This window comes from Synechocystis salina LEGE 00031 (assembly GCF_015207985.1).
In the GTDB taxonomy this organism is placed as follows: Bacteria; Cyanobacteriota; Cyanobacteriia; order Cyanobacteriales; family Microcystaceae; genus Synechocystis; species Synechocystis salina.
Map to the genome: position 1 here is coordinate 1 of NZ_JADEVV010000020.1, position 56,257 is coordinate 56,257.

The 56,257-nt window shown below is 48.5% G+C and carries 56 protein-coding genes and 1 pseudogene (1 of these 57 cut by a window edge); 27 read left to right on the plus strand and 30 right to left on the minus strand.

Features of this window, described 5'->3' with window-relative positions:
• Nucleotides 1-215: 215 nt before the first annotated feature.
• From IQ217_RS08540 to IQ217_RS08565, 6 genes are all read right to left on the minus strand, one after another.
• Nucleotides 216-386 (minus strand): hypothetical protein, encoded by a 171-nt coding sequence (locus tag IQ217_RS08540; protein WP_194019626.1) that lies wholly within the window; start codon nt 384-386, stop codon nt 216-218.
• Between the two features lie 273 nt (nt 387-659).
• Nucleotides 660-1,781 (minus strand): urea ABC transporter ATP-binding protein UrtD, encoded by a 1,122-nt coding sequence (gene urtD, locus IQ217_RS08545; RefSeq protein ID WP_194019627.1) that lies wholly within the window; start codon nt 1,779-1,781, stop codon nt 660-662.
• A 181-nt stretch (nt 1,782-1,962) separates the two neighbouring features.
• Nucleotides 1,963-2,646 carry a hypothetical protein gene (locus IQ217_RS08550; RefSeq protein WP_194019628.1) on the minus strand — a complete coding sequence of 228 codons (684 nt, stop codon included), beginning with the start codon at nt 2,644-2,646 and terminating at the stop codon, nt 1,963-1,965.
• A 27-nt stretch (nt 2,647-2,673) separates the two neighbouring features.
• Nucleotides 2,674-3,033 (minus strand): hypothetical protein, encoded by a 360-nt coding sequence (locus tag IQ217_RS08555; protein ID WP_228017034.1) that lies wholly within the window; start codon nt 3,031-3,033, stop codon nt 2,674-2,676.
• Nucleotides 3,034-3,120: 87 nt separating this feature from the next.
• Nucleotides 3,121-4,005 carry an ABC transporter permease gene (locus IQ217_RS08560; RefSeq protein ID WP_194019629.1) on the minus strand — a complete coding sequence of 295 codons (885 nt, stop codon included), beginning with the start codon at nt 4,003-4,005 and terminating at the stop codon, nt 3,121-3,123.
• Between the two features lie 152 nt (nt 4,006-4,157).
• Nucleotides 4,158-5,201: an ABC transporter ATP-binding protein gene (locus IQ217_RS08565; protein WP_476718268.1), complete on the minus strand. Its 1,044-nt coding sequence runs from the start codon at nt 5,199-5,201 to the stop codon at nt 4,158-4,160.
• Nucleotides 5,202-5,268: 67 nt separating this feature from the next.
• On the opposite strand from IQ217_RS08565, the gene IQ217_RS08570 reads away from it, so the two are divergent.
• Complete coding sequence (locus tag IQ217_RS08570) at nt 5,269-5,877, plus strand: DUF4126 domain-containing protein (RefSeq protein WP_190597570.1); 609 nt, start codon at nt 5,269-5,271, stop codon at nt 5,875-5,877.
• Between the two features lie 25 nt (nt 5,878-5,902).
• On the opposite strand, the gene purF is transcribed toward IQ217_RS08570, so the two are convergent.
• Nucleotides 5,903-7,390 (minus strand): amidophosphoribosyltransferase, encoded by a 1,488-nt coding sequence (gene purF, locus IQ217_RS08575; protein ID WP_194019631.1) that lies wholly within the window; start codon nt 7,388-7,390, stop codon nt 5,903-5,905.
• A gap of 270 nt (nt 7,391-7,660) precedes the next feature.
• Here purF and IQ217_RS08580 point away from each other — a divergent pair, with 270 nt between their 5' ends.
• Complete coding sequence (locus IQ217_RS08580) at nt 7,661-7,756, plus strand: photosystem II reaction center protein T (protein ID WP_010873362.1); 96 nt, start codon at nt 7,661-7,663, stop codon at nt 7,754-7,756.
• A 154-nt stretch (nt 7,757-7,910) separates the two neighbouring features.
• Nucleotides 7,911-8,396: a transcriptional regulator NrdR gene (nrdR, locus tag IQ217_RS08585; protein WP_190597572.1), complete on the plus strand. Its 486-nt coding sequence runs from the start codon at nt 7,911-7,913 to the stop codon at nt 8,394-8,396.
• An 80-nt stretch (nt 8,397-8,476) separates the two neighbouring features.
• Here the strand turns inward: nrdR and IQ217_RS08590 are convergent, their stop codons facing one another.
• From IQ217_RS08590 to IQ217_RS08615, 6 genes are all read right to left on the minus strand, one after another.
• On the minus strand, nt 8,477-8,968 hold the full coding sequence (locus tag IQ217_RS08590; protein WP_228023999.1) for a hypothetical protein: 492 nt from the start codon (nt 8,966-8,968) through the stop codon (nt 8,477-8,479).
• Nucleotides 8,969-9,156: 188 nt separating this feature from the next.
• A complete protein-coding gene (locus IQ217_RS08595) occupies nt 9,157-9,759 on the minus strand; it encodes a peroxiredoxin (RefSeq protein WP_194019632.1) in 603 nt (200 codons plus the stop codon).
• 116 nt (nt 9,760-9,875) lie between these two features.
• Nucleotides 9,876-10,277, minus strand: coding sequence for a 30S ribosome-binding factor RbfA (rbfA, locus tag IQ217_RS08600; RefSeq protein WP_194019633.1), 402 nt, complete (start codon nt 10,275-10,277; stop codon nt 9,876-9,878).
• 58 nt (nt 10,278-10,335) lie between these two features.
• Nucleotides 10,336-10,536 (minus strand): DUF751 family protein, encoded by a 201-nt coding sequence (locus IQ217_RS08605; protein ID WP_010873367.1) that lies wholly within the window; start codon nt 10,534-10,536, stop codon nt 10,336-10,338.
• Nucleotides 10,537-10,629: 93 nt separating this feature from the next.
• A complete protein-coding gene (folD, locus tag IQ217_RS08610; RefSeq protein ID WP_194019634.1) occupies nt 10,630-11,514 on the minus strand; it encodes a bifunctional methylenetetrahydrofolate dehydrogenase/methenyltetrahydrofolate cyclohydrolase FolD in 885 nt (294 codons plus the stop codon).
• 85 nt (nt 11,515-11,599) lie between these two features.
• Nucleotides 11,600-12,958 carry an MlaD family protein gene (locus IQ217_RS08615; RefSeq protein ID WP_194019635.1) on the minus strand — a complete coding sequence of 453 codons (1,359 nt, stop codon included), beginning with the start codon at nt 12,956-12,958 and terminating at the stop codon, nt 11,600-11,602.
• Between the two features lie 235 nt (nt 12,959-13,193).
• Between IQ217_RS08615 and IQ217_RS19500 the strand changes: the two are divergent.
• A pseudogene (locus IQ217_RS19500) lies at nt 13,194-13,268 on the plus strand (hypothetical protein); the annotation flags it as partial.
• Nucleotides 13,269-13,358: 90 nt separating this feature from the next.
• On the opposite strand, the gene IQ217_RS08625 reads toward IQ217_RS19500, so the two are convergent.
• Both IQ217_RS08625 and IQ217_RS08630 read right to left on the minus strand, forming a co-directional pair.
• Complete coding sequence (locus IQ217_RS08625) at nt 13,359-14,510, minus strand: histidine kinase (protein ID WP_194019636.1); 1,152 nt, start codon at nt 14,508-14,510, stop codon at nt 13,359-13,361.
• Nucleotides 14,511-14,655: 145 nt separating this feature from the next.
• The gene (locus tag IQ217_RS08630) at nt 14,656-15,243 is read right to left on the minus strand and encodes a GerMN domain-containing protein (RefSeq protein ID WP_228023998.1); all 588 of its coding nucleotides are present in this window, start codon (nt 15,241-15,243) and stop codon (nt 14,656-14,658) included.
• A gap of 200 nt (nt 15,244-15,443) precedes the next feature.
• Here IQ217_RS08630 and tpiA point away from each other — a divergent pair, with 200 nt between their 5' ends.
• Genes tpiA through IQ217_RS08645 form a run of 3 tightly spaced genes read left to right on the plus strand, consistent with a single transcriptional unit; the run spans nt 15,444 to nt 18,166 of the window.
• Entirely contained in the window at nt 15,444-16,172 is a 729-nt protein-coding gene (gene tpiA / locus IQ217_RS08635; RefSeq protein WP_194019638.1) for a triose-phosphate isomerase, read from the plus strand.
• Between the two features lie 21 nt (nt 16,173-16,193).
• A complete protein-coding gene (locus tag IQ217_RS08640) occupies nt 16,194-17,213 on the plus strand; it encodes an AI-2E family transporter (protein WP_194019639.1) in 1,020 nt (339 codons plus the stop codon).
• Nucleotides 17,210-18,166, plus strand: coding sequence for an amino acid ABC transporter substrate-binding protein (locus tag IQ217_RS08645; RefSeq protein WP_194019640.1), 957 nt, complete (start codon nt 17,210-17,212; stop codon nt 18,164-18,166). The genes IQ217_RS08640 and IQ217_RS08645 overlap by 4 nt, the downstream gene beginning before the upstream one ends.
• Here the strand turns inward: IQ217_RS08645 and IQ217_RS08650 are convergent.
• Complete coding sequence (locus IQ217_RS08650; protein ID WP_190599475.1) at nt 18,120-19,610, minus strand: hypothetical protein; 1,491 nt, start codon at nt 19,608-19,610, stop codon at nt 18,120-18,122. The two genes, IQ217_RS08645 and IQ217_RS08650, sit on opposite strands and share 47 nt — an antisense overlap.
• A 223-nt stretch (nt 19,611-19,833) precedes the next feature.
• On the opposite strand from IQ217_RS08650, the gene petB reads away from it, so the two are divergent.
• From petB to rnc, 6 genes are all read left to right on the plus strand, one after another.
• Nucleotides 19,834-20,502 (plus strand): cytochrome b6, encoded by a 669-nt coding sequence (petB, locus tag IQ217_RS08655; protein WP_010873378.1) that lies wholly within the window; start codon nt 19,834-19,836, stop codon nt 20,500-20,502.
• A gap of 129 nt (nt 20,503-20,631) precedes the next feature.
• Nucleotides 20,632-21,114, plus strand: coding sequence for a cytochrome b6-f complex subunit IV (gene petD, locus IQ217_RS08660; protein ID WP_190599474.1), 483 nt, complete (start codon nt 20,632-20,634; stop codon nt 21,112-21,114).
• Nucleotides 21,115-21,396: 282 nt separating this feature from the next.
• The gene (locus IQ217_RS08665; RefSeq protein WP_194019641.1) at nt 21,397-22,866 is read left to right on the plus strand and encodes a glycosyltransferase family 4 protein; all 1,470 of its coding nucleotides are present in this window, start codon (nt 21,397-21,399) and stop codon (nt 22,864-22,866) included.
• A 143-nt stretch (nt 22,867-23,009) separates the two neighbouring features.
• Nucleotides 23,010-23,417: an SxtJ family membrane protein gene (locus tag IQ217_RS08670; RefSeq protein WP_194019642.1), complete on the plus strand. Its 408-nt coding sequence runs from the start codon at nt 23,010-23,012 to the stop codon at nt 23,415-23,417.
• Nucleotides 23,418-23,451: 34 nt separating this feature from the next.
• Entirely contained in the window at nt 23,452-23,613 is a 162-nt protein-coding gene (locus IQ217_RS08675) for a DUF5989 family protein (protein WP_190599471.1), read from the plus strand.
• 6 nt (nt 23,614-23,619) lie between these two features.
• Nucleotides 23,620-24,354 (plus strand): ribonuclease III, encoded by a 735-nt coding sequence (gene rnc, locus IQ217_RS08680; protein ID WP_194019643.1) that lies wholly within the window; start codon nt 23,620-23,622, stop codon nt 24,352-24,354.
• A gap of 20 nt (nt 24,355-24,374) precedes the next feature.
• Here the strand turns inward: rnc and hypF are convergent, their stop codons facing one another.
• Nucleotides 24,375-26,678, minus strand: coding sequence for a carbamoyltransferase HypF (hypF, locus tag IQ217_RS08685; protein WP_194019644.1), 2,304 nt, complete (start codon nt 26,676-26,678; stop codon nt 24,375-24,377).
• A gap of 45 nt (nt 26,679-26,723) precedes the next feature.
• Nucleotides 26,724-28,220 (minus strand): FAD-dependent oxidoreductase, encoded by a 1,497-nt coding sequence (locus IQ217_RS08690; RefSeq protein WP_194019645.1) that lies wholly within the window; start codon nt 28,218-28,220, stop codon nt 26,724-26,726.
• A 138-nt stretch (nt 28,221-28,358) separates the two neighbouring features.
• Here IQ217_RS08690 and IQ217_RS08695 point away from each other — a divergent pair, with 138 nt between their 5' ends.
• A complete protein-coding gene (locus IQ217_RS08695) occupies nt 28,359-29,144 on the plus strand; it encodes an ABC transporter permease (protein ID WP_190599467.1) in 786 nt (261 codons plus the stop codon).
• Nucleotides 29,145-29,289: 145 nt separating this feature from the next.
• Here IQ217_RS08695 and IQ217_RS08700 read toward each other — a convergent pair whose 3' ends face one another.
• The gene (locus IQ217_RS08700; protein ID WP_190599466.1) at nt 29,290-29,943 is read right to left on the minus strand and encodes a ribonuclease D; all 654 of its coding nucleotides are present in this window, start codon (nt 29,941-29,943) and stop codon (nt 29,290-29,292) included.
• A 33-nt stretch (nt 29,944-29,976) separates the two neighbouring features.
• On the minus strand, nt 29,977-30,831 hold the full coding sequence (locus IQ217_RS08705; RefSeq protein ID WP_228023996.1) for a DUF3747 domain-containing protein: 855 nt from the start codon (nt 30,829-30,831) through the stop codon (nt 29,977-29,979).
• Nucleotides 30,832-31,143: 312 nt separating this feature from the next.
• Here IQ217_RS08705 and IQ217_RS08710 point away from each other — a divergent pair, with 312 nt between their 5' ends.
• Nucleotides 31,144-32,364: a 4-hydroxy-3-methylbut-2-enyl diphosphate reductase gene (locus IQ217_RS08710; RefSeq protein ID WP_194019647.1), complete on the plus strand. Its 1,221-nt coding sequence runs from the start codon at nt 31,144-31,146 to the stop codon at nt 32,362-32,364.
• Here the strand turns inward: IQ217_RS08710 and IQ217_RS08715 are convergent.
• Complete coding sequence (locus IQ217_RS08715; protein WP_194019648.1) at nt 32,347-32,985, minus strand: DUF3318 domain-containing protein; 639 nt, start codon at nt 32,983-32,985, stop codon at nt 32,347-32,349. The two genes, IQ217_RS08710 and IQ217_RS08715, sit on opposite strands and share 18 nt — an antisense overlap.
• Before the next feature lie 305 nt (nt 32,986-33,290).
• Here IQ217_RS08715 and IQ217_RS08720 point away from each other — a divergent pair, with 305 nt between their 5' ends.
• On the plus strand, nt 33,291-34,487 hold the full coding sequence (locus IQ217_RS08720) for a class I SAM-dependent methyltransferase (protein ID WP_194019649.1): 1,197 nt from the start codon (nt 33,291-33,293) through the stop codon (nt 34,485-34,487).
• A 27-nt stretch (nt 34,488-34,514) separates the two neighbouring features.
• Here IQ217_RS08720 and IQ217_RS08725 read toward each other — a convergent pair whose 3' ends face one another.
• Nucleotides 34,515-35,555 carry a hemolysin family protein gene (locus IQ217_RS08725; protein WP_194019672.1) on the minus strand — a complete coding sequence of 347 codons (1,041 nt, stop codon included), beginning with the start codon at nt 35,553-35,555 and terminating at the stop codon, nt 34,515-34,517.
• 105 nt (nt 35,556-35,660) lie between these two features.
• Here IQ217_RS08725 and IQ217_RS08730 point away from each other — a divergent pair, with 105 nt between their 5' ends.
• Both IQ217_RS08730 and IQ217_RS08735 read left to right on the plus strand, forming a co-directional pair.
• Complete coding sequence (locus tag IQ217_RS08730; protein WP_194019650.1) at nt 35,661-37,013, plus strand: four-carbon acid sugar kinase family protein; 1,353 nt, start codon at nt 35,661-35,663, stop codon at nt 37,011-37,013.
• A gap of 159 nt (nt 37,014-37,172) precedes the next feature.
• Nucleotides 37,173-38,693, plus strand: coding sequence for a cryptochrome/photolyase family protein (locus IQ217_RS08735; RefSeq protein WP_194019651.1), 1,521 nt, complete (start codon nt 37,173-37,175; stop codon nt 38,691-38,693).
• 47 nt (nt 38,694-38,740) lie between these two features.
• Here IQ217_RS08735 and IQ217_RS08740 read toward each other — a convergent pair whose 3' ends face one another.
• Both IQ217_RS08740 and IQ217_RS08745 read right to left on the minus strand, forming a co-directional pair.
• Entirely contained in the window at nt 38,741-41,536 is a 2,796-nt protein-coding gene (locus tag IQ217_RS08740) for an A-adding tRNA nucleotidyltransferase (RefSeq protein WP_194019652.1), read from the minus strand.
• A 127-nt stretch (nt 41,537-41,663) separates the two neighbouring features.
• Nucleotides 41,664-42,443 carry a photosystem II electron transport protein, Sll1252 family gene (locus tag IQ217_RS08745; RefSeq protein ID WP_194019653.1) on the minus strand — a complete coding sequence of 260 codons (780 nt, stop codon included), beginning with the start codon at nt 42,441-42,443 and terminating at the stop codon, nt 41,664-41,666.
• Between the two features lie 131 nt (nt 42,444-42,574).
• On the opposite strand from IQ217_RS08745, the gene IQ217_RS08750 reads away from it, so the two are divergent.
• Nucleotides 42,575-43,375, plus strand: a complete 801-nt coding sequence (locus IQ217_RS08750; protein WP_194019654.1) for an ABC transporter permease — start codon at nt 42,575-42,577, stop codon at nt 43,373-43,375.
• 43 nt (nt 43,376-43,418) lie between these two features.
• On the opposite strand, the gene IQ217_RS08755 is transcribed toward IQ217_RS08750, so the two are convergent.
• Complete coding sequence (locus tag IQ217_RS08755) at nt 43,419-44,222, minus strand: Rpn family recombination-promoting nuclease/putative transposase (protein WP_194019655.1); 804 nt, start codon at nt 44,220-44,222, stop codon at nt 43,419-43,421.
• Nucleotides 44,223-44,360: 138 nt separating this feature from the next.
• Between IQ217_RS08755 and hypA the strand changes: the two genes are divergently transcribed.
• From hypA to IQ217_RS08785, 6 genes are all read left to right on the plus strand, one after another.
• Complete coding sequence (gene hypA / locus IQ217_RS08760) at nt 44,361-44,702, plus strand: hydrogenase maturation nickel metallochaperone HypA (RefSeq protein ID WP_194019656.1); 342 nt, start codon at nt 44,361-44,363, stop codon at nt 44,700-44,702.
• Nucleotides 44,703-44,829: 127 nt separating this feature from the next.
• Complete coding sequence (locus IQ217_RS08765) at nt 44,830-45,321, plus strand: DUF4079 domain-containing protein (RefSeq protein WP_190599455.1); 492 nt, start codon at nt 44,830-44,832, stop codon at nt 45,319-45,321.
• 12 nt (nt 45,322-45,333) lie between these two features.
• On the plus strand, nt 45,334-46,626 hold the full coding sequence (locus IQ217_RS08770) for a glycosyltransferase family protein (protein ID WP_228023995.1): 1,293 nt from the start codon (nt 45,334-45,336) through the stop codon (nt 46,624-46,626).
• A gap of 169 nt (nt 46,627-46,795) precedes the next feature.
• The gene (gene rplU / locus IQ217_RS08775; RefSeq protein WP_190599454.1) at nt 46,796-47,170 is read left to right on the plus strand and encodes a 50S ribosomal protein L21; all 375 of its coding nucleotides are present in this window, start codon (nt 46,796-46,798) and stop codon (nt 47,168-47,170) included.
• Between the two features lie 106 nt (nt 47,171-47,276).
• Complete coding sequence (gene rpmA / locus IQ217_RS08780) at nt 47,277-47,540, plus strand: 50S ribosomal protein L27 (protein WP_194014495.1); 264 nt, start codon at nt 47,277-47,279, stop codon at nt 47,538-47,540.
• A 225-nt stretch (nt 47,541-47,765) separates the two neighbouring features.
• Complete coding sequence (locus IQ217_RS08785) at nt 47,766-48,491, plus strand: M15 family metallopeptidase (protein ID WP_194019657.1); 726 nt, start codon at nt 47,766-47,768, stop codon at nt 48,489-48,491.
• Between the two features lie 13 nt (nt 48,492-48,504).
• Here the strand turns inward: IQ217_RS08785 and IQ217_RS08790 are convergent, their stop codons facing one another.
• On the minus strand, nt 48,505-48,969 hold the full coding sequence (locus IQ217_RS08790; RefSeq protein WP_194019658.1) for a DUF29 domain-containing protein: 465 nt from the start codon (nt 48,967-48,969) through the stop codon (nt 48,505-48,507).
• A gap of 96 nt (nt 48,970-49,065) precedes the next feature.
• A complete protein-coding gene (locus IQ217_RS08795; RefSeq protein WP_194019659.1) occupies nt 49,066-49,497 on the minus strand; it encodes a VOC family protein in 432 nt (143 codons plus the stop codon).
• A 171-nt stretch (nt 49,498-49,668) separates the two neighbouring features.
• On the opposite strand from IQ217_RS08795, the gene IQ217_RS08800 reads away from it, so the two are divergent.
• Nucleotides 49,669-51,693, plus strand: a complete 2,025-nt coding sequence (locus tag IQ217_RS08800) for a DNA polymerase III subunit gamma/tau (RefSeq protein ID WP_194019660.1) — start codon at nt 49,669-49,671, stop codon at nt 51,691-51,693.
• A gap of 36 nt (nt 51,694-51,729) precedes the next feature.
• Here IQ217_RS08800 and IQ217_RS08805 read toward each other — a convergent pair whose 3' ends face one another.
• Entirely contained in the window at nt 51,730-51,954 is a 225-nt protein-coding gene (locus IQ217_RS08805) for a hypothetical protein (RefSeq protein WP_194019661.1), read from the minus strand.
• 194 nt (nt 51,955-52,148) lie between these two features.
• Between IQ217_RS08805 and ileS the strand changes: the two genes are divergently transcribed.
• Nucleotides 52,149-55,085: an isoleucine--tRNA ligase gene (gene ileS, locus IQ217_RS08810; RefSeq protein ID WP_194019662.1), complete on the plus strand. Its 2,937-nt coding sequence runs from the start codon at nt 52,149-52,151 to the stop codon at nt 55,083-55,085.
• Nucleotides 55,086-55,217: 132 nt separating this feature from the next.
• Here the strand turns inward: ileS and IQ217_RS08815 are convergent, their stop codons facing one another.
• Nucleotides 55,218-56,087, minus strand: a complete 870-nt coding sequence (locus IQ217_RS08815) for an aldose epimerase family protein (protein ID WP_194019663.1) — start codon at nt 56,085-56,087, stop codon at nt 55,218-55,220.
• Between the two features lie 2 nt (nt 56,088-56,089).
• A protein-coding gene (locus IQ217_RS08820) for an antibiotic biosynthesis monooxygenase family protein (RefSeq protein WP_190599445.1) crosses the window boundary here: on the minus strand, nt 56,090-56,257 show its 3' end. Its footprint extends 171 nt past the window's final position; 168 of the gene's 339 nt are visible here — the last part of the coding sequence; the start codon falls outside the window, past its right edge; it ends in the stop codon at nt 56,090-56,092.

The window sequence follows — 56,257 nt, forward strand, 5'->3', positions numbered from 1 at the left end:
TGTCTCGTCTTCAGCTTCTTTCTTCCATTTTTCACTACCCGTTCACTTTCACAATAGATACAGTTCATTTTTTTCAACCTTATACTGCGTAACAATTCTAGCTCTCACTCCCTAAGCAGACAATGCCTATTTATACTTAAAATCATCGAACTGGAAAAAATGGGATGCACCCTTAATGTTGGGTTTGAGTAGCAATGTTATTGATACACAAAATTCTATTCAAACTCGACAATTTTGAGTTTGCTAAATGGTATCTCTTCCTCTGTTAACTTTTTTGTGTCTGGATTAGGTTTATATCCCTCTCTGAGTGTTCTATCTGATTCTTCCAAGGCTTCTAGGTCTTCTTTATTTTTTTCCCAATCGAGTGTAGTCCAGTCCCATTCCATTTTTTTGCTCCTTTGCAAGGTAGACAAGTTAATGTCCCTTGCTGAAGGAAAAGTAAAAATTGGACTACTTTAGACCATTGACTTTCTAATTACAGTGAAATCAAAACCTTTCCATACTACCCCCTATAGCGTCTTTGCCTACAGTGCTCAAGAATTTAAGCAGGGTGAGTCAGTCTTCATAAAAGAAACCCTTACAGCTTATTGCAAGCGTAAGGGCATCAATAAATGGAAGAAAAGTAACTTTTGATTACCAACTCCGACAGTTCTAGTCCGCTAATCTCCATCCTCGTCAACGCTAATAGCAGTAATAGGCAAATTTAGACCCCGCAGTAGTTCCTGGTAGGCCTGCCACTCCCAAAAAGGCTCCGGTTCTTGTCGGTGTACTGCCACAATTTCTTGACTCAGCCGCAACACCAATTCCCGGTCCTCTTGTTTGGGAATTTCTTCAGTCAAATCAGCAAAGTCCACTTCAACCCCTTGTAACAGGTAATCCTGCAACTCCTGTCGCAGATGTTGAGGGTCGGACCCGGTGTCTTTGAACACCTGACTGAGGTTATCCAAAATAATGGCCATTTCTGTCTCCGAAATTTTGCCATCGGCGGCGGCCACAGCGGCCACTGTGCGGAGAATTTTAAACTGTTGGGGCGAAAGGCTGGGAGCTTCCCCTAAATACACTTCAATTACCTTCGGATCATTTTGAATTTGATCCATGTTGCCTTCGCACAATACCGAACCTTGATGGAGTACCGTCACCTTGCGGGCAATTTGACGCACAAACTCCATATCATGTTCAATCACAATGATGGAATGGCTTTCCGCTAGGGCCAAGAGCAAATCTCCCACATTTTCGGTTTCCTCATCGGTCAATCCCGCCACTGGTTCATCCACCAATAGCAGGGTAGGGGACTGGGCCACCAACATACCAATCTCCAATCGTTGTTTTTCCCCGTGGGAGAGCAGGGCGGCCGCCAAGTGAGCTTTGGGAGTCAGGCCAACGGTTTCCAACAGTCCTCCCACACTACGCCGCTCAGCTCCGGTGGCTTGCCCCATCAGGGTACCCCAAACCGATTTGTTGCGATTCACTGCCAAGTCTAAATTTTCCGCCACTGTCAGATTGAGATATACCCTAGGGGTTTGAAATTTCCGCCCCACTCCTAGGCGAGCAATGCGATATTCCGGAATTTTACGAATGTCCTTGCCCTGGAATAAAACCCTGCCCTCCGTTGGTTGAACTTTGCCGGTGATCACATCCAAAAAAGTGGTTTTGCCTGCGCCGTTGGGGCCAATAATGACCCGCAATTCCCCTGGATTCATGGAAAAAGTCAAGTGGTTGAGGGCCCGAAAGCCGTCAAAGCTCACTGTTAGGTCTTGAATTTCTAAGATTTTGCTGGTCATGGGCAATGGGGACAACCTAAAAATTGGGCCAGGACAAAGCCGGGGCAAACATTCCTGCTTGTCAATTCAAACAAGGGCTAGAGCGGAAAACTGTTTACCAGGAACGAAATTTTTTGCATTGCCATAGTCTTGTGGCTAATTTGCCCAGTTTGGCTGCCATCGAAGAAAAAAAATTACCTAGTTATCTTGCCAGGGATTCGGAGGAAACACCACCTTCAGAACCATTGCCATCTAAATTATTACCATTTTCGCCATCAGTTTCTAAATCTGCCTGTTGCCAATCCGTTGGCGATCGCCTGGTTAATTCCTCTAGGGAACGGGGCACTAGGCTAACTTTCTGGTTTTCTACCGGAATATCAACATTATCCACTGGGTCAACTAGGGCATAGAGAGAATCCCCTGCAAAGTCCGGATTCCCTAGTTGGAGGCGGTGGGTTTTGCCATTGACCAATTGAATGGTTAATTCTGTCCCGGCAGGACTGAGGCCATAGTCCTTCAACTCTACTGTCGACACCTCAAAATCCCGGCTATTCTGACTGCCCAAGACCACACCGAGCAAAAAATCTACCCCTGGGGCACTCACCGCCACTGGGTCGGGATTACCCATCAACCAAACAGACTTACCATGGTCAGCTTTGGCCTGGCGATAAAGTTTAATGCTTGTTGGGGGCGGACCAGACTCGGTAATGGTGACGGACTGGACCAAATCAGCACTGAAGTCAAAATGGCGGGCTTGCGGTTGGCTTTCGATAACAGTTGCTTCATCTTGGGAGTGACGGCACAGTTCCCAGGCCCCTACCCCCAATCCCATAATTAAGGCCACTACCCAGAGCAACCAAGTGCCGCGCTTTAGCTTCAATGCCATAGGCCAAGCCCGCAATCACTATTCAACCTAGGGCGATCCGGGTGCAGGGGCGATCGCCGGGTCGGTCTGTTGTTGCTGCATTTCCATTAGCCGCTGCTGTTGGAGTTGCTTGAATTGGTCTGCGGCCTTATTAATATTTCTTTGGGTATCCTCGGCAAAATCTGACCCATTGCGGGTACGACTCAAATTGGCATTGTGAATCAACGACATGGGGTCAAAGCCTCCCCCCAAGCCCTGCTTACTAGGGTCAACGTTGTTGGACACGAACGGATCTTCCCCTGGGGCGGTGCCAGTGGACTGACCCTGAACGGGGGCTAGGTTGATGCCCAATAAGCCAGTGGCGAGGGCACTGAGGGTTAAACAGCGGGTTAGCTGGGCTGTCTTCATCGTCATCAGGCTCCAGGTGATTAATTGGTCTACGATTCTAAAACTCAAAATCGTCGAGATCTGAAAGTTAGGCAAAGATAGCCAAAATTATAAAAAGCGACGTTTGAGCAAAGGCTGAATTAATAACAATACTAAACCATCAAACAGAACTAGCACCCCCAGCACCTGGGCGAAATTTAAACTGAACCAAGGGGCAGTTAAGACCGTACTCCCCAAACCCCAGTCACCATTGAGGTAGATATAGCGGATGGGCTCGATGGCATAGGTTAAAGGATTCAAGCTAGCCACCACCTGCAACCAATGGGCCATGAAGTCCAGGGGCGCCAGGGCCGTACTGGCGAAGAGTAGGGGTAAATTGGTGACGAAAATAACCGCAATCAATTCAATATGTCCCGGCAAAGCAAAAGCTAAGCCTAAACTTAGGGCCGTTACCCCCAACACAATCAGAAAAACAATCAAGGCGATCATCCCCAGGCCAACGCCGTTGGGCAAACCGGCCCCCAGTAGGGCACTGGCCCCCACAATTACCGCCGCTTGGATCAGACTCAGGCTAATGATATACACCGTGGAGGCGGCCACAATGGAATAGCGAGAGGCCAGCGGGGCAACCAGTAGGCGGTTCAAAAAACCAAATTCCCGGTCAAACATCACCGGCAGACCGGCATTCAGCGCTCCAGAAAAGGCAGTAAAAACGATAATTCCCGGTGCTAGAAATTGGGCATAGTTGAGGTCATTACCAAATAGACCCTGGGGCGCATTGAGAAATAGGGCACCAAAGAGTACCAGCCACATAAAGGGCTGGATGATGCCCGCCACTAGGGTAGTGGGGCGCCGCTGCAATTGGATAAATAACCTCTTGGTTAGGGCAATGGTTTCTTGGAAAAACTCCGCTGCTAGGCTGGGGGGATTGGCTGGGGTGGTCTGGGGAGCTAGCAGGGAGGTGATTTTGGGAGGGGTAAGGGTTTGGCTCATAAGACTTTGGGGTTGACGGCAGTTAAATTAATTTTGCTTAACTTTGCATTTACTGAGGAGAAGTTTTGCCTTGGAGACCATGGTAGGAAATTTTTTCCACCCTTGCTTTCATCGCCCCGGAAAAGTTGCCAGGAGATTTATTAACGTCGCAGTTAATTGGCTTTCATTGCTTGTTTTTTCTCCGCTTTGAGATCCCGTTGGGCAGCGGCGGCCAACTCCGCATCCATCAGGGTTTTGCCGGTGGCTGCCAGGTACACATCATCCAAACTAGGCCGGGATTGGGCCAAGCTGAAAATCGGTAAACCGTCAGCAAGCAGAGCTTTTTCAATTTGACTAAGGGGATTACTCTGGGGCGTCACCACCAGATTAAGGGAATTACCCTGGGCGTGGTTAACAATTACTTCCTGGACAAAAGCTAGGGAACGGAGAATTTGGCTAGCTTTTTCCGCCTCCTGGTCTTCCGTAAATTCCTTAATTCTCAAGGTTACCCTGTCCCCTCCCACCCGGTCTTTAAGTTCCGTGGGAGTGCCGGTGGCAATCACTGTGCCTTGGTCAATGATGGCTAGGCGATCGGCTAGGGCGTCAATTTCCTCTAGGTAATGGCTTGTGATCACCACGGTGGTGCCCGCATCTCGCAATTGCCGCAAAAATTCCCAGAGAATAAAGCGACTTTCAATGTCTAGGCCTACCGAAGGTTCATCCAACACCAACACGGCCGGTTGATGCAGTAAACCTGCTGCCAAGTCCAAACGTTTTCGTAGTCCGCCGGAATAAGTGCCAGTTTTCTGATCTGCATAGGCCGTTAAACCTAAAATATCTAGCAGTTGGTCGATGCGTTTTTGGGTGCCATTAGCATCAAGATGGTAGAGGGAGGCTTGTAGTTGCAACAATTCTCGACCTGTTAAGATTTTATCTATGGCAACTTCCTGGGCCACATAACCTAAACGGCGGCGGGCCTGGCGGGGATCGCTTAATACGTTTACGCCATCAATCCATAGTTCCCCTCCGTCCGGCTTGGCGAGGGTACATAGACAACGGATCGTGGTGGTCTTACCGGCACCATTGGGACCAAGTAAACCAAATATCTCTCCCCTGGGCACCGCAAAGGAAATGTCCTTTACCGCAGGGATCGCACCGTAGTTTTTTCGGAGTTGTTTGACTTGAACAGCAACGCCCATGAGGTAACTCCTTCCCATTTAATCTGCAACTTTTCTTAACATTATCCCTGATATGGTCGGTTTTGCCCTCCCGGTTTGAACTTTAATGAGCACCCTCCTTGGAATCCTTGCAATTTTGTCGGCGGCGGCGGCGGCGGGGATGCGCATTGCCCTGCCGCTGTTAATCGTTGGTCTGATTCAGGGTGAGCTGTGGTCAGAAGTGCCTCTACTCTGGAGGGTTAATCCTCAAGTGGTGGTGGCAGTTTTAACCAGTTGGTCCTTGTTTGAATTGTTTGGCTCAAAGAAATTGCTCGGCCAGAGGGTGCTGCAAATCGTGCAATTATTTTTCACACCCTTGGTGGGGGGAATGATGGCCATTACCGTGGCCAAGCTGCTGACCTCGGAACTGGAAATGGATTTCCGTTTTCCTCCCCTTTGGGTGGTGGGAGCAATCGGTTCCCTCTTTGCTTTGGTTATAAGGCTAGTGGCGATCGGCTGGTTTTTTCGTCTGCGGGGTCTGCCTTTTTGGGTAACGATTTTAGAGGATTTATTCTCCGTGGCACTGGTGCTATTTGCTTTCAAAGCTCCCCAAAATGGTGGCTTAATTGCGATCTTGCTGTTGTGGATTGTTGTCCGCAGTTCCACCGCCTGGAGAACCTGGTTTTTGGCTAACCGCAGTCCTGACCAGCCATCCCAGCCTAAAAATCACCGATGACCTATTTAGAATTTAGACTAATTTTTCAAGCCGTAATATTCTCCAGCATTAATTTTGATCGCTTGACGACATCCGGTACGGTGATGGGGTACTTTCCGTTGAAGCAGGCGGAACAAAAATGGGAGACATCTTCCCCAGTGCATAACAGCATGCCTTCCTGGGACAGGTAAGCGAGGGAGTCCACCTCGATTTGTTCGGCAATTTCCGCTACCGTTAGTCGAGCCGCAATCAATTGATCTTGATTATCGGTATCAATGCCATAAAAACAGGGATGGGTCACTGGCGGGGAAGAAATCCGCATATGTACTTCCGTGGCCCCGGCTTCCCGTAAAGCTCGGACGATTTTGCGGCTAGTGGTGCCCCGCACAATGGAGTCATCGACAATAATGACCCGTTTGCCGGCCAGTACGTCTTTGAGGGGATTGAGTTTCATGCGGATGCCGTGCTCCCGCATATGTTGGGTGGGTTGAATAAAGGTCCGCCCCACGTAACGATTTTTGATTAACCCCTCGGCATAGGGAATACCAGAAGCTTGGGAAAAACCGATCGCCGCTGGAATACCAGAATCAGGCACTCCCATTACCAGATCAGCATCAATGGCGGATTCCTTAGCCAACCGTTTGCCAATGCGCATGCGGTAGGTATAGAGACTTTCATCATTAACCACGCTATCCGGGCGAGAAAAATAAATCATCTCGAACACACAGAGTTTGCGCTCGGCGCTTTCGGCCAATCGATGGGAAACTAAGCCCGATTCGGTGATATACACCAACTCCCCAGCTTCCACTGTGCGGACATAGGTGGCACCAATGATATCTAGGGCACAGGTCTCCGATGCCAATACATAGCGGGGAATTTCTTCCTCTAAAATGCCGATTACTAGGGGACGAATGCCATGGGGATCCCTGACTCCAATAATTCCCTCCGGCGTGCCGACCACTAAGCTATAGGCTCCAGTGCAAAGAGTCAGAGCTGCAATGGTGCCTTCCACCCAGTCTTTGCCCCTATCCACCTCGTTGGCGATCGCCACTGCAATCATTTCCGAATCAGTGGTGGTGACAAAATCTTCACAGCCCCTTTCCGCCAGAGCTTCCCGCAACTGATTAGTGTTAACCAAATTGCCATTGTGGGCCAGGGCCAGGGGTCCCAAACGGGTGGGGAGCACCGCCGGTTGAGCATTGACCCGATGGCTGGAGCCCGTAGTGGAATAACGGGTGTGGCCAACAGCCAGACTGCCCACCATCTCATTGAGTTTGGATTCTTGAAAAACCTGGGACACTAGCCCCATATCCTTGTGACAATGAACCGTTTTTCCAGCAAAAGTGGCAATACCCGCCGACTCCTGCCCCCGATGTTGCAGGGCATAAAGTCCAAAATAGGTCAATTTGGCCACTGCTTCTTCGGGTGCATAGATGCCAAACACCCCACAGGCTTCTTCTGGTTTATCGGCATGGTGGCCAGACAAAGGCTGACTATCGGTCAACTCAGTCAACTCACTGGAGGAGGGAAACATGGCGGCAATCTTCCTGGATCAGGGTAGAGAAAAACGGAGACGAAAACTAAATCCTAGACTATGGGAATTGGTGGATTCCCGCCAGACAGGGAAGGCAATGGGGAACGGGACTAAACTCCTTAATCAATTGTTAATCGTTAACTCATACTAGCAAAGAAGCAGTGCCCCCACCGTAGTGTTTGGTTCCCGGTTAAGTTGGTCTAGTTGTCAGGGGACAGGGGAATGTATAGATTAGTGTGTAAGGATAAATTTTTAGGAATTTTTTAGATTATGGAAAGTGTTGCTTACATTCTGGTGCTGACCATGGCCCTTGCGGTCCTTTTCTTTGCGATCGCCTTCCGGGAACCCCCCCGCATCGAAAAATAGCCTTATTAAAGGGTCTCTCCCCCAGGTGTTTCTTGCCGGGATACTCCCTTAGAAACCCCAGTTTTTACCTCTGTCTTAACCGTGGGCTGGCTTGACTTTGACGCAACATTCTTGTATGCGTTAGGTTGGGCTAAGCTCATTTTTTGTCGCCATTATGCAATGTCCTCACTGTCAGCATCACAATAGTCGCGTCCTCGAATCCCGTTCCAGCGAAGGTGGCCAAAGTATTAGGCGAAGGCGGGAATGTTTGGAATGTAAACACCGTTTCACCACCTACGAACGGCTGGAGTTGTTACCTGTCACGGTCATTAAACAGGACGGGGAACGGCAGGCCTTTGACCGCTCCAAACTACTGCAGGGTATGGTGCGGGCCTGTGAAAAAACTGACATTAATTTCCAGCGCCTAGAACATATTGTTGAAGAGATTGAAGCCAATTTACAACAACAGCCGAAACGCGAAATTCACAGCGAGGCGATCGGGCAGATGGTGTTGCAATATTTACGCCAGGAAAGCGAAGTGGCCTATATCCGTTTTGCTTCCGTGTATGGCCGATTTCAAGGCATTGCAGACTTTGTGGATACCCTGGAGCAACTGCAACGGGAACAACATCCTGAACCGCAATATTCAACCATGTCCTAGATTATCTTCGCCAGGCTTCAATTTACCCCCTAGCTAATAACTGTTAGCCAGATCAAGTAACCGGGAAATTCCCCCAAAACTTAACGACAACCAACTAGGGTGGCCGTATAGGTTTTGCCCAATGAGTCTAGCCCATTGACAAAAAGATTTACCTGATAGGGCTGGTCTTCGGGAGTAGCTTTACCAATAATTTCCAAGGGGGTATTGGGCTTAAAGACAAAACCTTGTTGATTGAAAAGCTCCGTAGCGGTTTGATCGCTATATTTTAAAAACATCCGAATATCAAAGGGGTTGGATTCAGCGGAGGTTACCGTCATCACGAATTTTTTAAAAACCGTTCCTCCTGGCACTGCCCAATCCGTATTCCAGTTATTACGGGTTATGTTAATGCCCAACATTCCCAATGGCCCTGCGGGAATAGTTGGAACAGCCACGGTTTTCGTCACCGTATTACCCTGGCCTCCCACTAAGGGAATGGGCACACAGGTTTCGCCATGGCCAGGAGTTGCCAGGCCCACCGCCAGGGAAATGCCAGCTATAGCCAGGGTCAGGGATTTAGTCAGGGGAGCCATGGGGGTTAGCCGGGGGAACGGGGAGTTAATCATCAGAAAAATAGGTCTGAAAATTAGTGGATATTAGCAACGTTAGCGATGTTAGCAAAACTATCAGCTCGCCTATGGTCTATCTCTGGTCAGTCCGTCTACCAGTCAAAATTTTTCACTCTGGCCTTGGGTTTTTCGGCCTAGGGAAACCTTAAATCTTAAGGTTCCGCCACTGCTTCAAAGTAGGTTTTAGCCTTTTCTGGGTCGGGGATCATGGTTTTGTCTCCTTCCTGCCAATCCACTGGGCAGACTTCGTTGGGGTGGGACTGCACATGGCGAATGGCTTTTAGTACCCGTAGAGTTTCGTCCACGCTCCGGCCAAAGGAGAGATTATTGACGGTGGCGTATTGGAGAATGCCTTCCCGGTCGATGATGAATAGTCCCCGCAGGGCAATGCCTGCATCGGGTTCGAGGACGTTATAGGCTTGGCTAATTTCTTTTTTCAGGTCCGACACTAGGGGATAGTTGATGTCGCCGATACCCCCCATTTTTCGTTCGGTTTGAATCCAGGCGAGGTGGGAAAACTCGCTGTCCACGGAGACGCCCAAAACTTCCGCATCTAGGGCGGTAAATTCGCTGTGGCGATCGCTGAAGGCAATGATTTCTGTGGGACAGACGAAAGTGAAATCTAGGGGATAGAAAAACAGCACCAGGTACTTACCACGGTAGGTGCTCAGTTTGACGGTCTGGAAACTCTGATCGACGATCGCCGTGGCGGTGAAATCCGGTGCTGGCCGTCCTACCCGTAATACCTCTGTCATTGCTGTTTGCTTAAAACTTGATTAGGTGGTGTTGAATGTAACCGGAGAAACTTGTGTGGTGGGATCGTTGGTGGTTGATCGCACCCCGTACCGAGCTAATCTGCCCGTGGGGAAAGTTAATCCGGGGCGGGATCAGAATCCGAGCCTGCCAAGTCTTCATCGGCGATCGCCGGGGGCAAATTGTTCAGGAGATTGAGAATTTTGTCCCCCCGTTCCAAAGAGCGGTCTTCTAAAAAGGAAACTTCTGGGGTGCGCCGCAAACGCATCCTTTGCCCCAGTTCTCGGCGGACAAAGGGAGCGGCGGAGTGCAATCCGGCCATGGTGGAGGCTTTGGCTTCGGGGGAGCCGTAAATACTGACAAAAATCTTAGCGTGCTGTAGATCACCGGAAACTTCCACTTCCGTAACGCTAACCAAGCCCGTGCCCACCCGGTCATCTTTAATTTCGTGGAGAAGCATTTGACTGACTTCCCGCTTAATTAGGGACGACACCCGGGAAACTCGACGACTGGTGGCCATAGACCTGCTCCTCGGCAACAAAAAAGTTTGAGCCTGGGCAGATTAACCCAAACTCCCTCTACACGGTCAATCCTAACATGGCCCGTAGGGTGAAATAGAGAAAAATGAATCCACTGACCAGTAGTCCCATCAGGGCGATCGCCCCGACACGATTTTTTAAGAGGGGTTGAAGCCAGGTAAAAACGGAGAAAAATATGCCGAGGGTAAAACTGATCAGATACCGGGGGTAACGGGAAACGTTGGCTAAAAAATCACCCATGGTTATTGGTTTGGTGGAATGGTTCGCTAACTCGATTATCCCAAGGGTTAGGGTTTTTCAAGTCCGCCCCCCAGTGTAGCAATAGACCCGGCCTCAAAGGCCCAACCGTTGTCGATAACTAGCCACAGTGTTAGCTAACAAAAGAGTCACCGTCATGGGGCCAATGCCACCGGGTACAGGGGTGAGATAACTGGCCATGGGAGCAACCCCGGCAAAATCCACATCTCCCACTAGTTTCGATTTGCCCTCGCCCAATTCCAGACGATTAATGCCCACATCCACCACGATCGCCCCTGGTTTGACCATATCAGCGGTGACAAATTCCGGCTTACCGATCGCCGCTACGAGAATGTCTGCCTGGCGGGTAATATCGGCCAGATTTTGGGTACGGGAATGGGCAATGGTGACAGTGCAATTTTTTTCTAGCAACATCAGGGCCAGGGGTTTGCCCACTAGAATACTGCGCCCCAACACCACCGCATTTTTGCCGGTTAACTCAAGGTCATATTCCGCCAACAAGGCCATCACCCCCGCTGGAGTACAACTCCTCAGACCGTCTTCCCCCCGCACTAAATGACCCAAGTTGACTGGGTGGAGACCATCCACATCTTTGCCCGGATCAATGGTGTGCAAAAGTTTGACCGCATCAAGATGATCCGGCAGAGGCAATTGCACCAAAATGCCGTCCACCCGTTCGTCTTCATTCAAGCTGGCGATCGCCGCCGTTAAGGTTTCCTGGTCCGTATCAACAGGAAAATGTTTGCCAAAGGAAACCATGCCCAATTTTTCGCAGGCCTTTTCTTTATTGCGGACGTACACCGCACTGGCCGGATTGTCCCCCACCATCAACACCGCCAACCCAGGCGATCGATGCCCCTGGGCCACCAGTTGGGCAATTTCCTGTTTCAACTCCCCCTGCATTTTCTGGGCGAGGGCTTTACCGTCAAGAATTTGGCAGGATGGGGGTACAGCAGTCATGGGCAAAGGTAATTAAAAGTAATAATTCGTAGTAACTTTCAGGCGATTGATGGCGCACACCTCGAAAGCTAATTTTAGGAGTTTCCTAGGGTTTTGTAACGGCTTTTTTTGGTTCGGGGGGAATCACTGTGGGAGTTTGCAATTCCTGGGCTCGGGCCACCATGGCCAAATCATCGGAAAGTTGGTTTAATTGCTGGGCATATTGCACCTGTTTGGTCAGATGTTCTGTGGTGGAAACCAAATTACTTAGTCCTTGAATGAGGCGAATTAACTGTTCTCGCAAAGCTGGGTTGCCGGTGATTTGATCCACATCGGAAGTGATTTTTTCCAGGTTCTGGGTGGCGGCCCGAGCCGATTCCAACAACTGCTGTAACAGAATAATTGTTTGGGGATCATTGAGGCGATCGGCAAATTGATTCAGATTAACGGTCAACTGATTGGCATTGTCCGCCACTGCCTTGAGATCTACTAAGGCTTGATTGAGGTTGCCCACCGTATCTTGGTCGTTGACCTGGGTTAATAGTTGCACCAAAGGGGGTTCCAGATTTTTAACACTGATCTGCAACTGGTCGCTGGTGCCCTGGAGACTGGTGAGGGTTGCCCCCAGGCGTTGATTATTAACTTCCAAAAAAGCCTGAATTTGTTCCGCCGCTGACCCAACAGAACGTAAACTACGGTTAATTTCGCCAACGGTGCCACTTTGGTTAAGGGAGCGGATAGTACCAGTGGCTTCCCGGCTCAAAGTTGATAGGTCTTGGGCCGTGCGATCAACAGAATTAAGGGTACGACGAATATTTTTCACGCCTCCGTCCTGGTTGATTTCCCGTAACAGGGTAGCTGCTTCGTTGCTGAACTGACTAATATCCTTCAATGCTTCTGGAGTTTGGGTAGCCAAGGCCCGAATGGCTTCATTGATTTGGGGCTCGCTGAAAAAGTCAGAAATACGCATCATGGCCCGGATCAGAGCGTTAACATCCAGGGCATCTTGACCCGTCAAAATGGAACCGTTGCAAATAATCACTTCAGGATTACAGTCCTTATCCAGGGGGTTATAGTCCACTTCCTGGGGCAAAACCGTGGTAGTGGGAACAATATTGATAGAAGTTTCCCCAATTAACCCCGATTGGCGTGCCTGAATTTCCACACGACTAGAAATTAGGCGATCGGTGGGGCTAATTTCCACCTCCACCGCTACCCCATCCGGCTGGGGTGTGACGCTAACCACCTGACCAACCCGGACCCCCCGATAGTCAACTCTGGTGCCCACCAACATTCCCGCCGCATCGCTAAAAAGTACCGTGGCCCGGTAGGAACGGGAACCAAAACGAAAATTTTTGAGCCAAAGGGTGCTGACCACCAAGAGAAACAAAGCAGTCAAAATTAACAGTCCGATACTACTCTGCAACAATACGGGCGATAGGCGCTGGTTTCGTCCTGCTGTCATTGGGGTAATTCAGAAAATTTTGCTCGAGCTGCTCACAAGACTATTAAAATCATTGAACTGTATTTCCCCAGCCAAAGTTCCACGGATGGCAATATTTTAGGCAAAGTCCAACACCTTGCAAAATCTTCCATGGCCAATGATTCCCAGTGACAAAATACACGGTAAGCAAATTTAAATCGGCGCTGTAGTCTGATGTCCCTATCATTCTTCCTATGGCTTCGTAGTAGTCGGTTCAGGTCTGTCGGGACTGGTTGCTGCCCCTGATTTGTTTCAGGCAAGCCATTCTGTCTTGGTTATCGATCTACTTTAAAGTGGGCTAAGGGATGGAATTTCAATAACATGCCACCATGCCAGCCTTGAAACAAAGTACCCCAAAATCAACCAAAAACTGGTTCGGGAGTCAACGGTAAACGGGCAATGTAAAGTGAAAAGAACTACCCTGTTTGGGGCGACTATCCACCCAAATTTGGCCGTAGTGGGCCTGAATGATTTTGCGACAGAGAGATAAACCTAAACCATAGCCATCGGTTTGTTCGTCCCGTTGTAGTCGAAAGTGTCCTTCAAAAATGGTTTCTTGTTTGGAATTGGGAATGCCGGGGCCGTTGTCGGTGATGCTGACCTGAACTTTTTGGGTAGTGCGATGGAGAGCCCCCACTGTAATGGAGCCATGGGGAGGAGTGTACTTAATAGCGTTGTCCAAAAGATTGGCAATCACTTGGCGAATTAATTCCTCATCGGCAAAAACATTGGGTAAATCTTTGGGAATGTCGTAGGTAATACTGAGATTTTTTTTACTAAATTTTACCTGATACAATTCCAGAATTTCCTGGCAAAGATCGGCAATGGCAAGGGGACTACCCTGGACCTGAAACTGAGAATTAAGATTTTTAGAAGCCTGCAAAATATCTTCAATTAAGCGGTCCATGATTTTGAACTGCTTGCGGGCTTGATGCAGGAGTTGGCTTCTGAGGGCAGGTTTCTGCTCTTCAATGGGTTTGTGTTGTAACAATTCCAAGGTATCAACGGCAATGGAGGCGGCGGTGAGGGGACTACGTAAATCGTGGGCCAACATGGCCAAAATCTGGTCCTTGAACTGTATTTGTTGGAGCAACTCTTCCTTATCTTTTTTGAGCAGAAAAAGTTCGTCGGACATTTTCATCAGTTCCCCGGAATAACCCACGGAAGAAATTTCCCGAGGACAACTGGGGGATTGAACCGTATCTTCTTGGCCAGAGTCTGTTTCTAATTCCTGTTGCCACCGGGGCCACCATTTATGCAATTGTTGGATGATATTACTGCCAGCTAAAACCTGTCTTGGTTCCGGTTGTATTTTGATCAGGGAGGGGGTGGCGACCAGACGAAAATGTTCTACTAAGTGGGGATGTTTACTGATTTGGAGGATTTGTAGGTCATGGCTGTGTCCCTCCAACAGTTTAGTGAGGCATTGACCAATTTCCTGCACACTGTCTTGGGAGTTGGGGCGATCGTCGATGAACAGCAAAAACTGCAGCGGGACAGAGGACGCATTACCAAGTTCGGAGGGGGAGGACATTGCAGAGCGTTCGGCTTTTAAAAACAGGGTATCCGGACTGATAAGGTCCAGTCTGAATCTAGTTAAATGGGGCTACTTGTACCGGCTAAAACCGTGACAATTCCGACTGTCCTCACCATAGATGAGCAGACCATGACCATAATTGTCAACGATCAGGGGGCATAAAATCCGTTTCAAATTGCTTGCGGGTGATGGGCTGTGCGATCATCAACCCTTCTCCCCCTAGTACTGTTAGAGGTTCTCCCTCCACCAGTAAAAGGACAGGAAGATTGGGATCTGTACTGGTGGCAGTGTAAACAATTTGTCCCAGCCTGGCGATCATGCTTTGGCTACCTCCCCCTGCGGTAAATTGGGCTGATAGGTCAACGTTGATGCCGGTGGGGGTTTTGGTGAGGCTCAAAAGGCTGGTGTTGGGGGGAATGGCGGAAATTTGGTTGTTGGGGGCAGCTAAGAGGGTTTTCAGGGCCCGCTCCGTCTGCACTGCCGGTGGATCATTGTTGGGGGGGATATTTTGGGGCACAAAGGCGATCGCCGTGTCATTGTTACTGAGCCAGTAAATTTGTGCCTGTCCCGGGATGGCCATGTCGGGTTTATCGGGGTCCACTGTGACCGTGGGGGAACGTTGGGAAAGATTAAACCCAGTCCAGAGGGCAAAGCCGGTACCAACCAAGGCCACCACCAAAGCGGCCAGAGCAAAGCCGGTCAGGGACGAAAACGGTTTTTGTTGGCTCATAATTTTCTCCACCAGGGCCGCAATTAGTTACAGTTTATCTTCTCAACCAGGCTAGATTAAAAGCAAGGGCGGTATTAATCTGGGTTCAACCAGCTTAGTTTGGGGGTTAGTTGCTGATTAATCAATGGTGACGACCCCGGACGACGTAAACTGGGGGTTGGCAAATTTTGTTGTGACCTTCATCGTTAAAGATTGGAATCGTGCGAAAAATTATTATTGCGGGCAATTGGAAAATGCATAAGACGCAGGCGGAGGCCCAAGCGTTTTTGCAGGAGTTTAAGCCTTTAATCGAAGATGCGGCGGAAAGTCGTGAAGTGGTGTTGTGTGTTCCTTTCACCGATTTAAGCGGCATGTCCCAACAACTCCATGGCGGCAGGGTTCGCTTAGGGGCGCAAAATGTCCATTGGGAACCCAGCGGTGCCTACACGGGAGAAATTTCGGCGGCTATGTTGGCGGAAATTGGTATTCATTATGTGGTTATCGGCCACAGTGAACGACGGCAATATTTTGGTGAAACGGACGAAACTGCGAACTTAAGGGTATTGGCAGCCCAGAAGGCGGGCTTAATTCCCATTCTTTGTGTGGGAGAAAGTAAGGCCCAACGGGATGCCGGGGAAACGGAACAGGTCATCATTGACCAGGTGAAAAAAGGCTTGGTGAATGTCGATCAATCCAACTTAGTCATTGCCTACGAACCGATTTGGGCCATTGGTACAGGGGACACCTGTGCGGCGACGGAGGCCAATCGGGTCATCGGGTTAATTCGGGAACAGTTAACTAATTCTCAGGTCACCATCCAGTATGGCGGTTCGGTCAACGCCAACAATGTGGATGAAATTATGGCCCAATCGGAAATTGATGGAGCTTTGGTGGGGGGAGCTAGTCTGGAACCCCAGAGCCTTGCCCGCATTGTTAATTTCCAGCCCTGAGTAGATTGATTGACTGTTGTAATGAAGCTTAGTCAGTGGTTAGGTTTAGCTTGTTTGGTAATGGCAGCCTATGTGGCTTGGGAAATCCGCCAACTGCTGTTACTGCTTTTCCTGGCCATTGTGCTGAGCACAGCCCTCAATCGTTTGGTTAAACAATTGCAGACCTGGGGTATTAAGCGACCTTTGGCCCTGGCCATTACCCTGATTAGTGTCACGGTGACGGTGGCCCTATTTTTTCTCTTGGTCATTCCTCCTTTTTGGGAGCAATTGCAAGTGCTGCTCAGTTCTCTGCCTAAAGTTGGCGATCGCCTGGAGAGGTTGTTCGAGGACTGGCACGACCGGGTAGAGGTGAAATTTTTTAGCCAGGCTTTTTCTGTTGATGACCTACCGGATTCCATTTCCGCCCTGGGGGCCAATGCCCTTAGTTCCCTGATTAGCTTTTTTTCCAATTCCGTTACCGCCGTCCTGCAAATACTTTTCATCCTGGCGATCGCCGTGATGATGTTGTTTTCTCCCCAAGCCTATCGACAGGGGACCCTCAAGTTATTTCCCTCCTTTTACCGCCGCCGGGCTGACGAAATCCTGACCCAATCGGAATCTTCCCTGGGCAATTGGTTGACGGGCATTGTAATTAATTCTTTTTTTATCGCTGGTCTCAGCGGCATTGGCCTATGGATACTGCAAATTAAATTAGTACTAGTCCATGCTTTGATGGCGGGGATTTTAAACTTTATTCCCAACATCGGTCCCGCCGCCAGTGTGGTCTTCCCCCTGATGATTGCGGTGCTGGATGCCCCCTGGAAAGTTATTGCTGTGCTAATTCTCTATTTCCTCATTCAAAATGTGGAGAGCTATTGGCTAACCCCCATTGTCATGGCCAAGCAAGTTTCCCTTCTGCCTGCCGTTACCCTCATCGCCCAACTATTTTTTGCCAGCATATTCGGACTTTTAGGGTTGATCCTGGCCCTACCCCTGACGGTGGTTTTAAAAATCTGGATTGAAGAAGCTCTGTTTAAAGATCTTTTGGACAATTGGCAATGAGCAATCGCAATGGTGCCCGTCTCTCCCACTCAAAATCTTTCCCCATGCTCCGCCCCCTACTGCCCCTATTAGCTTGGGCTTTACAGAGTTTTGTGATGCCCGTAGCCCAGGCTGAAACGGTGTTGGAATCCATTCGGGCAAGCGGCCTACTACGGGTGGCCATTCGGGACGACTCGGTGCCCTTTGGTTTTCGGGACGGCCCGGCCAATCAATGGACAGGCATTTGTGTGGACTTCATCGAAGCCCTACAGACAGAGGTATCTGCCACCCTGGGGGGTCAGCCTTTGCTGGTGAAATTTTACCAATCCAGTTTGTTCAATCGCTTCAATCTCGTGGCGGAAAAAGTAGTGGTGGTGGAATGTGGCCCCAACACCATCCGCCGTGACCTACAGTTGCCCATTACCTTTTCCCGGCCCTTTTTCGTTACAGGAACCCAATTTTTAGTGGCCACCGATCGCCTGGGGGAATTTGATAGCGATGGCAATTTGCGGGGGGAAAGAATTGGGGTTTTGGGCGGCACCAGTAACAGTGAATTTTTAGCGGCCCGTTACCCCGAAGCAGAACTGATTAATTTTCAGGGTTTTACCGCACGACGCTTGGGGGTGGAAGCCCTCATGCAGGGGCGCATTGATGCCTTTGCCAGTGATGGCATTTTGCTATTTGGGGAAGCCTTGGTGCTAGACCTTCCCCTCGGGCGGAGTTATCGCCTTTATCCCTCCTATCCCCTAGATTGCCAGGGTTATGGACTAATTTTGCCCGCCGATCAGCCGGAATGGGAAGATTTGGTTAATCGGGTTGTGACTTCCCCCAATTCGAGGGATATTTACCGCCGCTGGCTGGGGCCCCTCTTCCCCGCTCTGGAAAGGGTAGAACACCATTGCCAGGCCAGGCAAAACCCATCATCTACTAAGGAGCCCACAGGGGACGAAAACCCATCAGAGATAGAGCCTTAAGTTCTGCCTGTTGCCCCAACTCTGGCCTCAGGGGCGGGATCAGGAGCCACAATTGACTATCGGCGATCGCCTCCCCGGTATCAGTGTTCAGGCGACTATTGGCTGGGGTTTCGGGGTCGATAATTACCTGGTCAAATAACAGGGCCAAACCGTCGGGGGAAAGACTCATTTGGGTGTCCCGGTAATCCTGGAGCTTGAGCAGGGGAAAAACTTCACCACTGTTGACGTTAATTTGAACAAAATAGGGCTGTTCAATATATTCATCCCCAGGCAAAAGCTTGGTCAACAAACAATAGAGAGTTTGATTATTGCGGCCAAATTCGCAACTGACAATGGAGCCATCCGTATCTACCAATTCCTTTTGCACCCCGAGGGTGTTGACAAAGAAAAGGGTTCTTTGGAAGCGTTTTTGGGCATCCTCCGTATTGAAGTTCACCAGGGCGGCGGCGCTACCATCACTGGAAAAAGTTAACAGTTGGCCGAATTTGGGCAGAAAATCCAACGGCTTGGCTTCCGGTTGCAAGGGCAAAATGCCAATGCCTTCCCCCCGGGCCACCGCCAGAGACTGGTTATCCGGGGCAATTTGAAAGTCTCCACCCTGTACCTTCAAACGTTCCGGCTTTTGCTGATTTTTTAGCATCCAGAGGTCGAAGTCAGCGGGATTTTGACGATTGACCCTCTGCACCACAATGGACTTGCCGTCCTCACTCACATCGAATTGATTATTCTGAAACTCCTGGTTATCCAGCACCAAAGTCGGTTTAGGCAATTCCTGGGGGTTGTCACTTTCCACCACGGGCACCTGGTATAACTGCAATTGCCGGAGCCCCTCAAAGCCCAACTGACTTTCAGCGGCGGCAAACAGAATTGCTTTGCCCCCCTCATAGAATTTGAAGTCCACCACGGTCAGCCCCGGTGGAGTGAGAATAGTTTTTCTCTGTTTAGTGAGGTTGTAGAAAATAATCCGCCCCTGCTCAATCCCTTGGGTGCCAATGTAAGCAAAGGCCCGGTCACGACTACGGAAACTACTGGTGAAAGGAGCCATCATTTGCCCATGGTGCTCACCGGCATACTGTTCCCGCACATCGGTAATTTGCAGATCATAATCGGTGCCGTAGGGAATGGGATTTTCCAAGGTGTAGGCCATGCGACGCCCCGCCCAACTAATTTTTCCCGGTAGGGCTGGGGTAATGACCAAATTTTTTTCCACCTCCCGTTGATCCATGGGACGGTCGAAGGTGATGATAAAAGCCCTGTCCTTGGCCCCCAAGTGGGCCCCGTCCCAACTAAAATCCTGTACCCGGGGACGGTTGGCAAATATGCACTGATTATTGTCTTGGCAGGTGTAATGACCAACCCCCACCACGGCGATCGCCGCACTAAGGACACCGATCAAACTCAGGGCCGCACGATCAATGGGTTCGGAAAAATATTTAGCGAGCATGGATAGAGGAGCAAAATTTTAGAGCAGCACCACAGCCGGACTTCCCTTTCCCCAGGGCTTAAAGCTGTGTTACATTTTGTGATGAGTAGTTCTCATTTTTGCCAAGTTTGGGAGCTTTTCCACCCTTGGTCAGACCGTCATAGTACGCTGATTATATGCGATTTTACGGCTCCGCTGGAGTCAACCCCCTCCATCCCTGATCCTTAAGAGAAGTCTAGCTTCAATGTTTTCAAAAGAAGTCACCGAATCAAAAGTTTTTCAATGGTTCAATGATCGCCTGGAAGTGCAAGCCATCTCCGACGACATTGCCAGCAAGTATGTTCCTCCCCACGTAAACATTTTTTACTGCTTGGGGGGCCTGACCCTGACCTGCTTCCTGATCCAGTTTGCCACTGGGTTTGCCATGACCTTCTACTACAAACCCACGGTCACGGAAGCCTTTGCCTCTGTCCAATACATCATGAATGAAGTCAACTTCGGTTGGCTGATCCGCTCCATTCACCGTTGGTCCGCCAGCATGATGGTGCTGATGATGATTCTCCACGTTTTCCGGGTTTACCTCACCGGCGGTTTCAAAAAGCCCCGGGAATTGACCTGGGTTGTCGGTGTAATGCTAGCCGTCACCACTGTTACCTTTGGTGTAACTGGTTACTCTCTCCCCTGGGACCAAGTGGGCTACTGGGCAGTGAAAATTGTGTCCGGTGTACCGGCCGCCATTCCTGTGGTTGGGGATCAATTGGTGACCCTCATGCGGGGTAGTGAAAGTGTTGGTCAGGCTACCTTGACCCGTTTTTACAGCCTCCACACCTTTGTCCTGCCCTGGGCGATCGCCGTGTTGTTGCTGTTGCACTTCCTAATGATCCGCAAACAAGGCATTTCTGGTCCTTTGTAATTTCTATCCCCCTACTAATCTGATTTGATAGGGCAATTTCGTTTCAACCGTTGCCAAATTGTTGAATATTGAAACAGATTAGAGAATCTAGAAAATCCCTAAAAAACCTTAACTTGGAGCCTCCGCCCCATGAGCATTATCAAAAAACCGGATCTCAGCGATCCCGATTTACGGGCCAAACTGGCCAAAGGCATGGGCCACAACTATTACGGTGAGCCGGCCTGGCCCAATGACATTCTTTACATGTTTCCCATCTGCATCTTGGGTGCTTTGGGACTAATTGCTGGATTAGCCATCCTTGACCCCGCCATGATCGGTGAACCAGCGGATCCCTTTGCGACCCCTCTGGAAATTTTGCCTGAATGGTACTTGTACCCCACTTTCCAAATTCTGCGCATTCTCCCCAACAAACTTCTGGGAATCGCCTGCATGGCGGCCATTCCCCTCGGCTTGATGTTGGTACCCTTCATTGAAAGTGTGAATAAATTCCAAAACCCCTTCCGTCGTCCCATTGCCATGACCATCTTCTTGTTCGGCACTGCGGCGGCTTTATGGTTGGGAGCTGGCGCCACTTTCCCCATTGATAAGTCCCTGACCCTGGGCCTGTTCTAGGAAAAAATGTGTTTCCCCCTGGGGTATGTTTTACTACTCCGGCCCGGTTCGCAAAAGTGGCTCAAGTTCTGGGGGTTATCTAGGAAAGTTTTCATCTGTTACCTGTTGTCAAAACAGAAAAAACAGAAGTATTTTTTAGGTAACTTCCAGGGCCAGCGGCCTAAATCCAAGATATTATTACTGCATAGATTCCTTTGTGAACGTTATATGTTTCCAGAGGAATTTTTTTTGACGGCGAAATCCTGATTGCAAACTTGAACGGCCTCCAAACCTTGACAGTCCATGAAAATTGTTATTGATGGCATCTTCTTTCAAATTGCTGACACAGGCATCGCTCGAGTTTGGCGAACTCTGTTGGAAAAATGGTGCGATTCTGGTTTCATAGAAAATATTGTTCTAATTGATCGAGGTCATACTGCTCCATCACTACCAGGGGTGCAATACTACCATCTCCCCCCATTTAATTATCAAGAAGAGGCGTTATTTTCTGGCAAACTGCAGGATATTTGTAATCAATTTAATGCCGACTTATTTATTTCTACCTATTACACTACTCCGTTATATACTCCCTCGGTTTTAATCATTCATGACATGATTCCGGAGGTAATTGGCTTAGATTTAAGCGAATTCTGGTGGCGAGAAAAACGCTATGCCATAGTTTATGCCAGTCAGTATATTACGGTATCTAGAAATACAGCGAAGGACTTGCTCAAACTTTGTCCCGAAGTTAAGGCTTCCCAAGTAAATATTATTCATAATGGTGTAGATAGTATTTTTTCCCCTGCTTCTGCCGCAGAAATTGCCGCCGTCAAGTATAAGTTTGCCATCAACTCTCCCTATTTACTTTTAGTTGGGTCTCGTTTAAGTCTTAATCAGTATAAGAACGCAACTATTCTATTCCAAGCCTTCCAGACCAGCAAAGATCTCCAAAAACTTACCCTTGTTTGTGTTGGGGGAGAGATTACCTTAGAGTCAGAATTAGCTGCCCTAGCTAGTGACATTAATGTTTGTTTAGTTCGACCAACGGATTTGGAATTAAGGTGCCTTTATTCTGGGGCGATCGCCTTGGTTTACCCTTCTTTGTATGAAGGATTTGGTTTACCCATTCTTGAGGCCATGGCTTGCGATTGTCCTGTGATTACCTGCCATAATTCTTCGCTGCCGGAGGTGGGGGAAGATGCGGTTATCTATGTTGGCGGCCAAGACGTAGTAGAAATGGTTGCAGCCTTAGAAAAAGTGCAAACTCCAACCATTCGCAATGAATTAATTGCCAGGGGCGAAGAGCAAGCGAAAAAATTTTCTTGGTGGACAACCGCCACTAAAATTAGTCAGCTATGCCTTAAAACTATTGAGAATAATAAAAATAGACCCCAAAAACAGAATTTCACTGCCCTTTGGCAAGACTTTCGGCAATGTCAAGTGGAAGAGCTTAAACATCGTGTTCTATTGGGGGAACTTGAATGGAAAAACGCAGAAGCAAATCATGTAATTGACCATTTACAAGCCCATAATCATAATATGGCGGGCAGAAATGCCCAGTTAGAAGTGGAAAATAAAACCTTAATTGAGCAAATAGAACGGCAAAACCTGCAAATTATCCAATTAGAAACTAATAACCAAGTCCTCCAAATTGAACTTGAGACTTCCTCACAACAAATTCAAGAATTGTCAAACACAAAAAAGACAATTAAAAGATTATGTAAAAAAGCATTGAAGAAGTTATTTGCGTTTACGGGAACTAAGATACACTAAAATTATTCCCGCTGAGCTAAGGGGAAGATTGTCTTGGAGGAGGTTAAATTTTTAACTGTATGGTCGGCAAAATAGCTTAATCTAGTTTAGTTTAAAGTCTGTTAACATCAACCCGTCCAAAGATTGCCATCTTGTCGAGTGTTATGACGAATACGAAGACTGCCCCCACGGTCAAAATGCTGCGGGAATTTGCCTGGATTATGGCAGGGATGATTGCCTTTCTATTTGGTCTACTCATTCCCCTGCTCAAGGGCCACGGATTACCCGTATTGCCCTGGACGATCGCCGCTGGCTTTGTTTTTCTGGGACTGTTCACTCCCCGCAGTTTGGGCCCGGTGTATGAACTATGGTTAAAAATTGGCCATGTTTTAGGGTGGATTAATAGCCGCATTATCCTGACCCTAATTTTTGCGTTGGTGGTTACCCCCATGGCCCTGGTGATGAAATTATTGAAAAGGGATACCATGGCCCGTCAATTGGAGCCTCAACGGGTAACCTATCGATCACCTTGTCGTCCCCGGGACATTAACCATCTGCAAAAACCCTACTAACTCCAATTGTTGATCAACGCTTAAAAATAACTTTATGGAAGGATTTATTGAATTATTGCAGGATATTTGGGGATTTTTGCGGCAAAGAAAAAAATATTGGCTATTACCACTGATTTTAACCCTGGTCCTTCTGGGAGCGTTAATTGTTTTCACCCAAGGATCGGCGATCGCCCCTTTTATTTACACCCTCTTTTAAGCCCATATGTCCCTGCTTCCCCATCGTCAAACCCAGTTAAAGGCCCTACTGCGACGGTTGGGGTTAACCGAGAATGATCCGGTGGATTGGAAGCTACTGGATTTGGCCCTGACCCACGCCAGTCAATCCCCGGAAGAAAATTATCAGCAACTGGAGTTCGTTGGCGATGCGGTGGTGCGATTAGCTTCAGCGGAAGTGCTGATGGAACACTACCCCCAGACTTCGGTGGGGGAAATGTCTGCCCTGAGGGCTATTTTGGTCAGTGATCGCACCCTTGCCGGTTGGGGAGAATTGTATGGCCTAGACCGATTCCTGTGGATTACCCCCGCGGTATTAGCAGATAAAAATGGGCGAGTTTCCCTAATGGCAGATAGCTTTGAAGCTTTATTAGGAGCCCTTTACCTGAGCGTAGGGGATTTGTCTTTGATCCGCCCTTGGTTGAGTGAACATTTGCGCGCAAAAGCCGTTGAAATTAGACAAGATCCTGCCCTCCATAACTATAAGGAAGCCTTGCAGGCATGGACCCAAGCCCATTACAAATGTTTGCCGGAATACCGGGTAGAACCCCTGGATCAAAATTTGCCCCAGCAATCAGGTTTTCAGGCAACGGTTTGGCTTGGCGATCAACCTTTAGGTAGTGGCAGCGGTCCATCAAAAAAAAGTGCAGAACAGGCCGCCGCTCAACAAGCTTACCAGGAATTCATTGCAAAGGAAATTTTACCCATTTCCAAAATAAATTAGGACAATTAAGAGGAATAAGGCTAATCAATATATTGCCTGGGCTGAATTTTAGCTAACAATTGACCTATACAGAGAGCGCCGTCATTGGGGGGGAGTTGCCTAGGCCAAAGGGGAGAAAAGCCAGCCTTTTTTAGGGCAGAAATAACGTTGGAAAGTAAATAACGATTTTGGAAACATCCTCCCCCCAAAACTACTTTTTCGACTCCTTGGCGTTTAGCCACAGCTACAATTAAAGCCACTAGGGTGTTATGAAATTTAGTCGCAATTAGATTGATTTTTGTTCTTTCTTCCATGGTTATTGCCCTAATTAAGGGCTGCCAATCCACTACTAATTTATTTCCCTGATCTATCAAGGTAAAAGGGTAATATTCCTTTGTTAAATCAGGTCTGGCTTGATCTTCCAAAACCATGGCAGCCTGACCTTCAAAGGTTACTTGGTCAATCAATCCGATTAAAGCGGCAATGCCATCAAACAAGCGACCCATACTCGAAGTTAAGGGTGCTTCCCCCCGTCGCCAAAGATGGTGTAAATTTTTGTTATTTAGATCCTTATTTAAGTTGGTGGTTATTTCGTCTTTAAAACCATTGTTGAAATCCAACCAATTTTTTAAATAATCCGCAGAAAAATTATCACCAAAAGTTGACCATAACAGCGTCAAGGCAATGCGATGGGGATATTTAATTGCCTGTTGATTACCTAATAAAACAAATGGTCGTAGATGGCCAACTCTGTGCCAAGTGTCATGGGTGATTTTAAGAAATTCTCCTCCCCAAATGGTGCCATCTATACCGTAGCCCGTGCCATCCCAAGCAATGCCTAATACAGGCTCTTTCATAATTTCATGTTCCGCCATAACTGCTAAAATATGGGCATAGTGATGCTGCACAAAAGTGATAGGTAAAGCTTGATTTTCGGCGTACTGATGACTGAGATAGTCAGGATGTAGATCAGCAATAATTTCCTGGGGAGAAAAATCGTATAGTTGGGTTAAATGGGCAATTGTTTGCTCAAATGCTTGGTAGGTGGAGATGGTATCTAAATCTCCTAAATGTTGGCTAAGATAAGCTTGATTCTGTTTGGCGATCGCCACCGTATTTTTATAATGACCTCCCACCGCTAATAAATGTTTAGGAGAGGACTGAGGTAAGGTGATAGGTTGGGGAGCGTAACCCCGGGCTCGGCGTAAAAACAAGGTTTCCCCTGCCACTATTTGCACTACAGAATCATCCACTGGACAAACAATTGGGCGATCGTGAACCAGGAAACCATCGGCGATATTTTTCAGACGGTTTAAAGCATCAAAATTATCAATGGCAATGGGTTCCCCTGCCAAATTACCGCTGGTGGCTACAATGGGATTATCTAGCTCTTTTAGTAATAAATGATGGAGGGGCGTATAAGCTAACATCACTCCCACAGTGGAGTTATCAGGGGCAATGTTTTCTGCCAAAAATAACTGGGACTGTTTGCTTAACAACACAATGGGAGCGGCGGCACTCTGTAACAACTCAATTTCTTTCTGGTTGGGTTGATAATGCTCCATAATTTGACCAAGATTGCCATACATTACCGCCAACGGTTTATCTGGTCGTTGTTTTCTTGCTCTGAGCTTTTTTACTGCCTTAAAGTTATTAGCATCACAGCATAAATGAAAGCCCCCTAAGCCTTTGATAGCGATAATATTACCTACTTTTAAATTATCAACAGCCAGATCTAAAGCATCATTTTCCTGGGCAATTATCTTGCCTTGGTAGTCCCAAAAAGCAAGTTGAGGACCACAGCGGGGGCAGGCATTGGGTTGGGCATGGAAGCGCCGATCGCCAGGCTGTTCATATTCCCTTTCACAGTCAGCACATTGGTAAAATTTAGCCATGGTAGTACGACAACGGTCATAGGGTAAGGCTTGAATGATGGTGTAACGAGGACCGCAATGGGTACAGTTAATGAAAGGATAAAGATAACGGCGATCGCCAGGATTAAATAATTCTGCTAAACAAGCAGTACAAGTAGATAAATCTGGCAAGATGGTGGCGGTTTTAGGTCCATCACTACTGGGGCGGATAGTAAAGTTAGTAAAATTTTCAAAAGGTAACTGTTCAACGGTTAACTCTTCAATCAAACCAGGGGAAGGTAATGCCTTAGTTAATCTATCCGTAAAGTTGGCGATGGCCCTTTCGTTAGCAGTAATAACAACGGTGGCTCCTTGGGCAGAATTATTTACCCAACCGTTTAGTCCCATCTCCTGGGCAAGGGTATAAACAAAAGGACGAAAACCCACTCCTTGTACCCTTCCCTGCACTTGTATGGCAACGGTTTTTAACATTATTCTACTTCCATTAATATTGTTAAATAACCAACCATTCCACAGCTAGGAATTAGCTTTATTTTTCAAATGAGCCGCCAACAATTGATGGGGATAGGGAGAAGCGACGAGGGCTTGAGCTTGATCGCAATAGGCGTGATAATCCTGATGGTTCCGGTCAATTTCTGGGGCTGGCAAAATGGTTTTTAACTGCTTGAGAGTTTGCACTGCCACTGTGGGAAAGAAGGAAAACTTACCCGGTAATACACAAAGATAATTACTTTGGGGATTCACTTCAATCCAATAGCTATAACGACGTTTTTGAACATCGTCACTAATAAATTCTGTTTTAACGCAATCGTAGCTCCAGAGTTGACGTTGATATAAATTGTCTTCGCCAAAATACCGTGCCGCCGTATCTAAAAGTAATTCAATTTCCCCACTAGCTAAACAGTCATTTTCATCGCTAACATAGCCGGAGTTAGCCAGCATGGAATAATTGAAAAATTGTGAAGAGTCAAATATATTTGCCCGCTGGAAAAAATGATTGAAATGGTAAGAATTCTTGGTGGACATCCGCACAAAATTATGGGGACTAACGGCAGGATAAGCCACCACCATGGTGCTGCGACTCCGTTTCAGCTTGGCTCGCACCTGGAGGGTGGGTAAAATCCGATCAAAGCCTGCTCCCACTGCAAAAATAAACGCGTTGGCCTTCAGGTAATGTTGCTGTCCCTGGCGATCCCGATAAAAGATACTTTGTACCCTCACCGGGCCATAACGATCTACATTAATTTGTTCTAAATTAATCCCGGTGGCGATTGCCGTTCCGTGGGCCAGGGCGCTGGCCGTGAGATCCTGCAAAATGCCCTGGGTATCCATGGCACAGTCCAAACTTTTCAGCAGGGCATAGTCACTGGGTTCTACCCCATGGCTGAGGTCAAATTGTTGGCAATAATGGCTAATTTTTTCCGACTGACTTAAGAGGCTACAGCCCCGCTGTTCATAACTTTCTAAATGGCCATAGTCCGGTGCTGCCGCTGCATGACCCGTCGGCGATCGCCAATTGAACTGTTGCCCATAGGCCATTTCTAAACGGCCTAACACCCGCTTTAACTGCATTTCCAACTGCACCCGATCGCCCTTGAGGCCAGACTGGAGCATTTCTGGGGAATGGCGTTGGGGATGGATGAGATAAACCGGATTGGGGTCAAACCAACCTGCGCCGCTAACTGTGGGGCGATAACCGTGGTCATACTTTCCTAGGGTGAGATTACAGCGACCGGCAAAATAATTGCTGTAGTGGTTGAGTAAATCTTCCACCCCATTAACACAGTTAAAAAAAGTCTGGCCGTCATCCTGGCCTGAATATAAAGCCCCCGTGTGGAACCAGCCCTCCAATTTGCCAGAGGAATCCCCCCCCAAATGGCTATTTTTTTCCAACAACTGCACTGACAGGTTAGTATGGCGGGCCACATATTCGGCGATCGCCACCCCTGCAATGCCTCCCCCAATGATGGCCACATCGACCCGATTAATTGCCGCTGCACTAAGTTGGACCATAAACTATGCTGAACTCATCCATGGGAGCCTTAACCCCCCTATTCTAGATTTAATCTGGCAACCCAAGGCCATGGCTAGGTACAGCAACCTGAGCTTAGGGTTCTCGGACACTCCGCCACTGTCGAACTTTCTCTTCCCATGACCACCCTGTATAATCTACTCGCCATTCTTCGTAAAGAACTACTAAGCTATTTTAGCTCTCCTTTTGCCTATGGCATTGCCGCTATTTTTTGGTTAATGTCGGGAATTTTCTTTTCCCTAATGCTCAGTCAAATTATTTCCAACGTCGAATTTTTACGACAGTCTGGTTTTGCTGAGCCAGTGGATGTGGCGGGGGATTTTCTCTCTAGTTATTTGGGCTTAATTATCTCGTTAATTTTAGTACTACTGCCGGCCCTTTCCATGGGACTGTACGCCGAAGAAAGAAAGCGGGGCACCCTAGAATTGTTGGCCACTTCCCCGGTTACTAATTGGGTGGTAGCAGTGGGCAAGTTAATGGGAGCATTACTATTTTTCTCGGTGCTGTTGGTCCCCCTGTGGATTTATCAAATCATTGTCTTTTCCGCTGCCAATCCTCCCCTACCCAGTGGTTTAGTGCTGGTGGCCAACGGAGCTGTCATTCTGGTGGCGGCGGCGGTGCTTTCCCTCGGAATGTTCATTTCCTCCCTGACAGAAAACGTGATTATTGCCTACATCCTCACCTTTGTTTTAATTTTGATGCTCTGGATTATGGACGTGTTTGCCCAAAACCTGGGCGGGGCGATCGCTGATATCTTCGCCTACCTTTCCCTCTTCCAAAGCTATCAAGATCTGATTAACGGGGTGATTAATAGTAAAAGCTGTGTGTTGTTTGCCAGCTACATTTTCCTGGGCATTTTCCTTACCGCCCAGTCCATCGAAGCCCTAAGATTTCAACGTTCTTAGAGAGTTTTTTAAATGCTTCTAATGCTCCTCGGTTCGTCCACAAGGTTCGGGGGGGACTAGAATAAAATCCCCAAAAATTGCGGTTGCTTTAATTGGTTGATTGAGAGAACAAACTGAAACTTTGCCCACAGGCTCCTAAGTTAAATTAACCGGGCCCGCCGTGCTCAAACACATTGCCATACATACCCAAATCCAGCGTTACCATCACCGGCAAACACTCGAAACAACGTTGAGCTAACCGCAAACGATCCTCCCTGGCCAGCATTTCTTCTAACTTGTGCCTTAGGGGAATCAAATAACGCACATCATTGGCGGCATAGGCTAATTGAGCCTTACTCAAATTGGCAGCGTTGCCCCAATCGGAACATTGGGAAGATTTATCCAACTCCACTTCCACCAACTCCTGCACCAGCGTCTTGAGTCCATGGTGGGAAGTGTAGGTGCGGGCAATTTTGCTGGCGATTTTAGTACAAAAAATCGGATAGGTTTTGATGTCAAAGGTGTGTTTCAGTTGGGCCGTGTCAAAACGAGCAAAATGAAAGATTTTGGTTATGGCTGGGTCTTGCATCAGCCGGGCCAAGTTAGGAGCTTCCTCCTGACCCTTAGCAATGCGTAAAGCCGTTACATTGCCCTCTGGATCACAAATTTGCACCAAGCAGAGGCGATCCCGATGGGGATTTAAACCCATGGTTTCCGTATCCACCGCAACTTCTTTGCAAGATAAAAGCTGCTGGCAAACGTCTTCGGGTAAATCGTAGTCAAAAACTTGGAACTGATTCAAAATGTCGGCAGAGGGCATGGTAGGCAACAAAAATCAATGAAGGAAAATTTCCTAGCGGCGAAAATCCGCCGGGGTAGGGGTGCGGCGTCGGGGAGGATTGGGGTTAACCACGGGGGCTGGTTTGGGGGTAACGGTTTCCAGTTCCTTGGCAACGGAGTTTTCTTCGGTCACAGTGGTGGCACTCTCCTCTTCCACCACCATACCGGACTCGTTGTCAGCAGGGGCTTGCTGCTGAATGATAATTTCTGCTTCGGTTTCTGTTACTTCCGTTACGCCTGTGGCCGTGGGGGGATTATCTTCCAGGGGCTGAACTGGCTCCGGAGCAATAAGCTCTTGTTTTTCTGGGGTAATTGGCTCTGGAGTTACGGGGCTAACGGCCGTTCCCCCTAAGATGGCAGCCTGGGTACCACTGATGTAGTAGTGCCCTAAGATTTGACCTTCGTAGGTACGTTTGGTGAACTGCCAGCCTGGATTGAGCTGTACCTGCATGAAGCCTGCGCCGATACCTTTGGTGCTACCGACAATAAGTTCGGGGCCGCGGCCGTTACGGGAAGTGGCTACCAACACCAGTTCATTTCCCCTGGGCACAAGACGCAGTAAGTAATCCAAGCCATAGTCCTGGCCATCGATGCGGATGGAATAGCCGTTGCTGTCTGTGGCGCGGCGACAGTGGCCAGTGAAGTCAAAATTTAACAGCAGGGGATCCACCATGGCCGGTGCTCCGGGGGTGACATCCCAACATTTATTTTTGCCAGGAATCTGCTCAATTACTAAAAGGTCATACTTGGTGGTTTCAACGCCGTAGGGACGGGCCACTGCAATTACTTCGGTTTGCTCGATCGCCGTTTCGGTGAAAGTGCTGGCAGCGAGGGGAGTTAAGGGAGCTAGGGCAGCCCCGACAGCCATGGCCAGGAGGGGGTGTGGGAAAAATTTCCAATTCATAGGACAAATAGTCAACGTGGCATAGGATTGTTAACCCCATCAAGCCCGAAAATGTTCCCCAACGGAGCCCCGGAGAGACAGTCTGCGGGTTGGAACAGACCGCCTGGGAACCGAGCTCAGTCAAGATTGCTAGCCTATTCTACCAAACAGGTCCACGGTGCTTTGCCCCTGTCCTAAAAATCGAGGAATGGCAATGTCCTTGGAGCTTTTCTAGCGGTTAGGGGGAGAGGATGTCAAAATGGAACAACATAATACAGGTGACATTCTCGTTTTTCTATGGATACCAAAGCTTTTAAACGATCTCTGCACCACTCCGACAATTACCACCGCAAGGGATTTGGCCATGGGGAAGAGGTGATGGGGGTGATGAATACGGAATATCAAAGCCACCTAATCCAGGAAATTCGTCAAAACAATTACCGCCTGGAGCGGGGGGATGTCACCATTCTGTTGGCGGAGGCCTTTGGTTTTTGCTGGGGTGTGGAACGGGCCGTGGCCATGGCCTACGAAACTCGTCAGCATTTTCCTGGCGATCGCCTTTGGATCACCAATGAAATTATCCATAACCCTTCGGTGAATCAACGACTGCGGGAAATGGAAGTAAACTTTATTGATGTGGTCAACGGGGAAAAAGATTTTAGTGGGGTGGCCAAGGGTGATGTGGTGATTCTGCCGGCCTTTGGGGCCAGTGTGGAGGAAATGCAACTCCTCAACGACCGGGGTTGTACCATTGTGGATACCACTTGCCCCTGGGTTTCCAAAGTCTGGAATTCCGTCGAGAAACATAAAAAGAAAGAGCACACTTCGATCATCCACGGTAAATATAACCACGAAGAAACCATTGCCACTAGTTCCTTTGCCGGTACCTATTTAATTGTTTTAAATATGGCCGAAGCCCAAAAGGTTTGTGATTATATTCTCCACGGCGGCGATCGCCAGGAATTTTTGGATTATTTTGCCAATGCCCATTCCGTTGGCTTTGATCCGGATGAGGATTTAGTCCGCCTGGGGGTAGCAAACCAAACCACCATGCTGAAAAGTGAAACGGAAATGATTGGCAAATTGTTTGAAAAAACCCTGCTACAAAAGTATGGCCCGACAGAGTTAAATAATCATTTTATGAGTTTTAATACTATCTGTGATGCTACCCAGGAACGGCAAGATGCCATGTTTGATCTGGTCAAGGAAGACCTGTCGCTAATGGTGGTTATCGGTGGTTTTAATTCTTCTAACACCACCCATCTCCAAGAAATTGCAGTGGAACACGGTATTCCTTCTGTGCACATTGACAGTGGCGATCGCATTGGGCCGGGCAATCGGGTGCACCATAAACCCCTGGGTAAGGATCTGGAACTGTTGGAACCCTGGCTACCGGCGGGCAAAATTACAGTGGGGGTGACCTCCGGTGCTTCTACCCCGGATAAGGCGGTGGAAGACGTGATGAAAAAAATTCTGGCCATTAAGGAAGCTGAACCGGTGTTAGAAGTTGCGGGATAGGGATGGATCCGGGCTGGTTTGGCTGTTGAGCATGAGGCGCAAATTTTGACAGCGCAGCAGTTCGTTAAAACTGAGGGTGCTGCGGTTTTCGATCCGGGCGGTGTTTTCGATCGCCGTTAACAAGGCCTGGATGGCCTCTTTTTGGTTATAGCCCCGACGTACCGCCACTTTGAGAGCTTGGGCATCAGCTTCGATTTCCCGTTCATTACTTTGGTAACCCCGCCAAATTTGCTGGGCCGCCAAAGCCGTCAGACCACCGGCCACCACCATACCGACGCCATCCCTCTGCCAAAGCTGTACCCCCACGGCGATCGCCCCCGCCACGGTCAATCCCTGATACAAATCCGGCTTGAACCAGCGGATATTAACCAAACGACAGACCACGCTCAGCATGAGTAAATCCCGTTCCTGGATGGTCAACTCCCACCAAAGACTGAAATTAATTTTCACCAGGCGATCGCCAAATTGCCAAGGCTTAGGAAAATCACAATCGATCACCCGGGACTGTTTCGGTTGGGCATGGAGTTTGACTAGCATCCGCCCTGAAGCCGGCATCAACTCTTTCAGACGACGAATTTCCGTTTCTTGGTCACTGCCTTGATAGGTTCCCTGGCGGTTCATGGTGATTTAAATCTTAGCTAGCATTGACTTCAAGTCTGACACATACTTTCAACAACGTTAAACAATAAATGTTGGCAATTATTATGGCAATGTTTAGCGGATTGTATGCCCTTTCCGTTTCGGCTTGACGCCAAAGGAACCGTTTTGGTGAACAATTAATGAACAATCGTCAAAAATCCTAGTCAGTGGCCTAAAGCATTCCCCCCCTTGTACTTTCAGTCTGGCCCCTTACTGCACCCCCCTGGAGGAAAATGACCAGTTGACCGATCGCCGCCATCTTGACTTTTCCCTGTTCCCCACCATCCATGGCCCAGAATATTCTCCCCGCTCTCCTTGACCACATCCGCCAAAGCCCCCAACAACGGCTCACTTTTGCGGAGTTTATGGAGTGGGTACTCTATCAACCCAATTACGGCTATTACAGCAGTGGCCAGGTGGACATTGGCATTCGAGGGGATTTTGTCACGGCGATCGCCTTGGGGGCCGACTTTGGGGAACTGTTAGCTGAGCAATTTTTGGAAATGTGGCAGCGGCTGGGGGCACCAGATCGCTTTGATCTTTTGGAATTGGGGGCGGGAACCGGGGCCTTTGCCCAAACCGTGTTGGCCCAGGCGCAAAAGCTACATCCAGAATTTTTTGCTGCCTTGCAGTACCACATCATTGAGGAGTCCGCCGCCCTCCGCCGCAGACAAACTGAGCTATTAGGGCCCTGGCGAGAAATGGGCAAAATACAATGGCAAACTTGGCCGGAGTTGGCCAATGACAGCTTAGTGGGTTGTTGTTTTAGCAATGAATTCTTCGATGCTCTGCCTGTCCATCGGGTGGGCATCAAACAAGGGGTTTTGCAAGAGCAGTATATTGAGGCAGGGCCAACGGACCTGATCAGTGTTTGGGACGACCTGTCCACTGAAAAATTAGTGGATTACTTTGCCAGCTTTGGTTTGCAACTGACCAGTCCCCCCTACGGGGAAAATTATGAAACCGAAGTCAATCTAGCCGCCCAACAGGCCCTAGAAGAAATCGCTCGGGTTTTAGCCCAGGGGTGGGTATTAACAGTGGACTATGGCCATCCAGCGGGGAAATACTACCATCCCCAACGCAGCGGAGGCACTTTGCAATGCTATTTTCAACAACGGCACCACGACAATCCCTTTGTCAATTTGGGGCAACAGGACGTCACTGCCCATGTCAACTTCACTGCCCTGGAATGGTGGGGAGAATGCTATGGTCTGAACCGTTTAGACTTTAGCCAACAGGCACCTTTTTTGATGAATCTTGGCCTTGGCGATCGCCTAGCAGACCTATCCAGTGGTCAGTATGATTTGAACGAAATTTTTTCCCGACGGGCTATTTTGCACCAATTAATTGATCCCAATGGTCTTGGTAAATTTGGGGTGCTATTACAGGGTAAGGAGCTAAATACCTCGATGAAGGAACCAACTTTGCGGGGTTTTAAGCCCCCAACGGCATTGGAAATAGGAAATTTACCAATAGCGGGCTAGGCGGCAAACTTCCCCCATCGAGAAATTCTAGGCAGCCAGCCCCCGTTGTTTCAATAGGGTTTCTCTTTTCTTGCGGGCAATTTCCTGGAGGTCGATGTTTTTATCGGTTTCATCGACAATTTCCCCTGTTAAAACTTCAATCACATCCTCTAAAGTAACCACCCCGGCAACGCCGCCATACTCATCAATAACCACCATCAAATGTTCCCGCTTTTCTTGGAATTGTTTAAGCAATTTATCGGCCCTCATGCCCTCGGGCACAAATTGGGCTGGTCTGGCTAGCTCACCAATGGTTTTATCCCCTTCCCCTTGGATTAAAGCAGTTAATAAATCCTGTTTGAGGGCAATACCTAGCACTTCGTCAATATACTCATCGATAATCAAAATCCGGGTATGTTGGGATTGGATAATATCCTGTTGACATTCCCCTAAAGTTAGTTCGCCCAAAAGATAGGTGATAATCACCCTTGGGGTCATTAAATCCACCGCCATTAAATCATTGAGCTGGAAAACCCGTTGAATCATTTGTTCTTCATCCCCCTCAATTACCCCTTCTTTGTAACCAAGGGTAGCTAGAAACTTAATTTCCGCCTCGTTGGTGCTAGGCATTCTTTTGCCGTGGGTAAAGGGATTGGTAATCTGCTCAATTAACCACACCAGAGGAGTAAAAAGTAAAGTTAAAAATCTCAGGGGAATGGCGATCAACAGGGCGATGTTAGTGGCGTATCTTTCCCCTAGGGTTTTAGGAATAATTTCACCAAAAACAATAATCAATAGGGTCAAGACCCCAGAAAAAACTCCCATCCAAGCATCTTGCAGGTGTTTGGCCGCCAGACTGCCGATGGTGATACTACCGACGATATTAAAGATGTTATTGAGTACGACTATGGTACCAATGGGGCGATTCATCTTGTGGCGAATGGCCTGCAGGGCGATGGCAGAAGGATTATTTGATTGGGACAACTGCCGCACTTTGACCAGGGGCACAGAAAACAAAGCTGCTTCGGAACAGGAACAAATACAAGAACCTAATAAAACAACGAGAATAACCGCCAGAATTTCCAGCATAAAAGCCCAAAACGAATCTACCAAAATTATAGACCATGGCTATTTTCCCCTAGACTGGAGGCCTAAGGACAAAATCTTCACGAATTCTGCACATTCTTCTTTCCCATGGCTGACCCCACCAAAATCATTGTCATTGATGATGACCCCACCGGTTCCCAAACGGTTCACAGTTGCCTATTACTGATGCAGTGGGATGTGGCAACTCTGCGGCGAGGCCTGCAGGATCAAAGCCCGATCTTTTTTATCCTCAGCAACACTAGGGCTTTGCCTCCGGCGGAAGCGGAAGAGGTGGTAACGGAAATTTGCCAGAATTTAAAACTGGCCCTAGCGGCGGAAACCGTTGATCACTACTTAGTGGTGAGTCGCTCTGATTCTACCCTGCGGGGCCATTACCCCTTGGAAACGGATGTGATTAACCGGGAGTTGGGGCCCTTTGATGCCCATTTCCTCGTGCCAGCTTTTTTTGAGGGGGGCCGGGTAACGAAGGACAGTGTTCATTATTTGATTGTGGACGGTGAATTGGTGCCAGTGGCAGCCACGGAATTTGCCCAGGATTCGGTGTTTGGCTATCACCATAGTTATTTGCCCGATTATGTGACAGAAAAAACCCAAGGTAAGATTGGAGCCGCCCAAGTGGAGCGCATCACGCTGGGGGATCTTAGTAATGCTGATAATGCTTCCTCGGATAAATCCCTAGGCGATCGCCTGATGGGCTTTAGCCATAATCAATGCGTGGTGGTGGATGGGGAAACTCAAAAAGATTTTGATTGCCTAGCGAAAAGCCTGCTCATAGCCAGTGGCCAGGGCAAACATTTTCTGTTGCGGAGTGCGGCCAGTATTCTCACGTCCCTTGCTAATTTGGGACCCCAGCCGGTGGCTCCAGTGGCCATGGCTAGCTATAAACCTACCGACCAACCAGGGGTAATTTTGGTAGGCTCCCATGTGCAAAAAACCACGGAACAGTTGATGACATTGCTCAAGGACGAAACGGTGCAGGGCATTGAAATTCCAGTGCAACAGTTGCGGGATCATCCCGACAGTGAAGCCGAAATCATTGCCAACGCTTTAACGACGGTGAACGAAATTCGGGCTGGGGGAAAAACACCGGTAATTTACACCAGTCGGGGGGAATTAAGTTTTGCTTCGGTGCAGGCACGGTTAGACTTTGGCGTTACCCTGTCCCAACTGTTAATGAAAATTGTTCAACAATTACCCCAGGACATCGGCTTTTTGATCAGCAAAGGAGGTATCACTTCCAATGATGTACTCAGTGTGGGACTACAGTTAACTTCTGTGCGCCTGTTGGGGCAAATTATCCCTGGTTGTTCTTTGGTTCGGACCGCACAGGATCATCCCCGTTTTCCCCTTTTGCCGGTGGTGTTATTTCCCGGTAACGTCGGCAATGCTCGGGGTTTAGCTACGGTCTATGAAAGGTTGTCCCGAAAGTCTAATTCTTGAGACATTTTTCTTGATTTACCCTAATTATTATTGTCGGTTTCCCTACTCATAACCTGCTTTGACCAGGGCTGGTGGATTTTCAACTAGGCCTTTTGCTATTGGCGATCGCCGGCCGTGGATAACAGCGACTTTACCCGTTCCTCACACAAAATTACTGCTATGACCATTGGCATTTGGGTATTGGGAGATCAACTTTGGTTGGGGCAAGCGGCCTTAAAAAGCTATCAAGATAATCGCTCACAAGTCCCCGTTCTCTTGATTGAATCGGCAGAATTTGCCCGCCAACGGCCCTACCATCGCCAAAAATTAGTGTTGGTTTGGTCCGCCATGCGGCACTTCGCAGAGGAATTGAGGGCCGAGGGCTGGTCGGTTACCTATGAAATCGCCGAAGACTTCCTCACTCCCTTATACCATTGGCTCAAAACCCAGGGCATTAGCCATCTCCAAGTCATGACCCCCGGCGATCGCCCCTTTGAAGCCTGGTTACGGTCTCTTAGTCTGCCCTGTGAACTGACCCTATTGCCCAACAATCATTTTCTCTGGTCCAAGGAAGATTTTGCTGCCTGGGCTGGCGATCGTAAGCGCCTATTGCTAGAGGATTTTTATCGGGCCGGACGTAAACGTTGGCAAATTTTAATGGCAGACGATCAACCCGTGGGGGGCCGCTGGAATTTTGATCAAGATAATCGTAAGCCTGCCAAAAAGCACCTTTCTCCCCCCATGCCCCTCTCCTTTCCCCCCGATGGCATTACCCAGCAGGTGATCGAACGGGTGAAACAATTAAATTTGCCTGGCCATGGGCAATTATCTGGCTTTCAATGGGGAGTCAGCCGTCAAGATGCTCGGCAAGGGCTGCAATACTTTATTGATGTCGGTTTGAGTCAATTTGGCACCTACCAAGATGCCATGGTGATGGGGCAGAAAACCCTATGGCACAGCCTCATTTCTCCCTATTTAAATTTAGGATTGTTGGCTCCATTAGAAGTTATTGAAGCAGTTACCAACGCCTTTGCCACTCAAAATATTTCCCTGAACAATGTTGAAGGGTTTATCCGTCAAGTTTTAGGTTGGCGGGAATATATGCAGGGCCTTTATCAATGGGTAGATGAAGACTACGGCCAGAGTAATTGGTTTAACCATGACTTTCCTTTACCTGAGTTTTATTGGCAATCCAGCCAAGCCAAAATGAATTGTTTAACTACCGTTTTAAAACAGGTTGAACAGACGGGATATGCTCACCATATTCAACGGTTAATGATCCTCAGCAATTTCGCCCTAATTGTCGGCGTCAATCCTCAACAACTCCAGGAATGGTTCCATGCGGCTTTCATTGATGCCTATGATTGGGTAATGCAAACTAATGTGTTAGGAATGGGGCAGTTTGCGGACGGAGGATTATTGGCATCAAAACCCTATGCTTCCTCTGCCAATTACATCAATAAAATGAGTGACTATTGCCAACAATGTCCCTACAATCCCAAAGCCAGAACTGGCAAAGATGCCTGTCCTTTTAATTATTTCTATTGGGACTTTCTCGCACGACACCAAGAAAAACTACAGCACACTGGGCGGATGGGCCTTATTTTGGCTAATTTGAAACGTATTGATCCAACCGAAATGTCGGCAATGCAGAAGTTGGCAGAGGACTGGCGTCAGGCCCATGTAGGCCCATGCCCATAGCAAATTCCCATTCAAGACACTCCAGGACGTTAAAACAATACCTAGATTTAAACTTTTTTCGGTAAAGGATAATGGGCGTTGAGCCAGGCTTCTTCCTGTTGCCGATCGCCTAATTGTCCGTCTAGGCAGGCGTTCAATAAATCGGTCAGAATTTGTTTGAATTGAGGTCCTGGTTTATAACCGAGCGCTTTGAGGTCATGACCAGTTAAAAATGGTGACACTTGGCATAACTGGCTGAAATAAAACCAAATTTGCTTTCTTAAAACCTTGTGCCCCCTGGCGGCCACTAGAAATAAATTGGCGCGGTCATAACCTTTCAAAGTCTGGTAAATAACACTAGGCCCGGGACATTGCTGGCAACCAAGACTTTTGGCGATCGCCGTTTCCATGGTTTCCAGGTTAGCTAGCCCATCAATCATGGTCTTGGGTAACTGTAATCCCGTGGCAATTTTGATCCGTTCCTGTGGAGGTAAAGCCCCCAATAAAATACCTAGTCGTAGTAACCAATGCTCCAATTGTCGTTCTGGATCTAGCCAGCGTAACCAGCGGGATAAACAGCGCACTTGCCACCATAATTGCTCCGTTAGTTTTAGCTCTGGATGGAGACATTTGAGGGCATCCAAATCCGCCAACAACGTTAACGCTCCTTTCCAATAGGGGGCTTTGAGGATAATAGAAAGCTCCGCCTTTAAACGGGTGGTCAAGGCCGGGGTGGGATGCTCCGTTAATCGCCAACGTTCATACACCCCACTGGCGATCGCATAGCGGATATAGGTTTCCGTTTGGGGTTCCAGGTCAAAACCGAGGCGCACCACAAAGCGGACAGCTCGATAAATACGGGTGGGGTCTTCAATGAAACTATTGGCGTGCAATACCCGCACCTGTTGGTTGTGCAGGTCGTTCATGCCACCAAAAAAGTCCAGCAATTTGCCAGGGCTGGGATTGGTGAGACGGATGGAAAGGGCGTTAATGGTAAAATCCCGCCGGTATAAATCCTGACGAATGGAACTGGCTTCCACCTCCGGATTAGCCGCTGGGTAGGGATAAAATTCTGTCCTCGCAGTGGCAATATCTACCCAGAGGGAGTCTAGCTGGGGATCTTTATGCCAGAGCAAGGCCGCCGTTTGGAATTCTCCATGCACCGATAACCTCGCGCCGGGATAGTCCCCCTGCAGAGCTTGGGCTAATTCCACCCCGGCCCCCACATCAGCCTTGGTATGGAAACCGTCCACCACCAAATCAATGTCTTGGAAGGTAATATTTTGGTGTTTTTTTGCCCCCTGGGAATGGCGGAGCCACAAATCCCGCACTGCTCCCCCCACTAGATATAAATGCCAACCCCTGGCTTGGGCCTGGCAGGCCGCTGTGGTTAACAATTGCCAAGTGGCCGCCGGTAAATGGGTTTTTAAAAGTTCTAGTAAGTTGCCCTGACCAAACTTTGGAAGGGAAGTAGCCAGGCGATCGCCAAACCGTTCCGATTGCTCCTGTTTATCCTGCAATAATTGCCGCAGCACATCGGTGCGGGTAACAATGCCCACCAGGGTATCCCCCGCCATGACCGGTAAGCGCCCCACATCGTCGGCCACCATAATGGCTTCAATGCGAGGCAGAGGAGTGTCAGGATCGATGGTTTTAACGTTACGGGTCATATAACCTTTCACTGGGGCATGGCTGAAGCCGTGGTGCAGAGCTAAATCTAAATCCCGCCGGGAAATGATGCCCACCAATTTTTCCTCCTGGTTAACCACTGTCAAACCGGAATGGCCATAGCGAAACAAAATCCTTTGGGCCTGCTCAATAGTGGTGTGGGGTCGGATAGTCCGCACCGGGGAAGACATAAAATCCCTAGCCAATAAGGGTTTGGGAATTTGTCTTTGCAAACCTTGATAAATATCCGCCATGACCTCCGTGGGTTCGATATCCCGCAAATTCACCGCCGCCGCCTGGGCATGGCCACCACCACCATAGGGTTCCAGCAGTTGGGTTAAATCGGTATCAGGAATACGGGTGCGGCCAATGAAGGAAAAGCGTTGGTTGTTATTACTCGCTCCGGTTTTTTCTTGCTCTCCACTGCTTTTCGTTTTATCTTTGCCTTTGTCGTAAACATGACCCAGCAGTAGGGCGTCACATTCCGTCAGGGATAATAACCTTTCCGTGAGATGGGATAACCCTGGCACAAAGCTTTCTGTGGTTAATAAAACCGAACCAAGCCAATAGCCCCGTACCATTTCTTTGCGGAGATTGTGCATGGCTTCTGCAAATAAAAATTGTAGGGGAGGGGGAAATCCAGGGTCAGCGTACTCCCCAATCAAACGTAAATTGGCTCCCTGTTCCATCAACCAAGCCAGGGCTTTCACGTCCCGCACTGTGGTTTGGGTAAAGGTTAAACTGCCCGTGTCCACATGGATGCCCAGGGCCATCACGGATGCTTCCACCATGGAAAGGCTGATGTCCGTTCTTTGTAATTTCTCCACAATTAAAGTGGTACTGGCTCCCACCGCTTCCAGTTCCAAAATATTCGCCTCAATATCCCTGGGACTGTTGAGGTGATGATCGTAGATGGCAATCTGTTGCACATGGGGTAATGTTAACCAATCCGCCGCTTTGCCCAGGCGATCGCCTTGTTGATTATCAACGATGTAGAGAGAGCGAATTTTATCGGAGTTAACGCTACGGAGTTCAATCAGGGGAAATTCGTTACGATGGAGCGCCAAAAATTGCCGCACCGTGGGATGGGAACCCCCAGTGAGCACAATGCGACTGCCAGGATGGAGTTTAGCTAGCCCCACCGCCGCTCCCAACACATCAAAGTCTGCCGTTTGGTGACAAAGGATTAAATCCATGGTTTTTGGGAAAAACTTCGATCACAGCCAAAGAGCAGCATGGCCTTTTGCCTCCAACAACGGTGGTATAAACTTTGACGCCCCGCCTACCGACCATGGCATCCCAACAAGTATTTGTGGGAAAAAATTAAATATATCGGGTTAATTGGATACGATAACGTTCCTTTTTGGTGACTGTAATTTCGCCTATTTCTAGTCTACCTTTACCCCGATAGGTAACTAAATCTCCTGCTTTGAGGGCGTAGCTAGACTGGGTAATGGGCTTCCAATTAACCTGCACATTGCCCTGGTTAACCGCATCGGCCATTTTACTGCGGGACAAGCCAAACCCCGCCGAAGCAATGGCGTCCAAGCGCAGGGAAGCTTCCACGGTGGTCATTTCTTTAGTTTTGGGCGGGCGAATTTTTAACTCTTCCAGGGTAATAGCTTTAGCTTTAACGGGGACAGTACGCACCTGGTTTAAATGGAGACTGACAAATTCCGCCACCTCCGGCATCACGATCACCTGGGCTCCCCGTTCTCCCAATAAAATAATGTCCCCCACTTTTTCCCGCACTAACCCTGTACCCAATAGGGCTCCTAGGAAGTCCCGATGACTGGCAGGATCAAAAAGAAAATTACCAGCTACATCCAGGGCTGTCAGGGGGATTTGCTCCGTTTCCAGCGGTATTTCCGCCCTAGCAATGGCTAACCTCTGCCGTTCGGCTTGGGGATAACCCCCCCAGGGTAAAAAATGTAATTCCGTTAGGGTGCCAAAACGAGCTTGAATTTCCGCAATCAGGGGCGGCGCACAAAAATCCGTCACCACCACTTCCCAGGTACGCAAGGCCTGTTCCGCCTGGTCAATTACCCTGGCGATCGCCTCCCGGTCTGGGGCTCCCTTCAACAAAGCTTCTCTTGGCAACATCGAGCAACGGCATTAACTGACAAATCATTTTGGTAACTTTGGTGGCCTGTTTGTCAAGGGGCTACAATGCGCCTATGTGTTCGCCTCCAAAGACAAAGGCAGTGTCAGTCCCTTTTTTGTGATCCCTGACGATGACCCAATCACCTATTCTGGCAGAATTAAGCTCCTGGCTCCGGCGATCGGGACAGGCGATTTTATTGTTGGGCAATACTACCTTTCAGCTTTTTACCGGCAGAATTGATGGACGCAACACCAGTCAACAGTTAATGTTTGTGGGTCCCGCTTCTCTGCCCATTACTCTGATCACCGCCGCCGTCATTGGTATGATTTTCACCATTCAGGTGGCCCGGGAATTCCTGGCTTTTGGGGCAGGTAGTGCGGTGGGAGGAATTTTAATGCTAGCCCTAGGGCGGGAGCTATGCCCAATCATGACAGCGGTGGTGGTGGCAGGACGAGTCGGTTCAGCTTTTGCGGCCGAAATTGGCACCATGCGCGTGACGGAACAAATTGATGCCCTTTACATGCTCAACACCAACCCAGTGGAGTATTTAGTTATTCCTCGGCTCCTGGCCTGTTGCATTATGGTACCCACCCTTAGTGTGCTGGCATTGGTCACCGGCATGATGGGAGGAGCGTTAATTTCCAGCAATGTTTACGGCATTGCCAACCAGGTATTTTTTGAGTCAATACAGACCTTTGTCACTCCTTGGGATATATTTTGTGGCCCCATCAAGGGCATTGTGTTTGGCGTTTTAATCGCCATTATCGGTTGTAACTGGGGTTTAACCACCAGGGGCGGAGCTAAAGGAGTGGGAGAATCCACCACCGCTGCAGTGGTAACTTCTCTGTTAGCAATTTTTGTGAGTAATTTTCTGATGTCTTGGATTATGTTCCAGGGCAGTGGTTCCGGTGCTGTGCTGATGGGTAATTAAACTTTTAACCTAGGCGATCGCCGTTGGGGGACAAAACCGCCCATCAATCCTGAGAAAAGGACAAATTCTTAAGGTCATCAGCACTCAATCCAGTCAGACTGATTACCTCCGGTATTGATAGTCCTTTGTTGATTAGCCTTTGAGCAACCTCTAGCTTGCCTTCTAGTTTGCCTTCCAACTTTCCTTCTAACTTGCCCTTGAGCAAACCCCGTTGTTCTCCTTCCTGCAAAATTTCCTGATAAACGGCCGATTCTTTCATAATTTCGCTCCTTAGGATGGTCTTGATTAATTCTGACTTAACCCTTAATCCCCCAAAGATAGCGGCGGCGGTGGTCAAGTTGGCTTTCGTGCTTTTATCTTCAATTGTATCCAGGGTAAGGGCAACCTCCCGCAATCGTTCCGTAGCATTCTGGGTTTGAGTCAAAACCGCTAGGGGCAGGAGTCCAGGACTGGTCAAAAATGGCTCCGGTGATTCTTCCCACAAACGGATGACACGATAGCGATGGGTGGTTTCTCCCAATTGAAAGATGTCCTGATAAACCAAAGCAGAACTGGTTTTTTTTAGATAAATGACCACTTGATGCATGGCTTTGTTTGGAAACCGTCGATGGACCCGCACCCGATAGTCCAGCATCCGAAACCCCATAGTTTCATCCGGCTCAGTCTGAAATTCCAGGTGCAAGACCAAATCCTCCGACTGCTCCAAAATTAGCGCGTCCGCCCGAATTGGTTCCAAGGAAAGTTCCTTGGGGCTTAAGGTGGTGAGGGCCACAGGTTTACCCAGCAACCACATGGCATAGTCTGAGGAAAAGGTTTCTGCGAGATATTTACAAACGTTGTCAAACATTTCGACACTTTATCATTGATTGCTATGGTTTTCCCTGACTTTATGAGTCGAGCTAAATTTAAATTTTTTGATCTTTTGTGAACATTTAAACTTATTAAATAAAAATGTTTTTAAAAAGAATTAATTGGAGTCAAGTTTATGCATGAAGTTAGTCTGATGGAACAAACTTTGGCGATCGCCATTGCCCAGGCGGAGGACCATGGAGCCAGCAAAATTCACCGTTTAACCCTACGAGTGGGACAGCAGTCTGGGGTGGTGGCCGATGCCCTGCGGTTTGCGTTTGAAGTGGTGCGGCAAAACACCATAGCCGCTGAAGCTGGATTGGAAATTGAAGAAATTCCCGTTACCTGTCATTGCCAATGGTGCCAAGAAAATTTCCAGCCGGAGGATTGGATTTACCGCTGTCCCCAATGCGACCAGATTAGCCAAACAGTACTGGATGGTAAACAATTGGAACTAGCTTCTCTAGAATTGAGTTGAGCCTCGGCCAAGTCCCAACCCAGGTAAGAACCGCCGTCACCATGGGCTGTGTTAAATTTCTTTAAGCAACCGTAGCTCAGCTTTTCCCAAGCTGAATTAACTACGACCAATCATCAACTGAATTAAAATGATGTTTCCTCTACTGGCCCTTGAGATTCCTGAACCGGTCAAAATTTATGGCCAATTTGGCCATCCCATTATGATGTGGGCGCTGTTCTTTACTTCGGTGTATGCCATGTGGCTGGGCTTCCAGTCCCGACAAATTCGCTCCGCGGAACCGGAAAAGCGGAAGGAGTTGATCCAAAAAGATGTTAAGGGTAAGCACTTTATCCTTGGCTCTCTCCTACTTTCTCTGATGGTGTTGGGCACCATTGGCGGCATGGCTGTTACCTATATCAACAATGGCAAACTGTTTGTCGGCCCCCACTTACTCGTTGGTCTAGCTATGGTCGCTTTAATCGCTACGGCGGCGGCGTTGGTACCTTGGATGCAAAAGGGTAATGAAACGGCCCGCTTAACCCACATCACCCTGAACGTCACATTGATTGGTTTATTTGGTTGGCAAGCTTTCACTGGGGTGGAAATTGTCCAAAGAATTATTAGCAAATTGGGTTCCTAGGTCGTCACTGTTTTGCAAACTTTGCCCGTATTGACCAATCCCGTTGACGTTTTAATCCTGTCCAATGGCCCAGGGGAAGTGACTACCTGGGTCCGTCCCGTTGTCCATGCTTTACGTCAATTGCCGGCTGGCGATCGCCTGAGAATTTCGGTGATGCTTTCCCCCTGTCCCCATGCCATGGGTAAGGAAGCGGAAGTGGTGCGTAGCTATGCGGAAGTGGATCGGGTGCAGGGCAGTGAGCATTTTTGGCATTTCTTGCTCTGGGGTAAAACGGCGGAGCCATGGCCCTGGCATGCTCAGGGGGTGGTTCTTTTTTTGGGAGGAGACCAATTCTTTGCCCTGGCGATCGCCAAACGTTTAGGCTATCGTTCCGTGGTCTATGCCGAGTGGGATGCCCGCTGGCCACGCTGGATTGATGCCTTTGGGGTGATGAATGAGCAGGTGCGCCAAGCTTTACCCCAGGCTTATCAAGCAAAAGCCGCCGTGGTGGGGGATTTGATGGTGGATGTGGATGCCACTGATTCCCCAGTAGATCCATCGGCCAAACCGTTAATTGGTCTACTGCCCGGTTCCAAAGCTACTAAACTCAGCCAAGGGGTTCCCCTGGAAGTGGCGATCGCCGTGGAGTTGCATAAAACCCATCCCCAATGTCAATTTGTGCTCTTTTTAGCGCCCACGGTGGATTTGTCCCAATTGCGGAGCTACGGCCAAGTAAAAACTAATCCCTTGGTTAGTTCCATGGGCAACATTGAAGTGGAAGTGGTGGAAAAAGAGGGGCAAGAACCTTATCTGTTGACAACAACGGGGTTAAAAATTGATATTTGTCGCCAATTCCCCGCTTTGACAGAGCTGAAAAAACTAACTTTTGCTTTAACCACAGTGGGGGCCAACACGGCTCAACTGGGCGCTTTAGGCATTCCCATGGTGATTTTATTACCCACCCAACACACGGAAGCTCTCAAACATTTAGACGGCTTGCCGGGGTTAATTGCCCGCATTCCCTGGGTGGGTCCCCAATCCACTCGCCTGATTAATTACCTCATTGCCAAGAAAAAACGTCTTTTCGCCTGGCCCAATCTCTGGGCTGGTCGGGAAATTGTCCCGGAATTGTTGGGGGATTTAACTCCTGCTGGGGTGGCTAGTCAATTAACCCCCTGGTTGGAGCATCCTGAGCAGTTAGCCCAGATACGCCAACAATTACAACAGGTACGGGGAAAATCTGGAGCGGCGATCGCCATGGCGGAGTTAGTAATGCAACAAATTACAGTCCAGCAGGAACAAGGGGGCACCAATTTGACAAAGTAGCTACCAACTCAGACAATAGAAGATCGCTTGTCAACTATCCCGCTCGGATCAGGTTACGACAATCATCAGCAAAAAATGCCAAAGCTGAGGGGTTTTTCCTGAAATTCGTTGGAATAAATCGGAGAACTTAACGGCGGCATACCTGTACGGCAATCTACGCAAATAAATTATGAGTTACGCCATTATTGAAATTGGGGGCACCCAAGTTCGGGTCGAGCCCGGCCGTTTTTACGAGATCAATCACCTCGACGGCGCACCAGAAGACAGCTATGTTGTCGACAAAGTGTTACTGGTCAAAGACGGCGACAATGTCACTATCGGCCAGCCCTACGTCGCTGGGGCCACTGTGGAAGGGGAAATTCTCTCCCACCGTCGGGGTCGCAAGGTCATTGTTTATAAAATGCAACCCAAAAAGAAAACCCGCAAAAAACGGGGGCACCGTCAAGAATTAACCCGCCTGTTGATCAAGTCCATTTCCGTCAACGGTAAGGCGATCGCCGAGGCCCCCGAAGTGGATGCTAAAACCCCAGTGGTGGCAGGTTAAGACTGACCAGCTAAAGCCGCCCAAATTTGGCTAAATTGTAGATTGGGCTAACAAAAAAGCCCATAACTACCCCACTCAACCAACCTAATCAGGATCATTAATAACCATGGCACATAAGAAAGGAACGGGGAGTACCCGGAACGGTCGGGACTCTAATGCCCAACGCTTGGGAGTCAAACGCTACGGTGGTCAAACCGTCACCGCCGGCAGCATCATTGTTCGTCAACGGGGCACCCAAGTTCACCCAGGCAACAATGTTGGTCGAGGCAGTGATGACACCCTTTTTGCTTTGATTGATGGTGTGGTTAAGTTTGAGCACAAAACCAGAAGCCGTCGCAAAGTGAGCGTATATCCTGCCACTGCTGAGTAAACTTTCATTCAGTTGAAGTTTTGAAAATCCTCCAAATTTTGGGGGATTTATTATTTTTGCCGTGGAAAATAGGATTACATCTTCACTTTTCCCTAATCGGGCAAGCAATCTCCTAGTTATTCCACCGGAGTGGGTAAGGAAATTTAAATGGTTTTTGGTAAATTTAAATAGATTTAAGCAATAACTTCAGACCTTGCAGACTGGTCTCCTTGATTTTTTCCACCTATGAAGCCTTATCTTGCCGTCCCCATCGAGGATTGTGGTGAACCCCTCGCCCCCATCAATCTTGAAGGTGTTAAGTTGCTTAAACCCCACCCCTACGAAATATTAGGAGCGGATTATCAAGGGCGATCGCCTTACGTGTTGCGTACCGGAGTGTTAAAAAGATTAGGCCAGGCTCGTTTGACTTTAGCTGACATTAAACCAACTTGGGAGATTTTAGTATTTGATGCCTACCGCCCGATCGCCGTGCAACAGTTTATGGTGGATCACACTTTTGCCGAAATTGTGGCTAGGGATGGTTTACAAGGCCAATCATTAACCCCTGAGCAAAGAGAAAATATTTATCAGCAGGTCTACCAAATTTGGGCTGTGCCCAGTTCCAATCCCCTCACTCCTCCCCCCCACAGCACCGGGGCGGCTTTGGACATAACGCTACTGGATGGATCGGGACAACCTGTAAATATGGGAGGAGAAATTGATGAGCTATCAGCCCGTTCCCAACCCAATTATTATCAAACAGCCCAGGCAGAGAGTGACTCCCAAAAGGAAGAGTTTAAACTCTACCAGCAGCGGCGGGAGCTATTGAACACCATGATGGAAAGTGCGGGATTTCTACGCCATCCAGGGGAATGGTGGCATTTTTCCCTGGGGGATCAACTCTGGGCCTGGCAATATAATCAACACCATCCCGATCGCCAAAAGATTGCCTATTACGGCCGGGTTGAATGAGTTTGAATATTGATCAATTTTTATCGGAAAAATCTAGCCAAAATTTATCGTTTAACAAACTTTCTAGTTCCCCAGGAAAAGGAGACATATCTGGGAAAAATGTGTTGGGATAATCTTCTCTCATTGCGGCTAAAGCATCTTGGTAAGACTCAGGGAAAATTTCCAGCACAAACCCCTTCAGACTGGGAGAGCTTTTCAATCGTTTTTTAATTTCCTGACGAAAATTGCGAATTTCAATTTCCCACCCCCGAAAACACTCTGGACAATCGACAAAACAACGTTTCAACAAATGCTCTAGCAAACGGGATAATAAACTATCAACAGCGTGACGTTCATTTCTACCCAAAGTTTCTATTTCCTCAATTAAGTTATCCCAATCAACTTGAGAAAAATCCTGACATCTTAAGAGCTTGGCTGTTTCCTTTGTCCACAGGCTGAAGTCCTGCTCATAAAGTGTTTTTTGTTGTATGAATACCATAACTATTCAGCTCCTGGAATTTTCTTGATGCAACTACTTTTTGCCATCGAAATGAGTAATTCTTAGCCCATTATCTTAAGTGATAAATTTATCTAACTAGCGATCGCCAATGGCCACAAATTCTTTTACACCAAAAATTGCTTCCCGGTGACGGTACCATTTGAATTCCAGGTAATTATGGAACGGGTCAGCTAGGAAAAAAGTGCGATGTTCTGTCAATTCCCCTCCAAAACGGAGCTTGGGCGGTAAATGATAGGCAATGCCCTGGGCTTCCACTCTTTCACAGAGGGCAAACCAATCCGCCTCAGCAGTGAACACTAAACCAAAATGCCGGGGATAAATGCCCTGTTGTTTTACCAACGGCTCCAGGGTAACGTGGGCCACCACTTGATGGCCATAGAAATCCAGAATTACCGCCTTATCGGTTTCTCTGCCGGCCTTGGCTCCCAGGCGATCGCAGTAAAATTCCTTAGTTTTCGGAATATCATTAACGGGGATGGCGAGGTGGAAAATAATAGGGGCTGTCATCGGCATTGCACTCCAGCCTTACAAATAAATCAGCACTGACCCTCCCATTCTAAGCTTCTTGCCCCTTGCCTTTGCCTGCCCCGTCACAGGCTGTTAACTTGACCTCTTTTTTTTGCCTTTTGGAGTTAGGCTGAGAATCCCCCTGTTTGTCGATCGCCCGGTTACCCCGCCATGGCCTACGAACCTCTGCACCATAAATATCGCCCCCAGACCTTTGCGGACTTAGTGGGCCAAACGGCGATCGCCGCTACGTTGAGCAATGCCATTGCCCAGGAGCGCATTGTTCCTGCTTACCTATTCACCGGCCCCAGGGGAACGGGCAAAACCTCTTCGGCGAGAATTTTAGCCAAGTCCCTAAACTGCATTGCCGGCGATCGGCCCACGGCCACCCCCTGCGGTCAATGTGCTACCTGTCGGGCCATTACCAACGGTTCCGCTTTAGACGTCATTGAAATTGATGCGGCTAGTAATACAGGGGTAGATAATATTCGAGAAATTATTGAACGGGCCCAATTTTCTCCAGTACAATGTCGGTACAAAGTATATGTGATCGATGAATGTCATATGCTTAGTACGGCCGCATTTAATGCTCTATTGAAAACCTTGGAGGAGCCGCCGGAAAGGGTTGTTTTTGTTTTGGCCACCACCGATCCCCAGCGGGTGCTACCCACCATCATTTCCCGTTGTCAACGGTTTGATTATCGCCGCATTCCTCTAGAAGCAATGGTTAACCACCTGCGCTACATTGCTGGGCAAGAAAATATTAATATCGACCAACCAGCTTTAACCCTAGTGGCCCAAATTGCCAATGGTGGTTTGCGGGATGCGGAAAGTTTGCTCGATCAACTAAGTTTACTGCCCGATCTAATTACCCCTGATAAGGTTTGGAATCTGGTGGGGGCAGTGCCAGAGCAGGATTTGTTGACCCTCCTAGAGGCGATCGCCAGTGACGATGCAGAAACACTATTGGGCACCTGTCGGCAAATTTTAAACCGGGGACGGGAACCCCTGGTGGTATTACAAAACCTAGCAAGCTTTTACTTAAACTTACTTATTGCCCAAACTGCGCCCCAACGGTCGGATTTAGTGGCGGTGACAGCGGAAACTTGGCAAGCACTCTGCGGTCTGGCTCCCCAGTGGGAGAGGGGGGTAATTTTACAAGGACAACAAAAACTGAAGGAGAGTGAAATCCAAATTCGCAATACCACCCAACCCCGACTCTGGTTGGAGGTGACCCTGTTGGGCTTGTTACCATCAGCCTGTGCAGTAGCAACCGTTGCAACTCAGCAATCTTCAGCCAAAGCATCTGGGGTCCAACGGACAACCCAGGCAAAACCCAGTAATGTGGTCGCCTTTCCCAGTGGCCAGCATAACCGTCTGACGGTGGTGGATTCCCCCATTACCCCGCCGCCCCCCATTCCTGAAACCGTTGCTGTGGAACAGGAGGAAGTCGTAGATGACTCCAGCTCGAAGCCAACCAACTACCATGGCGACTTAACTCAACTGTGGGCAGAAACCTTAAACAACCTAGGCGCTCTTAGTCAGTCCTTATTTAAATCCTTTGGTGCTTTAGTTGGTTTAGTGGGCAACAATGCCACTGTGAGTGTCACCACCCAACAATTGCTGAAAATTGCGGCAGGTAAAAAAGATGAACTGGAAGCGGCCCTGGGGCAGGCCTGTGGCCAATCGGTGAAAGTTAATTTGGTAGTGGGCAAATCATCTAATCCAGAGCAGTCTTCCGTTAGTACTCCTCCGCCCCCTAGCCATACTAAACCACCAGCTTTTACCCCGGAACCGAGTCATCCTCCGACAAAAACCGTAGCGTCTACTCCCCCTGCATCCCCACCGATCGCCTCTGGAACGGCCACCTCAGAAATTAAGCCTTCCCCCCGACGGGAATCCCATAGTCAGTCCAGACCAACACCGCCACCGGAACCAGTCAGCGAAGCCCTTCCTCCAGAAAATATTAGTGAAACTGCCACCCGTAAGGCGATCGAACAGTTTGCCAAAAATTTTGACGGGGAAATTGTGGCGTCCGATGCTACTCCTCAACCAGGGGCCGATAATGGCGATGATGTGCCAACAGCACCAGCCCAGCCTCCCATGGACCACAACGGGCATCTTCAAACGAACCAACCCACCGTGCTCAACCGACCGGCGATCGTCCCGGAGGAAGAAGAGGATTTACCTTTTTAGTGCCTGTTGCTCAGGTCTGATTTCCCCTAACCGGACCTATGGCTTTTCGGCAAAGAAGCCCTTAACTTTTTCCACCCCCGTTTGCACATCCTGCCAAGACAGCTTGAGCAGGGAAAACACCCCCACAAATACCAGGGCAATGCCAATCAAAAAATTACCATCAGCCAAAAACAAACCCACAATGACAATGAAATAGGGGGAAAGAATAGCACTAACTTTTTCCACCACCTGGACGGTTTCGGTCTGTTTTGGTTCATTCATGGCCGGTTGTTCCAGAAAAATGAGCAGGTTGATACACGATCATCCCTTGGAATTATACTGGCCCGCCAGGGGAGATCAAGCAAAGACCAGCCTATGGCGATCGCCGAAGGGGGAGTAAAACAGCGGTGGATGGGTTAGGAAAACGGGGTAAAATCAACAAGTATTCCTATGCACAACTCTGCCCTAAAGCCACTGTGACTGAAGCCAAAAGTTATAAAGACACCGTTAACTTGCCCCAAACCCGCTTTGACATGCGGGCCAATGCCAGCAAAAGAGAGCCGGAAATTCAGCAATATTGGCAGGAAAAAGGAATTTACGCCGACCTAGCAGACCATAACCCCAAAGATTTGTTTGTGCTCCACGACGGGCCGCCCTACGCCAACGGCGCTCTCCACATGGGCCATGCCCTCAATAAAGTCCTTAAGGATATTATCAATAAATATAAACTATTACGGGGACACAAGGTCCATTACGTTCCCGGTTGGGATTGCCATGGCTTGCCGATTGAACTCAAAGTTCTGCAAAGTTTAAAAAGCAGTGAAAGGGCGGAGTTAACCCCTCTCACCCTGCGCCACAAAGCCAGGGATTTTGCCCTCAAAGCCCAACAGGAACAAGCCGTGGGTTTCCAGCGTTATGGCATTTGGGGGGATTGGAAAAAGCCTTATTTAACTCTGACCCCGGAATATGAAGCGGCCCAAATTGGCGTATTTGGAGCCATGGCCCTCAAGGGTTACATCTATCGAGGCCTAAAACCCGTCCATTGGAGTCCCAGTTCCCGCACGGCTTTGGCAGAAGCGGAGTTGGAATACCCCGAAGGCCACACTTCCCGCAGTATCTACGCCACCTTTCCCATCGTTAAATTAGGGGAAAAAGCCGGTGCACTGGAGGAATACTCCCATAATTTAGCCGTTGCCATTTGGACAACCACCCCCTGGACCCTGCCGGGAAACCTTGCAGTGGCGGTTAATGGTCACTTGGACTACGCCGTAGTGGAAATTCAGTATCCCCAGTTACCGAGCTCAACGGGGACTGAATACGTCATTCCCGCCGGCCCATTGGCATCAGAGAACAAAAGGGACGCCAAACCACAATTTGTCATTGTGGCGAAGGATCTAGTGGAAAGCCTAAGCAAAACCCTAGATTTAGTCCTAGACATTAAGACAGTTATTAAGGGCGAAATTTTAGAATATTGTCTCTACCAACATCCTTTATTTGATCGCCAAAGCCCCGTGGTGATCGGTGGAGATTACATTACAACGGAATCTGGCACAGGATTAGTCCACACCGCCCCTGGCCATGGTTTGGAAGACTATATGACTGGGCAAAAATATAACTTACCCATTCTCTCTCCGGTGGATGGTCAGGGCAATTTAACCGAAGAAGCTGGGGAATTTCAGGGCTTAAACGTTTTAAAGGACGCTAATCAAGCCATTATTAATCGCTTAATTGCCGAAGGAAGTTTACTCAAAGAAGAAGCCTACGAGCATAAATATCCCTACGATTGGCGCACCAAAAAGCCGACTATTTTCCGCGCCACGGAACAGTGGTTTGCCTCGGTGGCAGGTTTTCGGGATCAAGCCTTAAAAGCAATCAAAGAAGTTACTTGGATTCCTGCCCAAGGAGAAAATCGCATTACCCCCATGGTTGGCGATCGCAGTGATTGGTGTATTTCTCGCCAGCGGGCTTGGGGAGTGCCCATTCCGGTATTTTACGATGATGAAACCAATGAGCCTTTGTTAACAGAGGAAACCATTAACCATGTGCAACGGATTATTGCCCAAAAAGGGTCCGATGCCTGGTGGGAATTGACCGTAGAGGAACTGCTACCGGAAAAATATCGTAACAATGGCCGTACCTACCGCAAAGGGGAAGACACCATGGACGTGTGGTTTGATTCTGGTTCTTCCTGGGCAGCGGTGGCGGACAATCGGCCAGAATTGAAATACCCGGTAGATTTGTATTTAGAAGGTTCCGACCAGCATCGGGGTTGGTTTCAGTCCAGCTTGCTCACCAGTGTGGCGGTGAATGGTATTGCCCCCTATAAAACGGTGTTAACCCATGGTTTTGTCCTCGATGAAAAGGGCCATAAAATGAGTAAGTCCTTGGGTAATGTGGTAGATCCTTACCAAATCATCAATGGCGGTAAAAATCAAAAGCAGGAACCCGCCTATGGGGCAGACGTTTTACGGCTTTGGGTGGCGTCGGTGGACTATGCCAATGATGTGCCCATTGGCCAAGGCATCCTGAAGCAGTTGGTGGATGTGCGCAACAAAATCCGCAATACGGCCCGATTTTTGCTTGGTAATTTGCATGATTTTAATCCCGAAACCGATGCGGTTAATTATGAAGATTTGCCGGAATTAGACCGCTATATGTTGCATCGCATGACGGAGGTGTTTACGGAGGTAACGGAAGCCTACGAAAATTTCCAATTCTTTAAGTTTTTCCAAACGGTACAAAACTTTTGTGTGGTGGATTTATCCAACTTTTACTTAGACATTGCTAAAGACCGTTTGTATATTTCTGCCCCCAATGCTCCCCGCCGCCGCAGTTGCCAAACCGTACTCCAGTTAGCGCTGGAAAATTTGGTCAAGGCGATCGCCCCGGTGTTGTGTCATTTAGCGGAAGATATTTGGCAATTTTTACCCTATGAAAAACCAGCGGAATCGGTGTTCCAAGCCGGTTGGGTGACGATGGATTCCCATTGGGTGCAGCCAGAATTAGCCCAAACCTGGGTTAAGCTACGGCAACTACGTACAGAAGTTAATAAGGTGATGGAATCGGCCCGTACCGCTAAGGCGATCGGTGCGTCTTTGGAAGCTAAGGTCTTAATCCACACTAACGACGACCATTGGTCCCAATTACTACAGCGTTATAACCGAGAAGAATCCAATCATGTGGATACTCTGCGTTATTTGTTGTTGGCTTCCCAAGTGGAATTGTTGGAGAATACGGCTGGAATTGATGACTTGCAATTTAAGACTTCAACAGATGCGTTAAGCCTAGGCATTACCAATGCAGATGGTCATAAATGTGAACGTTGCTGGAATTATTCCACTCAGGTGGGTAGTTTTAGCGACGATCCCAGCATTTGTGAACGGTGCAATGAGGCTCTCCAGGGAAATTTTTAATCTCCATGCTCTGAACAGAGTTAATTGAACCATAGCCATAATTCAAGGGATGGTTTCGGGGGTTTTCACGCCCCCCTTCCTTAATTTGAAACTGCCAACGGACTCTTAACTCAAGGGAAAAGAGTAGCAAAATTATTCCATTGACACCTGAAAATTCACCCAGGCAGAACGGGAAGAATAGGGTTCCACCCAGGCCAATTGCTCGCCGCTATTGAGGGCATTGCGGGGGCCACTCCAGGGTTCCAGGCAAAGATAGTCCTTCCCCGCCACAGTCCAAAACACCAGGGTTTGGTACAGTTCACTGAAGCTAACTTCTATCTTTACATTCCGGTCTGGGTCGACAAAATTGGCCCTTGGCTGGGAGATTTGGGTAAAGGCTAAATCCAATTCCGGGGCAGTGAGATCCAGTTGACCACCATAGCCATGGCGATCGCCAGTTTTTTGGTCTAGGTAATCATCAGCGGGAATTGCCAACGTAACTCCCAGCTTCTCTCGGCAAAAAAAGTAGGGATGCAAGCCGAGGGAAAAGGGCATCCGCTGATCGCCAAGGTTAGCAATACGTTGCTCAATGCGGAGATTATGGCCCTGGAGTTGATAGCTAAAAACTAGTTCAAATTCAAAGGGAAAAGCCTCGAGGGTGGCATCATTGTGGCTCAACCGTAAATCCAACTGGGCGCTTGCTTGGGTTTGCTGGCCGATTACTTCCCAGGGTAGATCCCGCGCAAAACCATGTTGTCTGAGGCGATAATTTTTGCCGTCGTAGTTGAACTGATCATGGGGCAGATTGCCGCAAATGGGAAATAAAATCGGGATTCCCCCCCGCACCGACAGAGATGGATCTTGAAACCGCTCTTCGTCAAAATATAGGACGGGTTGACCTTGAATGGTCCAATTGGTCACCAGACCGCCCCGCCCCGGCACGAGGGAAAGTCGAGCCAAACTTTGATCATCTTCCAGATGGTAGGTTAACGGGCGATCAGGGGTAAAACTAATGTTGTACATGGTTAACAGAGCACCTTACCGTAGGCTTCCACCTCACTACAAACTTCGTAAATATTGGTAACCGGAGGAATATTGAATAAAGGGCCCATTTCATCCAGAATTTTGCGGTGGACTTCCGTTTGATTCGCCTCCATATCTTCGATGGTATTCCAGAGAATCACAGCAATGCC

Bases quoted from the DNA above. Each gene is read 5' to 3' on its own strand.
- IQ217_RS08540 (WP_194019626.1), bottom strand. From the start codon at position 386: ATGGAATGGGACTGGACTACACTCGATTGGGAAAAAAATAAAGAAGAC.
- urtD (WP_194019627.1), bottom strand. From the start codon at position 1,781: ATGACCAGCAAAATCTTAGAAATTCAAGACCTAACAGTGAGCTTTGAC.
- IQ217_RS08550 (WP_194019628.1), bottom strand. From the start codon at position 2,646: ATGGCATTGAAGCTAAAGCGCGGCACTTGGTTGCTCTGGGTAGTGGCC.
- IQ217_RS08555 (WP_228017034.1), bottom strand. From the start codon at position 3,033: ATGAAGACAGCCCAGCTAACCCGCTGTTTAACCCTCAGTGCCCTCGCC.
- IQ217_RS08560 (WP_194019629.1), bottom strand. From the start codon at position 4,005: ATGAGCCAAACCCTTACCCCTCCCAAAATCACCTCCCTGCTAGCTCCC.
- IQ217_RS08565 (WP_476718268.1), bottom strand. From the start codon at position 5,201: ATGGGAAGGAGTTACCTCATGGGCGTTGCTGTTCAAGTCAAACAACTC.
- IQ217_RS08570 (WP_190597570.1), top strand. From the start codon at position 5,269: ATGAGCACCCTCCTTGGAATCCTTGCAATTTTGTCGGCGGCGGCGGCG.
- purF (WP_194019631.1), bottom strand. From the start codon at position 7,390: ATGTTTCCCTCCTCCAGTGAGTTGACTGAGTTGACCGATAGTCAGCCT.
- IQ217_RS08580 (WP_010873362.1), top strand. From the start codon at position 7,661: ATGGAAAGTGTTGCTTACATTCTGGTGCTGACCATGGCCCTTGCGGTC.
- nrdR (WP_190597572.1), top strand. From the start codon at position 7,911: ATGCAATGTCCTCACTGTCAGCATCACAATAGTCGCGTCCTCGAATCC.
- IQ217_RS08590 (WP_228023999.1), bottom strand. From the start codon at position 8,968: ATGGCTCCCCTGACTAAATCCCTGACCCTGGCTATAGCTGGCATTTCC.
- IQ217_RS08595 (WP_194019632.1), bottom strand. From the start codon at position 9,759: ATGACAGAGGTATTACGGGTAGGACGGCCAGCACCGGATTTCACCGCC.
- rbfA (WP_194019633.1), bottom strand. From the start codon at position 10,277: ATGGCCACCAGTCGTCGAGTTTCCCGGGTGTCGTCCCTAATTAAGCGG.
- IQ217_RS08605 (WP_010873367.1), bottom strand. From the start codon at position 10,536: ATGGGTGATTTTTTAGCCAACGTTTCCCGTTACCCCCGGTATCTGATC.
- folD (WP_194019634.1), bottom strand. From the start codon at position 11,514: ATGACTGCTGTACCCCCATCCTGCCAAATTCTTGACGGTAAAGCCCTC.
- IQ217_RS08615 (WP_194019635.1), bottom strand. From the start codon at position 12,958: ATGACAGCAGGACGAAACCAGCGCCTATCGCCCGTATTGTTGCAGAGT.
- IQ217_RS08625 (WP_194019636.1), bottom strand. From the start codon at position 14,510: ATGTCCTCCCCCTCCGAACTTGGTAATGCGTCCTCTGTCCCGCTGCAG.
- IQ217_RS08630 (WP_228023998.1), bottom strand. From the start codon at position 15,243: ATGAGCCAACAAAAACCGTTTTCGTCCCTGACCGGCTTTGCTCTGGCC.
- IQ217_RS08640 (WP_194019639.1), top strand. From the start codon at position 16,194: ATGAAGCTTAGTCAGTGGTTAGGTTTAGCTTGTTTGGTAATGGCAGCC.
- IQ217_RS08645 (WP_194019640.1), top strand. From the start codon at position 17,210: ATGAGCAATCGCAATGGTGCCCGTCTCTCCCACTCAAAATCTTTCCCC.
- IQ217_RS08650 (WP_190599475.1), bottom strand. From the start codon at position 19,610: ATGCTCGCTAAATATTTTTCCGAACCCATTGATCGTGCGGCCCTGAGT.
- petB (WP_010873378.1), top strand. From the start codon at position 19,834: ATGTTTTCAAAAGAAGTCACCGAATCAAAAGTTTTTCAATGGTTCAAT.
- petD (WP_190599474.1), top strand. From the start codon at position 20,632: ATGAGCATTATCAAAAAACCGGATCTCAGCGATCCCGATTTACGGGCC.
- IQ217_RS08665 (WP_194019641.1), top strand. From the start codon at position 21,397: ATGAAAATTGTTATTGATGGCATCTTCTTTCAAATTGCTGACACAGGC.
- IQ217_RS08670 (WP_194019642.1), top strand. From the start codon at position 23,010: ATGACGAATACGAAGACTGCCCCCACGGTCAAAATGCTGCGGGAATTT.
- IQ217_RS08675 (WP_190599471.1), top strand. From the start codon at position 23,452: ATGGAAGGATTTATTGAATTATTGCAGGATATTTGGGGATTTTTGCGG.
- rnc (WP_194019643.1), top strand. From the start codon at position 23,620: ATGTCCCTGCTTCCCCATCGTCAAACCCAGTTAAAGGCCCTACTGCGA.
- hypF (WP_194019644.1), bottom strand. From the start codon at position 26,678: ATGTTAAAAACCGTTGCCATACAAGTGCAGGGAAGGGTACAAGGAGTG.
- IQ217_RS08690 (WP_194019645.1), bottom strand. From the start codon at position 28,220: ATGGTCCAACTTAGTGCAGCGGCAATTAATCGGGTCGATGTGGCCATC.
- IQ217_RS08695 (WP_190599467.1), top strand. From the start codon at position 28,359: ATGACCACCCTGTATAATCTACTCGCCATTCTTCGTAAAGAACTACTA.
- IQ217_RS08700 (WP_190599466.1), bottom strand. From the start codon at position 29,943: ATGCCCTCTGCCGACATTTTGAATCAGTTCCAAGTTTTTGACTACGAT.
- IQ217_RS08705 (WP_228023996.1), bottom strand. From the start codon at position 30,831: ATGGCTGTCGGGGCTGCCCTAGCTCCCTTAACTCCCCTCGCTGCCAGC.
- IQ217_RS08710 (WP_194019647.1), top strand. From the start codon at position 31,144: ATGGATACCAAAGCTTTTAAACGATCTCTGCACCACTCCGACAATTAC.
- IQ217_RS08715 (WP_194019648.1), bottom strand. From the start codon at position 32,985: ATGAACCGCCAGGGAACCTATCAAGGCAGTGACCAAGAAACGGAAATT.
- IQ217_RS08720 (WP_194019649.1), top strand. From the start codon at position 33,291: ATGGCCCAGAATATTCTCCCCGCTCTCCTTGACCACATCCGCCAAAGC.
- IQ217_RS08725 (WP_194019672.1), bottom strand. From the start codon at position 35,555: ATGCTGGAAATTCTGGCGGTTATTCTCGTTGTTTTATTAGGTTCTTGT.
- IQ217_RS08730 (WP_194019650.1), top strand. From the start codon at position 35,661: ATGGCTGACCCCACCAAAATCATTGTCATTGATGATGACCCCACCGGT.
- IQ217_RS08735 (WP_194019651.1), top strand. From the start codon at position 37,173: ATGACCATTGGCATTTGGGTATTGGGAGATCAACTTTGGTTGGGGCAA.
- IQ217_RS08740 (WP_194019652.1), bottom strand. From the start codon at position 41,536: ATGGATTTAATCCTTTGTCACCAAACGGCAGACTTTGATGTGTTGGGA.
- IQ217_RS08745 (WP_194019653.1), bottom strand. From the start codon at position 42,443: ATGTTGCCAAGAGAAGCTTTGTTGAAGGGAGCCCCAGACCGGGAGGCG.
- IQ217_RS08750 (WP_194019654.1), top strand. From the start codon at position 42,575: ATGACCCAATCACCTATTCTGGCAGAATTAAGCTCCTGGCTCCGGCGA.
- IQ217_RS08755 (WP_194019655.1), bottom strand. From the start codon at position 44,222: ATGTTTGACAACGTTTGTAAATATCTCGCAGAAACCTTTTCCTCAGAC.
- hypA (WP_194019656.1), top strand. From the start codon at position 44,361: ATGCATGAAGTTAGTCTGATGGAACAAACTTTGGCGATCGCCATTGCC.
- IQ217_RS08765 (WP_190599455.1), top strand. From the start codon at position 44,830: ATGATGTTTCCTCTACTGGCCCTTGAGATTCCTGAACCGGTCAAAATT.
- rplU (WP_190599454.1), top strand. From the start codon at position 46,796: ATGAGTTACGCCATTATTGAAATTGGGGGCACCCAAGTTCGGGTCGAG.
- rpmA (WP_194014495.1), top strand. From the start codon at position 47,277: ATGGCACATAAGAAAGGAACGGGGAGTACCCGGAACGGTCGGGACTCT.
- IQ217_RS08785 (WP_194019657.1), top strand. From the start codon at position 47,766: ATGAAGCCTTATCTTGCCGTCCCCATCGAGGATTGTGGTGAACCCCTC.
- IQ217_RS08790 (WP_194019658.1), bottom strand. From the start codon at position 48,969: ATGGTATTCATACAACAAAAAACACTTTATGAGCAGGACTTCAGCCTG.
- IQ217_RS08795 (WP_194019659.1), bottom strand. From the start codon at position 49,497: ATGACAGCCCCTATTATTTTCCACCTCGCCATCCCCGTTAATGATATT.
- IQ217_RS08800 (WP_194019660.1), top strand. From the start codon at position 49,669: ATGGCCTACGAACCTCTGCACCATAAATATCGCCCCCAGACCTTTGCG.
- IQ217_RS08805 (WP_194019661.1), bottom strand. From the start codon at position 51,954: ATGAATGAACCAAAACAGACCGAAACCGTCCAGGTGGTGGAAAAAGTT.
- IQ217_RS08815 (WP_194019663.1), bottom strand. From the start codon at position 56,087: ATGTACAACATTAGTTTTACCCCTGATCGCCCGTTAACCTACCATCTG.